The sequence below is a fragment of the Asticcacaulis aquihabitans genome, assembly GCF_032490435.1.
Taxonomy (GTDB): domain Bacteria; phylum Pseudomonadota; class Alphaproteobacteria; order Caulobacterales; family Caulobacteraceae; genus Asticcacaulis.
The window spans coordinates 634,387-692,057 of sequence record NZ_JAVGWM010000002.1 but is presented as its reverse complement, the minus strand read 5'-3'; the positions used below and the strand labels follow the sequence as shown (position 1 = coordinate 692,057).

Below are 57,671 nucleotides of genomic sequence, written 5' to 3'. Positions count from 1 at the left end.
TGAAAGACGCGACATTACGCAAGCATATTCTCGACGAACTGGAATTCGATCCAGCGGTTGATGCGCAACACATAGGCGTATCTGTGGACGATGGCATTGTCAGTCTGTCGGGTCATGTCACCAGCTACGCTGAAAAGCGCGCAGCCGAAAATGCGGTGAGCCGGGTGCGCGGTGTGCGGGCCATTGCCGAAGACATCGCCATCGTTGCCAGGCAGCCCACAAAAGTCAGTGATGAAGATATCGCCCGGCAGGCCTTGGCCATCATTTCCTGGGACACCACCATCCCCAAGGACAAGGTGAAAGTCCGGGTCGAGAACGGCTGGGTCACGCTGGATGGGGACGTCGATTCCTACTTTCAACGCCGCAACGCCGAGGACGCGGTTCATCGGCTAGCCGGCGTGGAAGGCATAACCAACCGTATCAACATGCGCATCGCTGCCCAACCGGCCGACGTTCACGAACGCATCGTGGCCGCCTTCCATCGCGACGCCAGCCTCGATCCGTCCGATATTCGGCTGACGGCGTTCGGCGGCAAGGTGACGCTGGATGGCACGGTTCACACCCTCTACGAACGCCAGTTGGCCGAACGTGCCGCCTGGAGCGCACCCGGCGTCACCTACGTCGAAAGCCATCTGCGGGTCGATGAAACCGCCCCCGTGAACTGAGACCGGCAACCATCCATGCCTGGACGCAGCGACCACTATGCGCATATTCTGGAGCAGGCCAGGCGACTGCCTCGCATTCGTGTCTGCATCGTGCATCCGACCGATGGACACGTATTGCAGGCTGCGGCTGAAGCAGAGGCCGCTGGCTTGATCACACCGATCCTCGTCGGTCCGCGAGCCCGCATCCAGACCGCAGCCACGGCGAGCGGCATCGATATAGCCGCTTGGCGTCTGGTAGATACACCCCATAGCCACGCCGCCGCCGAACAGAGCGTTATCATCGCTGCCAGCGGAGAGGCGGATGCGTTGATGAAAGGTGCCCTGCACACCGATGAACTGTTGAGTGCCGTCTTGGCGAAGACCGCCGGTCTGAGAACGGAAAGCCGGGTCTCTCACGCTTATGTTCTCGACGTTCCGATGTATCATAAGCCGCTTATTGTCACCGATGCCGCCGTCAATATCGCGCCATCGCTCGACGACAAGGCCGATATATGCCGCAACGCTATCAACCTGTGGCGCAGCTTGTTCGGCGATGCCCGAAAACCAAAGCTCGCTGTGTTGTCCGCAGTCGAAACCGTCATGAGCGCGATGCCGTCGACTCTCGACGCGGCCGCCTTGTGCAAGATGGCCGAGCGCGGCCAGATATCGGGCGCCATCATCGACGGCCCCCTCGCCTTCGACAATATCATAAGCCGTGACGCCGCCGCGGATAAGGGGCTCGTATCGGATGTCGCGGGTGATGCGGATATCATCGTGGTTCCAAATATTGAAACCGGAAACGCCCTGGCTAAGGAACTGATCTATCTGGGGCACGCCCAAGCCGCCGGCATTGGGCTGGGCGCACGAGTGCCCATCATTCTCACCAGCCGGGCCGACAGCGTCCATACACGACTGCTGTCGTGCGCCCTGGCACAGTATCTCTCCGACGCCCGCCAGAAAGGACTGATAAAATGAACGACGCCCTGCTTGTTCTGAATGCCGGTTCCTCCAGCCTGAAATTTCGGCTGTTCGCCATGGCGCCGGACCTGCCATGCGTTGTCGGCGGGAAAATAACCGATATCGGCAATCGCCCCACCTTCCGGGCGCACTGGTATACGCCACAGACCGGTGAAGAACGTTCTGCGGATGAGACCCAAGACTTGTCTGTCTATGCCGATATGAACCTGGCCGTAACCTACATCCTCAATTGGCTCAGCTATTACAGTAAGCCCTGGGAAATAAAGGCCTGCGTCCACCGGGTCGTTCACGGCGGATCGGATTTCGACAGCGCAACCGAATTGGACAGCCAGACTGTCGACGACCTGAGCGCACTCAATAGCTTGGCGCCACAGCATCAGCCGCACAATCTGGCGGCCGTTAAGGCGATGTGGACCCAAAATCCGCATCTGCGGCAATTCGCCTGCTTCGATACCGCCTTCCATGCACATCATGACAGGCTACACCACGAATTCGCCTTATCCGCGCGACTTCGCGCCCGGGGGTTAAGACGCCATGGCTTTCATGGTCTGTCCTATGGCTGGATTGCCCATCGCCTGAAATGCGACCATCCGCATCTATCAAAAGGCAAGGTTGTCGCCGCCCACCTGGGCAACGGTGCGAGCCTATGCGCCATGATGAACGGAAGAAGCATAGACACAACCATGGGCATGACCGTGCTCGACGGCCTACCCATGGGCACGCGATGTGGCGCTATCGACCCTGGGGCCATCTTGTACATGCAGCAAAATCTGAGAATGCCCATCGAAGACGTCGCCGACGCGCTCTATAATGAGTCCGGCCTCAAGGGCTTGTCGGGGATCAGCAATGACATGAAAACCTTGCTGGCCAGCGACGCCCCGCGGGCGGCGTTCGCTGTTGATTACTTTGCCTTGAAAGCCGCTCAACAGATCGCGGCCATGGCGGTGAGCCTGGGCGGCATGGATGCCTTGGTCTTCACTGGCGGGATAGGTGAAAACGCAGCCCCCGTCCGCGACAAGATATTGGACCGTTTGGCATTCCTGGCGCCGTTTGAAACCCTTGTGATTGCGGCGAACGAAGAACGCCAGATGGCGACAGAGGTATATAGAAACTATTTCCAGGCAGCCGTGCCCGCATGATTTGACGACCATCAATTACAGTCTGTTCCAGACAGTCCAAGGTGCCTATTCCGACGTCGCCAAGCTTATATGAGAAAGGACACATGATATGTCTGCCCTGACATCCCTCTCCGCCGTGGCTCCGGTCGCGGACCCCGTCAACGATCTCGATGAAATGAGCGCAACCCTCATCCAGACACGAGACACACTGTCTGGTGTCGCAGAAAACTGTCTAAGCCTGACGCAAGCCTGGCTGGAGATGGCGTTGCAGGCAGGCACGACGCTGTCTCGCGTAACGACCGAAGCGGGGCAGGCATGGATCAATAGCTGGGCGCTCGCCCTGGAGCAGGTTGCTGAGGCCGGCGGTGACGCCATGGCCTGCAGAACACTCTGCGATATCATCGCTTTGCCAGCGGACCAAATGGTACGCCTGACCAAAATAGCCGAAGGGACGACCGCGCGCTACGCACATATGTACGACGCCGCCGCACGCGGAGGTGAGGCTCTGGCCTCCCTCACGAACGCCATTTTAGAACAGGCCTTACAGACTGCTATCGAAGCCCCCCTTACTCGCCCCATTCGTTTGCGTGACGTCGCCTGAAACGGCAACACGCAATTGTAGCCGGCACGAACTGTCCCCCTTCGTGTCGGCTATTCCTTATGACCGGCGGCAATATGGTTTGACGTACCGACTGGAGACTAGGCAACACGAAAGATATTATCAGCCTCAACAGAGGCAATTTGCCTGTTGCACGCTATGTCCTGTGACCTGGCGCTCTGCTCTTCAGTCGCGCTAGAGGCAACCGGTCACCTTAAGGCCCTTGAAAATACACGCGGAGGGCGGGCTGCGCCTTTACTAGTAACTCCGCCGCCATGCGCCCGAAAAAGGCAGAGCCTTTGGGGCCAGTGTGCGTATAGTCGAAGGCCTGCTTTACCGAGCTGTCGGCCTGGGACGCGTCGGTAAAGATCGCCGGCACGGAGGTACCTGTGTCCTGGGTATCCAGAATATTCTGCGGAATGGGCTGGCCCGCCAGGGTATTGGATTCGGGCAGTCCCATCGCCTGGACGGCGGAATAGCTTTCGGCATTTAGATCCATCAGGGCCACGCCTTCGCTGCGCGCGACCAATCGGGTCGCCGTCGCCCATGGCAAAAGATCCGGATTTACATGGCCGTTCCTGAAATGGCGCTGTGTCAAAGGCGTGACCAAGACCGGAATGCCCCCAGCCTTGACGACGTCACGGGCGTAGTTGCGCATGTTGACGGGAAACTCCGTCTCAAGGTTGGTGTGGCGTTCCGGTTTGGACGACCCGTCGTTATGACCGAACTGGATCAAGACGTAGGTAGCCTGGAACTCCTGGCGGTCAGCAACCTGGCTCATCACCTTGTCCCACAGGCCTTCGACACGATAACTCTTGGAACTGCGTCCGCCCCGCGCCGCGTTGACACAGGTGACTTCCGGACGAAATTGCGCGCAGAATCCTAACCCGTATCCGCTTTTGTCGGTCATGGTTGAATCCCCGACTAGGATGATACGAACCGGCTTCAATGTTTGCGCCATCAGAGGGGACGCTAAAAGCCCTATTACAATACCAAGCGCGACGACACACAAACGACGTGAACTTTTCATGACAAAATCCTGATTTTATAAGCCTTTTACTTTTTCTCGTCTCTCAGAGGCCTTCTGTCTTCGCGACCAACCCTTTGCGGTTCCCATTTTTGAAAAGCCGCAGGCCGGTCGTACAGTGCCTTTCACTTTACGAACGCCGGGCCATAGGTTTCAGCGGTATCACCCACCAGGGCCAGGTTTCCAATCGCCGCCATAGCCCACTGCGCCGCGCCATTGGTCGATATTTGCGGGTCTTCATCGACGGGGTGCAGGACGTTCGGACCCACGACCCTCTGGGTTTCTGGACGAAGCCGCGTCGGCCGCCCCTCCCCTTGCAAAAATTCCTCCCAGGCACGTTTGGCCAGGGCTGGATCTTTCAATTCACGCGCCGCATAGGCGGTAAAACGCGAGTAGGCTTCGCGTAATGACCGCCCCTTCGGCACGCTGCCCAAAAAGGCGGCGATTTCGGCATCTGGAGCATTGTAATATTTGCAGTAATCAAGCCAGACTTTTTTATAGGCCGGGACGTCCAGAAGCTTGAACAGCTCCATGTGGATTTCAAACACACCAAACACGCCGTTCAAGTGTGAGACACTGACCTTATCTCCCGCACCAAGAAACTTGCCAGTCTTCAGGTCAAAGGGCGCGCCGCCGGCGAACCAGCCATATTTCATTTTGGCGATCGAGTTCATGCCGTTGAGAATGCGGTCACGCCATTGCGTATCTCCCGTTCGCTCCCATTCGGTCAGCCATGCCGGCAGGAACCCGCCCCAACTGGTCCCGAAGGCGCAGTCTACTGTGCCGGGAATACGCTGACGAATGCCCAAGCCGCTGCCCCCCTTGGCGCCCACCTTGCGCTCGATAAAGACGGTCTGCAGGGACTCTTCGGAATGGATCAGATCTCGCATCAAATCACCGACGCGTTCATCGGTGGTCAGATAGTAGTAGAAGCGGCGGTAGGCGGCATTGCTGACACGGGGCTGCTTTGACGAGTCGCTGAAATGCTGCACGCCATGACGGGTCCCGAACCCCTTGTATGGCCCCAGATGATAGACATCGACCTCACCGGTATGCCGGGTCATGGCTTCGGCCATGCGGAAGACATCCGGGCGGCCGGTTCTCAAATAGCCGTACCACATCATCATATCGGTGGAGAGCTCGGAGTTGTCCCAGGCGAACCCGCCGATATCGTAGCGCCAGACATGGCGATCGGCATCATAGGTATGCATGACGTCGCCATAGTTCCAGAATCCGTACCAGCGATGCTGTTCGATCTGGCTGAGATAGTAATCCAACTGGTAGGTAAAGCGGTTTTCGATGGCGGCCTTAACCGGGGTCGATGACTCTGGCACAGTCCATTCACCGAACACATCGGCCGAGTGCAGACGTTCGGGTGAGATCGTCAGGCGCGGCGCCTCAGCCACATTGCCAGCCATAACCGCCAAGCGCGACCGATCCGGCGTGGACGCCATGGCCCAAAGTGTCAGTTCGCTCGTGCGGGCAATGCCATAAGGGGTATCATAGCCCGGCTCATAATCTTCATAAGTGATGTTGAGACCGGCGTTTTGCTTATCGTAAGTATCCATGCCCCAGACGGGGCGGTAAGACCGCAGATCCATGGCCGGCGCATCGGGCGACCATAGCCAGGCCGTGACACTGGCCACGTCGGTCGCCGCGTCGCGGACATCAAGCCGGGTTGGCGACCTTTGCCAGAAGTCCTTGAGACCCAGGGCCACGCCGCCGCCCGCCCCACCGGCATAGACCAGACCCGATGCCCGGCGATCCCCCGCCGCGTCTATCCAGGCCTGACCGGTTTGGGTCCGTTTGCGAAGGCTGAAACCGTCGGCATTGGACTGAGACAGGGTAAAGTCGCTCCAGGTCGGGATGGTATCGAGCCCCTGTCCGACGCCTTGCTGCATGCCGGATACATCGGGTACGGCGTGGCCAGCGATCTGCGCCTCCCGGAAGGCCTTGCCGGGATCGCGGCGCAAACCGGTCAGGGGGCGCACTGCCTCCCCCCAAATCCCATTATCCTGGCCAGAAAACCGCACATGGCGGTTATGCGGTGCATCAGACATCGGCACGACTGCCGTCAGCCCCAGTCCGCGGATGAAATCCTTGCGGTTATCGCCGTCGAAGATGAAGCTGTGGACAATGCGCAGACTTTCCGCCCCGGCATAGGCATAGAGGCGCACGGTAAAGGGCAGCCATTCGCGACCATTCCCGACATGTTTGCCTTCCAGCTTGATAACCGCGCGCACCGGACCGCTCTGTTCGACGGTGAGCTGCGTAACTGTGCCTTGATAACGGGACTGCGTCATCGTTTCGGCCTCATCCAGCGACGCACCGTCCTGACACAAACAGGTCAGGCCGACGGCGCCCATGACGGGTTTGCCCGCCCGCGTGGCGGACGCGATCAATTGGGAACCGGAAGTTGGAATCGTCCAGGTCAGATGCCCTGACGTGATGATAACAGCCTGCGCGCTCTGCGTGATACCGACCGGCGCCTGCGGCGCAACGCCCGCACCAAGCGTCAATTTATAAGCCTTCGCCGGTGCTGCCGAGGCCGCAACCGCGTGGCCGGACCATTTCAACGAACCGTCAGGCCAATAGGCCGCCGGCCAGGACTGGATGGCAAGTTCCCCGCTTGACGCTGTCAGACTGAAGGCTGCGTTCGCCTTGACCGCGCCGCGCGGCCACGGCACACCAAAGGCGCCACCTTCGAAATAGACCGGCGCCTCGCCATCCAGCCATTGCGCCAAGGTATCGGGCACGGACACCTTCGCTGGCTTGGCCGTAACGGGCGAGGCGCTGGCCAGAACGCCAATGGCGGCCGTGTGAACCAGCAGTTGGCGCCGGGACAAGTCGGACATAGATTTCCTCGCGATGGTAAGTAAGCGCTTCCCCGGCCGGCGCGCACGATAACGAAATGAACACGATTGCGCAAAATAAGTCAATCTCGATCACCAAACAGAAAAAACGCCAGCTCCGTAAAAGAGCTGGCGCATTAAGTTTCAGGGAGGAACGCGTTTACTAGTAGCGCAGCGTAAAGCCCGTGGTCACGCGATAGCCGGCATAACCGACTTCCAGAATGGACTCAGTGCCGTCGCTAAATGTATTGTAACTACCCTGCGTTGTCAGCTTGGCCTTTTCCTTGCGAATATTGGTGGCCTGCAGAAACACCTCGGCAGTTTCATTCAACTTGTGACTAACCTTGAAGTCGAGGTATTGCGATTCCGCTGCGTAGACCGGGAAGCCCGGATTATATGGGAGTCGAACCTGAGTATACCCGTCGCCCGGGTAGTTGGCGGCAATATTCACACCGCAGCCCGAGATACAAGTGAAGCTATCCGAACGGCCCTGCCAAGCCAGACGCGCGTTGGTACGACCGTCATCATACCAGAACGACAGGTTAGCGTAGTAGCTGGGCTCACCGATAGGCGGTAGGACATCACCGGAATTCGGATCACGGATGCCGCCGACAGTCGTCGATGAATTGATCGTCGCATAGTTACCGTCAGCACCCAGATACTTGAAGTACCAAGGCAGGAAGGTGAAGGCCGTCTTGAAGGCATATTCCTTACCGCGACGTATAAAGCCGTTGCCGTTAATATACTGAGTGTAGTCATAGTTTAGGCCAGTCACGTCGGCACCCGTAACCGGATCAACAGCACCAGTGCCTTCAAGAAGCTTCTGATCATTAACCGGTCCCGTCGTGATATTGCCGGACTTCACGTCATTCTTGAAGACAGCGAACGAGAACTGGGTATCACGGTTCGGATACCACTCTAGGCTCCAATTATGATTATTGGAGACAAAGGGCTTCAGCGCCGGGTTGCCAAAGGTTGTACAGCTCGGATCTGCGCCACCGGCGCTGTCGAAGCGCTGATCGAAAGTGCAGGTACCCCCGGGCAGAATATTATTTATAGGTGCACGCGCAATCACACGACCGGCGTAATAACGAGCAACCAGTTTGTCACGAAGGACCCACAGATTATAGTTGTAGCTTGGCATCCAATCTGTTGTGTGATTGCTTACAGTGATGGTCTTCTGCGCATTGAACAACGTCGTCGCACTCACATTGGTCGTGCCTGTACAATCTGCCAGGCTGTTACAACGACGAGCGGAAAGCGTTATATAGCCAGAGCCCTCGACATCTGTTTTCACCATACGCGTACCGATGTTACCATTGAACAGCATATTCCAGGGCAATTCTTGCTCGAAATCCACCATCCAATAGGCAGCCGTAACTTTTTCGACCGACTTACGGAATAGCATATCGTATTCCTTGCCGTCGCTGCCGGTACATACCTTGATACAATCGAAGTTGTGGTGGGCAATTGGGCTTCCACCGGCACTGTAGGCAGGCGTCTTCGAGATTTCGTCGATCAGTTGATAAAACTTTTCCACATTGATTTGCGACCAGCCATCGATCAGGTTGCCACGATCTGGATAACCGGCAAAGAACTGGTTCTTGGCAGGCAGGAAGGACTGGGCCAGGATATTCTGCAAATCGGCTGGGCGAAGAGTGAAGGTACCCTCGAAGGCTTGGTTCTTGTCGGTGATAGCTTGGTAACCGTAGTTGCACGGCAAGGCGCCGGTAGGAGCCGCTGTTCCAGTGGCGCCATATTTGGTGTCATCGCAAGCGCGGACAACCGGACGCAGAGATTGGCGCGCGACAATTACCGGCGGCTCATACCCAGGGTTAGGTGTACCAGTCTGCGAACTACATCCCGCCAAAGCAAGCGCTGCGCCAGTTAACCCTGCACAACTAAATGGTGTCGTTCCGTTATGCGTATTTTCCGCCTTAACAGTGCGTCCAGATCCATCCCAACCCGCATTCGTAACTTCACGGATATTGAAACCGGTGGCCAAGTTCTTGATAAATGGAACCTTGCCATCAAAGTTGTAGGTCAGATCAAAACGCGCGGTGTTTTCTTCGGTTTCACTCAGACGCGGGCCATATTGATAACCAATATTGAAGCTTGTCCAAGGCTGTTGTGCAATCGTATAGGCGGCGGTCTGTCCCGGAACGCAAGGGTTGGTACCACTAGGCGTACAGGCGCCGCGCGCGGCCGCGGCAGGACGGGTGATGACGTATAGAGAGGGGTCATCATTGCGCAGGGTGGAGGGGTAAGCCACGCTCCACAGACCGCCGCTACTGACCGAGATATCGGCCTGTCCGTAAGCGTATGTCAAACCCGGATTGATGCGATAGTCATAGCGCGAATATTCGGACGTCGCCCGACCAAGAATGAACTTGGCCGAAATTGGTCCGTGATGATAGTCGAAGCCTGTAGACAAATAGGTCGAGCGAATATCGTTAACGTTCTGAATTTGGTCCGTGCTGATCGACCCGTCAGTAATGGTCGCTGAAAGTAGGTGATGGTTTTCATCAAACGTCATGGAGCCAGGAAGAATATTCGCAACGGCGCCGCGGACACCATTCGCTGTTCCGGTATTACCATTTAGGTTCGAACCCGCAGGCGTGTTCGGCTGTCCATTGCCGTAGCTTAAACCGTCATAGACATAGTAGCCTGAGTTCGGAATAGCGGTACGCACACCGCCGACATCAGCATAGGCCGGACCGCTATAGGCTGGATTGCTACCGTTTGCTGGAATTGTCGATGTCGTCGGATTGAAGTTGAAGCCGCCAACATTGTAGGTCAATTGCATGTCATGGTTTTTGCGACGATTCCAGGTGCCGCGCACAAAAACATCAAGGTCGTCATTGACACGATAATCGGCACGCAGATCGATGGTCTGGCGAATTTCACGGTTTTCACGTACGAAATAGCGGATCAAGGACGGTGTATAGTCCCCCCACTGGTTGAGGCAGGTAATCAACTCGTTCGTCCGCTGGGCGGTAGCGGCACTTTGTCCTGTCAACAACGGAAATGCAGCATAGCAGTCAGCCTTAGTCTTTGCCGCTGCGGATTTCGTCAGCAACGACATTGGCGTTTCTGAACTATTGGCGAACGCCGTATTGATTCCAGCTCCAGATAGAGTGCTAGGATTAAACGTAAATGTCTTATTCGGCGAGCCATCGAGGTCAATTGCGCCGGTACCAATGACGCTGCCGCTACCGCCCACGGAATAGGCATTTCGCATCATGCCCAAATTACCGTTTGACTGCTGAATGGCGTTATTATCGTTTTCGACGGTCGATTGCGAGATATTCGCTAAGATACCCAATCGGTCATTCAGGAATTTGCGCGTCGCAATGACGTTATAGCCAGGAGTCCATTTTTTACCCAACGAGTTCATCGTTTCGTCAAAGCGAACGGAAAAGAACGGCTTTTTGAAATCAAGGGCGGTGCGAGACGTAACCAGGATGGCACCCCCGATACCGCCTTCAGTCTGAGCCGCCGTCGATCCCTTGACCACGTCAACGCTCTTAATCAGATCGGCCGGAAACTCACGGAAATCCTTGGAGCGGCCGTTGCCACCGAATTGAAGGCCACCCGTGGTAGAGGTATTTTGAACGCCCAAGCCGTCGATTTCGACATTGACCTGGTCGGATGTCGAACCACGCAAGGCAACCGTTTCGCCTTCGCCGTAATCCGAGCGTGACAGGGCGACCCCCGCGATACGTGAAATGGCTTCACCAATATTGCGATCCGGGAACTTACCAACATCTTCCGCAACAATGGAATCTGTCGCTGTCTTGGCCTTCTTCTTGCGATCAATCGAGGAACGCTGCGACACGCGCGTGCCGACAACAACCACTTCCGTGGCGCCGGACGTATCAGCCGCCGGAGCGGCGTCCTGCGCGAAGGCCGCGTGGGTCAGCGTCATGCCGGCAAACACCGTGACGATCGTCATGGCGGTGCCGCGACACAAATGACGGCTGAATAGGCTGGTATGATTGGTCTTCATAGTTTCCTCCTGATGCGGCCGAACACACCCGCTTTTTTTATTGTCGCGGCGCTCGTCCGGTGACTTATCCCTGTGCCCGCTAGACGCGGAACGATTGAAACGCAGAGGTCATCCTATGCACCTCTCCAAAAGTCGCTTCGTTTAATGGACGCATCCTCATTGATTGAATTTGACAAGTCAAGACAAGTATCGCCAAATTTAAGCCTGAATGGCGCCATTTCAATCATATTGCGACGAAAAAGTAACACAAATGACACAATTCAGCGCCTGTTGCGGGTGCGCGCTGGATCAGCGCGACGCGTTAAGATCATATTCAATCACATACAATCACGATGTGACGCTACCGATTTCGACGGCGTAGACATGAATGGGCCCATGCATGTTGGAGCGGAATACCAACCATTTCCCGTCCGGTGTGAATTGCAGATTGGGTTCCGTGCGATAATCATGTCGCGCCATGTTGACCAGTTTTTGCGCCCGCAACACACCCGGGCGCACCAGATCAGCGGCATTGGGTGCCGAAACACCAAGGTCCTCTATAATTTCAGGCCGAAAGAGATAAAGCCACTTCCCATCCTTGGCGAAGGCGACCATTTCCGAATCGCCGCCATCGCCGGCAAACAGCTTGCCATCGCGTGATACCTGGAAATGTACCGACCATTCGTTGCGGTCCATATGATACCAGATGCGCTTCTCGGTCTTCAGGTCGAAGCTGGCCAGCCAGAAATCCTCGCTGCGCGGCGTTTGCAGGTCATAGAGAATGCGCTGACCATCGAAACTGAAGAACTCGTGCCCCGCGATTTCCATGTTCATGGTACGCTTGTGGATATTCTGCTTTTGTGTTCCGTCCGTGCGGATGGTCCATATCCGGTCAACGCTATGCCAAGGGCCTTCGTGGCAATACATGATCTGTTGCGGATCGGTCGGGGAAAACTGGACGTGATTCAACCAATCAGTGGAGGCGGTCACAACCTTGCGCTCACCCGTTGCAATGTTTAGCGTGAAGATTTCCATGGGGATGTTTTGCGCCAAGCGGTCGGCCATGCGCACTTCTTTTGCCGCGGCAAACGACAAGGGCTTGCCATCCGGGCCCACGGCATTGTAACCGCCATCCGTACCGGCAACCTTTGGACCGGGTTGCAGGTCATAAGACCGCTCCGCCCACGTGCCAACCATGAGGGTGTCGTCGGCGTTCACAGACGTAATACCGCCCTTGACGTCGGCGGCTATGGGCGTAATCGCACCGCTAACCATGTCTATGGCTACGATCTCGCCACCTGTCGCCTTGCCGTCAGCCCCTCGCCCCGACTTGCGCGCGTAAAGCCGCGGCCGGGTGCGCGACATCATCATCGTGCGGTAGCCCTCGCCAGTCAGCGGCGCAACGGCCCAGGTGTCCAGATCGACCTTCATGATACCGGATGGCGAGTCATAGACCATCCATCGGCCATCAGCCGTAAAGGCGTTGTCGTGAAAATAGAGCGATTTGGAATCCGGTTCCATCGAGATACGAATAATCCGATGACCGGTATCCGCGTCGATCCAGTCCTTCGGCAAGGCCGGTTCAGCGGCCTCGGCGGCCTCGGCGGCCACAACAGGCATGGCAGTTAGCGCAGTCAGCGCCACTGCGCTTTTCAGAAAGTCGCGTTTTTTCATCAGGCGTTTCCCATATGTCTGCTTTGACATAAAGATTTAAACGTCTTTCTGGCAAAATCAATCACATAAGATCATTTTTGCGCAACGCACCGATCGCCGTCAGGTGACGAGGCGACGAACCTCCAGATCGCCGTACATGGCCGATAAGGGCGCCATCTGGCGAAACCCGATATAGCCATTGGTCGGGGTAGCGGCCGGATCACCACGCCAGCTCAAAATTGGTAGATCATTTATAAAAAATGCGACGTCAGCCCCGGACTTGCGCAGGCGAATGCGATAGGGCGGCGTCGCGTCGGCAACATCCGGCAAGGGGTCGGCACCCTGGGCCAGCAGTTCGAATCCCGGCGCTCGGCGCAGGTTGCACAGATGGAAGGCGCGCTCGCTTTCCCACCGGCGCCGGAAATAGGCGATCTGCAATGCCGAAACGTCGCTTTGGGTATATTGATCATAGATGCCGGCGCGCGGCTTGAGGCGACGATCGAACAGGTCGACGCGCTCAGCCCCGACCAGGCCTTGTGCGGCAAAGAACAGAATGCACAGGCCCGGCTCTTCCAGGGCGGTGAAGTTCCAGCTTATTTCGATATGGTCCGGTAAGACCTCCGGGCACCAAAATACAAAATTGGATGCCTGGCCATGGTCAGACGACAGCCTATTGCGTAATCGCAAGTGCCCAAGATCGAAATCGGTGATGGCCTCTCCCTCTAACCGAAACCCCGCAATATCCGACGGGCGTTTCAGCGGGTTGGCGTACACCACATCCCCTGCGGCAACGGCAGGCCCGGCCAGAAGGCCGGCCGCCCCCAGCAACAGACGCCGCCTGTCAAACAATGCCGCCGCCCAGATCGCTGCGCAATCGGCGCGTCTTCATCTTCTGATTACGATAGCCCGAGGCGCGGTAGGTGGCGATCGGGTCGATAGCGCCCCCCGCCCGCACGCGCGCCATGGCCAGGGCCGGACGGACATCGGTTTCAAATGACAGGCGCAGGCAGTTGTGCGCCATGATGACGTCGTTGTCCTCCTGATAGCCCTTCAGGGCGTCACGATCGACGATCAGCGCCTTGACATAGGCGCCGGCAATCGCCCGCGCCGAATTTAGCAGGCTTTCGATGGGGTCGGTAACATTGTGCGATTGGTCCATCATATAGGCCGGATCGAATTGCCCCTTGGCACGCCGTTCCGCCGAAATCAGTTCGTTAAACACCAAAAACAGCTGAAACGGATTGATCGACCCGGAATCGAGATCATCGTCGCCATATTTCGAGTCGTTGAAGTGGAAGCCGCCGAGTTTGCCGAACATGGCGAGGCGCGCGACAATCATCTCGATATTGACGTTCGGCGCGTGGTGCCCCAGATCGACCAGACACTGCGCCTTCTCACCCAGCCGCTGTGCACACAAGATCGACGTGCCCCAGTCCTGCACAACGGTTGAATAGAATGCTGGCTCATAGATTTTGTGCTCGATCAGCAACCGCCAGTCATTCGGCAGGTGCGCATATACGCCCTTCAGGCTTTCCAGATAGCGTTCCAGCGTGTCAGTAAATTCGTTCTGGCCGGGGAAATTGGAACCGTCCCCGATCCACACTGTCAGGGCCTTGGAGCCCAGCACCTTGCCGGCCTCGATACAGTCGATATTGTGTTGGATGGCCTGTTCACGCGTGGCCGCGTTGGAATGGCTGAGACTACCGTACTTGTAAGAGCGCGCCTGCCCCGTTTGGTCCTGAAACGTATTGGAATTGATTGCGTCAAACCCGATGCCGAGGTTTTCGGCATATTGCCGCAACTCGGAATAGTCATCCGTCTTGTCCCAGGGCAGGTGAATTGACACCCGGGGCGTCAGGCCGGTTAGTTGATGCACAACGCTGCAATCCTCGATTTTTTCGAAGATGTTGTTGGGCTCGCCGGGCAGGGGGAAACGGGCGTACCGGGTTCCGCCCGACACCATGCCCCAACTCGGCAAACCGACCTGAAGCGTCATTAGACGATCGACCATGTGTTCGATATCGATATTTTCTCGCGCCAGACGCACCGCCAACGCATCGTAATCGGCCAGATGCGCGGACATCAGCTTGGCGTTCGACGCGGCGATCACCTCTGGCGGTATGAGCGACATCTTGCGGTCTATGGTCAGATATCCCATGGGGTTCCCTCGCACCACTTTGTTTTCCTTCAACCTATGCTTTTTGTCATACCAAAGTCAAATATCGGCGCGGATCCCAGGACAAGGCATTTGCCAATCAGTCAGACACTGGGTATTATATATTAATACATTAGAGGATTTTTTAATGGGCACCACGGTCAATCTTGGCAACCACTTTGAGACCTTCGCTGCGCAGATGGTCCAAAGCGGAAGATACAACAACACAAGCGAATTGGTGCGTGAAGGTCTGCGGATCATAGAGGAACGCGAGCGTAGGTTGGCGGCGCTCGACACCACACTCGAACTTAGTCGCGCCGATGTCAAAGCCGGTCGCGCCAAGCCGGCAGAAGACGTCTTTGACCGCCTTGAAGCAAAGTACACAAAGATGGCCCAAGAGCGCGGCGAACCGTGAGGGTTAGTCTTTCGGCACAGGCCGAGACTTCGCTTGAACAGATTGGCGATTACATCGCACAGGATAGTCCGCGCCAGGCGATGGTCTTCATACGCAAGTTGCGCAAAGCTGCCCTCTCGTTGGGTAACCATCCCAAGGCCCACCCTCTGATCCCGCGCTACGAAAAATACGGTCACCGCCGCAAGCCCTACGGGTCTTACGTTATCATCTATACAGTTGAAGGTGACCATGTCGTCATTGATTCTATCCTGCATAGTGCACAAGACTACGAGACCTTACTGTTTCCCAACGCCTAGCCATTCCTCACCCAATCACCCAAGGTCAACGCGCATACCTAACGCGTAAACGATGCGGCGTGCCCTGCGTCAACATTGATTATATTGCCTGTCGATTTTCCGGCGGCGTCACTGGACAAAAATATCACCGCCTGTGCGACGTCTTCCGGATACACAGAACGCTTCAACAGGCTGCGCTGGCGATAAAAATCCTCAAGTTCTGCCTCATCGAGATTGTAGGCGGCAGCGCGCTCTTGCCGCCATGCCCCCGTCCATATGTGCGACCCCCGAATGACGGCGTCAGGATTGACCACATTGACGCGGATACCATGCGGTGCGCCTTCCAGGGCCAGACACCGCGCCAATTGAATTTCCGCCGCCTTGGCGGACGAGTATGCGGACGTATTGGTCGATGCTGCCAAGGCATTCTTCGATGCCACGAAGACAATCGATCCCCCCTTGGCCTTCATGACCTTGAAAGCTTCGCGCACGCTCAGGAAATACCCTTCGGATAACACTGCGAAATTGTGCCGCCAGATATCGAGCGTCGTGTCTTCGATCGGCGCTGCCGACGCGATCCCGGCATTGGCGACGAAGATGTCGATCCCGCCATATTCGCGCAGCGCCTGATCGAAAGACTGCTGTACACTGCCTTCGTCGGTCACGTCTGTGGCTATGGCGCGTACACGATCGGCGCCAAACCGTTGCGCCAGACCCGACGACACGGCCTCCAGTCGCTCCGCATCGATATCCGCCAGAACAACGCTTCCCGCCCTGTCCAGCACCTGCTCTGCGACCGCACAGCCGATCCCTCCCGCCGCACCGGTGATATACGCGACCCTTCCGGCGAATGGCCCGGGCTTAGGCAAGCGCCTGAGCTTCGCCTCTTCCAATGCCCAGTATTCTATATCGAAGGCTTCCTGTTCATCGAGCGCAACGTAGGCGCTCAAGGCTTCCGCGCCGCGCATGACCTGAATCGCGTTGGTATAATACTCGCCCGCGATGCGCGCCGTCGCCGCATCATCGGCCACCGTCACCATGCCGTAGCCGGGAATGAGGATAACCACCGGCGCGGAATCGCGCATGGCCGGGCTATCTGGGCGCCGGCATCGCGAATAATATGCCGCGTAGGCCTCACGATAGTATCGGACAGTCTGAGCGATATGATCGGCGGCCGCCTCTGTTTCCAACACATCTGCATCAAGCACCATCGGGCGGATCTTGGTGCGCAGGAAATGGTCAGGACAGGAGGTGCCAAGCGCGGCCAGACGCGCGAAATCGCGGGAGCAGACGAAATCCAGAACCGGCGCCGAGGTATCGACGCGGGCGATTTTCCAGCCTTGCGCACTGAGTTCCGCCCGCAGGATAGGGGCAATACGGGTAAAGAAGGCATCCCGTCGGGCCTCGGTAGGCGGTAAGACAGTCTGTCCGCCAAAGCTCGGTCGGTCACCTGATCTCGCCGATATAAACGCCGCCGCCATTCCGACCAGGTCCAAGCTGTTGCGATAGCAGGCCTCACTTGTGTCCGCCCAACAGATCAGGCCATGTCCCTGCAGAATAACGCCGCGCCAATGCGGATTGCTCTTCAGGGCATCGCGCAGACGTAATCCCAGATCGAAGCCAGGCCTCTGCCAACCCAGCCAGCCGACGCTATCGCCGAAACAGTCGTGGCACAGGTCTTGCGATTGTTTCGCGGCCGCGATGGCGATGACCGCGTCTGGATGCAGATGATCGACGTGCGGGCGGTCGATAAACGCATGCAGGGACGTATCAATGCTGGCCGGACGGGGATTGAGCGCAAATGTGCAATGACTTTGCAATGCAACCATTTCATCTTCGAAGGCGCGGCCGCGATAGCGTGTCTCCAGGCGGCGCAGCCTGTCCATGTACAGGGTGGCGAAGCCATCGAGCGCCATTGATCCAAGGTCGCCGCCAGACCCCTTGACCCATAAAACCTCAACCGGCTCCCCCATCAAAGGGTCAGGCATGACAAGCTTGGCCGACGTATTGCCGCCGCCATAGTTGGTCAGGGTTGGGTCACGGCCCAGCAGATTAGACCGGTACAATAGGCATTCCGCATCACTCAAGGTAGCGGCCACGGCCGGCTCCCACAGGTCCACAGGCCAGCCAAAGGCCGACGGGACGGCGAGACGAGAGGTGAGTTTCTGCGATGCGGACATGATGCGCCCCAAATACGGTAGTGATTGAAAATGATAGTACAGACTGAATCAACGACCATCAATCTTTTTCGATCATTAATGATGATCAATTACACGACCTTTGCCGATCAAAGGGTTGCGGCCAATTTGCCGCACACACAAACGTGAATGTCACCGGTGTCAAAACCATACTTGCCAAACCCGCATCGTGGGATATAGTCGTACAAATTGAAACTGGCTGTAACACGGACAACGTGGCCGGCACGGGAACAACGGGGACTGGAAATGCCAAGAAAAGCGCAGGGAAAGTGCGTCGTCTTCGACATTGGAAAGACGCACACGAAGGCCAGTGTGGTAGGGGCCGACGGCTTTGTCTGGGCTCAGCGCCGCATGCGTACCCCGCATTTTAATACACCCCTTTACCGCGCGATCAATGTTGATGCCATTCACGCCTGGTTCGTGACCCAGCTTCGGGATTTCGGCCGCGCCTTCTTCATCGACCGCATCATCCCGGTGACGCACGGCGCGACCTGCGCTTTTCTCGACGAGGAAGAACGGCTGGTCCAACCTGTCCAAGACTACGAGTCCATCGTGCCCGCACCTTTTGCGGAGGCCTATGGTCGAATTCGTCCGTATTTCAGTGAAACCCAGTCACCGCACCTGCCTCAGGGGCTGAACCTGGGCTGCCAGATATTCTGGCACGCTCAGCGCGACCCCGCCGCTTTCGCCCGCGTGCGTTGGATACTCAACTATCCGCAATACTGGGCGTGGCGCCTGTCTGGCGAGCTGAGCAACGAAGTGACATCCATGGGCTGCCACACCGATCTCTGGTCACCAACGAAAGGACGGTTCTCCACGCTCGCCGGCGATCAGCACTGGGCCGACCGCTTTCCCGCCATGCGACCGGCCTGGGAACGGCTGTCCACGCTGCGGTCGGATATTGCGCGCGCCGCCGAATTACCGCCGTCGACCCAGGTCTGCGTCGGCCTGCATGATTCGAATGCGGCATTGGCCTGGTCTCTGTTAAGCCCTCAGGACAGGCCCCAGGCCCTTCTGTCTACGGGTACGTGGTTTGTGGCCATGGCGCCAGGCGCACCGATCGCGCCCTTGATGCCGCAACGCGATTGCCTGGCCAATGTCGATATATTTGGCACTCCTGTCGCCTGTTCGCGATTCATGGGCGGACGCGTCTACAGCCATTTCAACCAAGGCGACCGCGCCATAGACGAAGCCGCTCTGCGCGCCGTCATGGATGCCGAGGCCCTCGCTATGCCGAGCTTTAGCGATTGCGGCGGCCCCTTTCCGACCCTGCGGGGGGAAATTCGGGGTTTGGGCGACGCCACGCCGGAGCATCGGGCTGCGCTGGGCGCCCTTTATCTCGCCTCTATGAGTTCCACCTGTCTGGATCTGATCCAGTCGGATGCCGATCTGTTGATCGAAGGGCCTCTCGCGCAAAATTCGTATCTGTGCGGGCTGCTCGCTGCCCTGCGTCCCGGAGCCGTGCTTGTGAACGATACGGTCAGCGGCGTCACACTGGGCGCCGCGGCACTCGCCTTTTACGGCGAAAATCCGCCCCCGTCCGTCTCACGACGCCCCGTTAAACCCTTGCTCCGAAAGGCGTTGCGCGCCTATCACCACCTGTGGTGCTCCGTCGTGGATGCCGAGCTAACCGCCTGAAATCAAAGCCTTATCGACAGATTAAGAATCTATCGGTATAGAATGATCATTATCGATCAGCCCAGGCGGGAATTTCATGCATTTTCAGGATCGTTGGAAGCGGATTATCGACGAACTCAGCCCCGACCGCGTCACGTCGGTCGACGAGCTGACCGAGCGGCTCGACGTTTCGCCGGCGACCATAAGACGCGATCTGACCGAACTGGACGAGCTGGGATACCTTATGCGCGTCCGCGGCGGCGCAATGCGGATTGACAGCAAGAATTACAACGTCAAGGCCAATGAAGAAAAGCGCCAGGACGGCCTGACGGGCCAGTCCGCCTTTCTGGACAGCGTCATAACGAACGCGGCCGCCAAACGGGCCATTGCCCGTGTGGCGCTTGAATTTGTTAGCCCCAATCTGTCGATGATCATCGATGGTGGCACTACGACCTATTCGATGGCATCGTTGATGGCCAACGAACCCTATCATGTCATGACGACATCGATCGCCATCTTGCAATGTTTGATGGACCGGCCGCAGGTCAAGGTGACCATTCCCGGCGGCGAGTTCTTTCGCAAGCAAAGCATTGTGCTCAACCCTTACGAAGACGGCATTCTTCAGCACTTTACCGCCGCCCGCATGTTCATCGGTTGCCAATCACTCACCAAGAACGGGCTCCTGCAGACGGACACCCTACTGATTCAGTCCGAACGCCGCCTTATGGAACGCGCCAACGAAATCATCGTCCTGGCCGACTCCAGCAAGATCAATGCCCCGGCTTCACTGTCGGTCTGCCCACTTAGCGATATCGATGTCCTGATCACGGACGAGCACATCGCTCCCGACGCTCTGCAATGGCTCAAGGCTGCAGGCATCGACGTGCGTATTGCCCACCTTACGGCGGAAGATCGAAACGCCCCCTTGCCCCTGCCCGGCCGTTAATTCAGTCAGGCCATGTAAAAGACGGGCGTCAGCTGCGTCTGAACGGGCGAATTGTCCGGGTTCGTATCCATGATATCGGCCATATAGGCCCACCACTTCTTCATGACCGGATGGGCCGGCAGATCGTCCATCCCGTGCCCCGGCCTACGCTTTAACACGCCGAACAGTTTCAACGACTGCGGATCGAGGAAGATAGAATAGTCAGAAACGCCCGCCTCATGCAGCAGGGCCGATAATTCCGGCCAGATGTCATCGTGGCGTTTTTGATATTCCGCCTCAAATCCGGACTTTAACTGCATCGTAAAAGCGATTGTTTCCATTTTACTTTCCTATTTTACGGGTGTCGGCTCGGGGCCTTGCTTGGGCGCTTCGGGCGTTCGCATGACTGGCCAATCCGCCGGCTGCAATTCATAGCTCAGCGGATCGGCGGGACGACCCGGATCGCAAGCGTCCGTGCCCACAGGGGTCAGCCCCAGTCCGGCTGCCCCGAGGTCGCGCGCCACATAGCAGGCGATCTGCCAGGCGCCGTAGGCATTGTGGTGCGTGCCGTCCTTGCCGTAGTTGCCGAATGCCAGAGACGATTTTTCTGGCCCGAGCGCCTCGTAAAGCGTGGTGGTTTGGGCCGTAAGGTCGATCAAGGGCACCTTTAATTCTGTCGCCACCCGGCGCACGGCAGCGTCATAGCCTTCGTGGCTATTTTTTATACGGCCATTGTCAAAGGTACGCCGAGCGACCGGCGTGACCAGAACCGGAGAGGCGCCGGATTGGCGCACATCCGCGACAAGCGCCGCCAAAAAGGCGGGATAGGCCCCGTCAGCAGCCGCATAGGTGCGCGGCCATTGCTTCTTTTCATCATTATGCGCGAACTGGATCAGGACAACATCGCCCGGCCGCGTCTGGCTCATCAGCTTGTCCCAGCGCGCGCTGGTCAGGAAAGATTTCATCGTCTCCCCCGAACGCGCGTGATTGGCAACGGAGACACCGTCAAGAAAGCGCGGCAGCATCTGCCCCCAGCTGGCATAATCCGAACCCGCCTGATCGGTCACAGTCGAATCACCGGCCAGCAGAACACGCCGTACCTGCACCGGCTCAATCGTCAGGCCATTCAACGCCGGCGCACGTCCCGACACGCTAATCGTCAATTGATCATCCCACGTCCGCCCAAGCGCATCATCGCCGCGCAAACCGACCTTCGGTGACTTGACGGCGTCCTGCTCGGCCAGGGCAAGGAAAGGATTGCGAACATTGACAATGAAGGACAGCGTACGAACCTCGCCCTTTTTCAGGACGACGGGCGCGGCCACCAAGCGTCGATCCTCCGCCCACAAACTGGTCCGTGTTGGCGCGTTGGCATCCCCCACCGTGACCGTAACCTTGTAATCCCCCTCCGGCACGCGCACGGAGAAGGCCCGCTCATTGCCATTGGGCGTCGAAACAAACCCATAACCGCGCCCAGCGTCGTAGGGCGCGTCGTCTACGCTGACTGCCCCCACAGACGGCGCATTCGTTGCACGAAACATATAAGCCAACGGCGGGTTGGGCAGGGCTTTATCGAACGCAAACGCAGGCGACACGAAAGCCAGGCAAAAAAGGCTGACCAGAATCCCAAATGAATGATTAGAAATGATCATACCGCCCATTTTTTGCTCATTTATGCTTTATTTTGATATTTTTCCATTGATATTGGAACGTGTCAATGCCAAGTTACCCGGCATACACTATCCGCTTCAGGTGAAGGTTATGGCGTCAAAGCGCATGCCGAAATTTCGTTCTCTGCGTAACGCCTTGCTCGCCTCGGTCGCGACTCTTGCCTGTTTGACCGCCGCACATACGTCCGCGTTTCAGGTACCGCCTACTCAAACGCAGTCCCCTACCGGTCAAGCGACCGGCGACGCCATGATGGATAATTTCGGCCTGACCTCGCAAAACAAGGCGCAGACCGAAGGCGTGACCGAGCGCGCCGCCGCAGCGCCAGTCGTGTCCTTGCGCGGCGATACGACCTATCTGATGTCAGCCTTTCCCGCCACCTCGCAGGATCGTCTGAGCCTGTTCACTTCCTACGACGGCGTCACCTTTGCCTCACTGGCGAACGAAACCTACCAACCGCCCACCGGCCTCTTGCGCGATCCATCCATTATCCGTCAGCCGGACGGCACCTACTATATTGCTTACACCACCAACTGGAACGGCCAGACCTTCGGCATCGCCCGCTCTACCGACCTGAAGACCTGGCGACATGTCACGGACGTCACCGTGCCGCTGACGGGGCTTACCAATGTCTGGGCGCCAGAATGGTTCCGAGACGCAGACGGCAGTGTGCATATCGTCGTGTCTCTATCGACGGGCGGCACCAAGGGCCCGTTTGCAGCCTATGCCCTGACGGCGACAGACGCCAGCCTGACCCAGTTTGGCGCCCCGGTGCGTATGAACGGCCTTCAGGACAACCATATCGACACCTTTGTGGTCCAGGCCGGCGGTAAATACACAGCCTTCACCAAGAATGAGACGACAAAGAACATCGAGCTGGCGACGGCGGACCATTTGACCGGTCCCTGGACAATCACCCGCAAAGGCGATTGGGCAGGCTGGGGCTCGTGGATCGAGGGCCCAGCGGTCGTGAAGTTGAAGTCAGGCGCTTGGCGCATCTATTTCGACGACTATCTGGCTAAGCACTACTGGTATTCCGACAGCACGGACGGCTTCAAGACCTGGACCCCGCGCCAGGAGGTGGGGGGCGTCTCCGGCGCGGTCCGCCATTTCACCGTCCTCGCCGAACCAACGACCGAGGTCGAGGCGGCAGCTGCACCGAAAGCCAAGGGCCAGGCGATCACCTGGGACAAGCATTCCCTGATGATCGACGGTGAACGCGTGATGATATGGGCCGGTGAGTTCCACCCCTTCCGGCTGCCCTCACCGTCCCTGTGGCCCGACATCCTGCAAAAGATGAAAGCGACCGGCTACAACACCGTCAACCTGTACGTCGATTGGGGCTACCACACTTCGCGTCCAGGCCAGTTCGACTTTTCCGGCATCCGCGATATGGAACGCGCCCTCGAAATGGCGGAAGCCGAAGGCCTATATGTCATCATCCGGCCTGGGCCCTATGTGAATGCCGAACTGACACGCGGCGGCTTTCCCGGCTATCTGGCCCGTCAAAAGGCAATCGCCCGCACCGACGATCCGGAATATCTCAAGGACGTCGACGACTGGATGACCCAGTTCAATGCCATCGTCGCCCGTCATCAGATTACCAATGGCGGCGGAACCATCATTGCCTATCAGATCGAAAACGAACTGTCACAGACCTCTGACACGCACAAACGCTACATGCAGCACTTGGCGGACAAGGCGAAGGCTGACGGCATTACCGTGCCTTTGTTCCACAATTCGGCCAGCCGCCTGCCCAACTGGACGCCGCCGTCGTCAACGGCACCCTTCGCCCTGCCCGGCCCGGTCGATCTCTACGCCTTTGACGGCTACCCCGGCGGCGGCTGCACCAATACCCACGATGTCGGCAAGCCGAACAAGGTGCCGAACTGGGGACTATATGGCGAAGTGCCGCCCAACGCGGTACGCGATGAAAATAATCTCATCAAGGTAGGGGCGCTCGCCTCGCCCAACACGCCGGGTTTCGTGGCTGAAATCGGCGGCGGGTGGTTCGATTTCTGGGGCAGTGTCGGCACCTATGGCTGCACGGCCAAACGCACAGGGCCGAATTATGAACGCGCCTTCTACGGGTCTTCGATTGTGAACGGCCTGTCCCTGCATAGCGTCTATATGGCGTTCGGCGGGACATCCTGGGGCTGGCTGCCGGCCAGCGTCGTCTACACCTCCTACGACTATGGCGCGCCGATTTCCGAGGCTCGGGTCTTGCGCGACAAGTCCTATACGATGAAACAACTGGGCCAGTTCGTTCAGGCGGTCACCCCCATGCTGGCCAGCATGGACAAGGGCGCCCCACTGGTGGCGTCGTCACGGGCCATCAAGCTTTACCACAACACGAGTCCCACACATGGCGATCTGATTTTCGCCATCCATGAGCCTTCCGATGCCACGAGCGACGACATATTCACCTTCGACTATAAGGGCTATCGCATTCCGCAAGCCGGAACCCTGCGCCTGAAGGGTCAGGACGCCAAGCTTTTGGTCGCCGATTATCCGCTGGAACGCCAGAGGGTCGTTTATACGACCTCGGACCTGCAAACCCATGCCCAGCAAGGCCCCCGTGACATCGCCCTGTTCTATGGCCGCCAGGGTGAGGACGGCGAGACCGTGTTGCGATACGCCAAGCGCCCCGTGGTCGAGGTGCTGTCCGGAACGGCCACCAGCGTCTACGACAAGAAAACCGGCGACCTGCGCCTTAATTACACTCATGACGGCCTGGTTCAGGTTCGCATTTCCGCCACTGGCCAAGCCCCGCTTCTGCTCCTGCTGGCGGACGACGTGGCGGCGCAGGAATTCTGGCGCCAGGACACGGCCGAGGGCGCGATCATCGAACGCTCACGCGCCCTGATCCGCAACGCGACCTATACCGACACGGGACTGCACCTGACCGGCGACACGACCGAGGCCAGTGTGATAGAAATCTGGCCGGCCGTCTCCGAGCCCGCTATTACCTTTAACGGGACCGCGCTTTCGCTGACGCCAAACAACAGCGGCGGCTGGATCAGCGCGCCCGTCCCGGGTCCCGACGCCGTTACCCTGCCCGACCTGATGGCGCTGACCTGGCAACGTCGCCAGGACTCGCCGGAAGCTGCGCCCGCCTTCGACGATACGAAGTGGCGCAAGGCCGATCTCACCACCTCTGCCGCCACGACGGCGACCCAGCCACCCGCCGGGCAACCCGTGCTCAGCATGAGCGATTACGGCTTCCATCATGGCGACGTCTGGTATCGCGGCCGCTTCACCACAACGCGGACAACTCAACCGGATAAGCTGGATATGCGCTTCAATGGCGGGCCCGCCGGTGTCATGCAGGTTTGGATCGATGGCCAGTTCGTCGGCGAAAGCGAAGGCGCATCGGGCGAAGCGCGGCCTAAAACGACCCAGGACGTCCATTTCACCCTGTCTAAAGCGCTTCTGAAACCGGGCGAACATGTGATTTCCGTCATGGTGCGTAATATGTCCCATAATTGGGATCTGGGCGCCGACGATGAACACAAGGAAGCGCGCGGCCTGATCAGCGCTTCGCTGTCAACCGATAGCGCGAAGCCCTTCGCCACGCCGATCGCCTGGAAGATCCAGGGCAATGCGGGCGGGGAAAACATCGCCGATCTGGTGCGCGGTCCGATGAATAACGGCGGCCTCTATGGTGAACGGGAAGGCTGGTACCTTCCGGTCGCGCCAAACGCCAAGACGGACGGCTGGGAAACGGCCGCGCCAGATGCCGCACCGGTAAAACCCGGCACCTACTGGCTTCGCGCCCAGGTCCCACTTGTCCTGCCACGCAATCACGACGTCCAACTGGGCCTGCAATTCGGCGACATTGACCTGGGCAAGTCCGACCACAGGACACGCGTCCTCATTTTCGTCAACGGCTGGCACGTCGGCAATTTCATCGGCCATATCGGGCCGCAGCGCGTCTTTATTCTACCGCCGGGGATTCTCAATCCCAATGGCGACAACACCCTCACCCTAGCCGTTACGACCGATGGGGCGCCGCAAAACGCCCTGGAAGCCGTCAAACTGGTCAATCTGCATACCGCCCGTGGTGGTGTGCCCCTGCAAATGGTATCACAGCCCGCCCATGTCCAGCGTTAGCCTCAAGTCCGCCCCCGCCGCTTCGGAATCAAAGAAGATGCCGACCCTGCTTAGCCACCACATCCATGCGCTCGGCGCGTCGCGTGACGACTATGCCGATGCCATCGAACGGTTGATCAATAATCTCGTCAATATCAAGGACGAGACCGGCGAATTTCTGCTTAAACTTGAAGATGGCCGCGTCATCGACACCAAGGGGTGGGCCGGCTGGGAATGGACACACGGCGTCGGCCTCTACGGCATCTACAAGCATTGGGAAACGACTGGCAGCGAAGCCGCCTGGCAGATCATGACCGACTGGTTCGAAGCTCGCTTTGCCGAGGGCACGCCGTCGAAAAATATTAATACCATGGCCCCGTTCCTCACCCTCGCCTACCTCTATGAGCGCACCGGCGAAACCTCCTGGCTGCCCTATCTCGACGTATGGGCGGAATGGGAGATGGACGGCCTGCCCCGTACCGAGGAAAACGGCTTTCAGCATATCGTCTTCAACTCCGTCAATAATCAGCAGCTTTGGGACGACACCTTGATGATGTCGGTCATGCCGCTAGCCAAGATAGGGCTTGTTCTCGACCGCCCCCACTATGTCGAGGAAGCCAAGCGACAGTTCATGCTGCACATTAAGTATCTGGCCGACCGCAAGAGCGGCCTGTGGTTCCACGGCTGGACCTTCGATGGGCGGCACAACTTCGCCGACGCCCTGTGGGCACGCGGCAATTCCTGGGTCACGATCGCCATTCCGGAATTTATTGAGCTGCTCGATCTGCCACCGGAAGACGGCCTGCGCCTGTTCCTGATCGAAACCCTGGAAGCCCAGATAAAGGCATTGGCGCGCCATCAGGCACCGTCAGGCCTATGGCGAACCATTCTGGACGATGAAACCTCATATGAAGAAGCTTCAGCGACGGCCGGTTTCGCCTACGGCATCCTGAAAGCGGTCCGCAAGGGGTACATCAGCAAGGATTACGAAGCTATCGGCATCACCGCCGTAAAGGCCGTGCGCGCCCACATCGATGACAAGGGCGAATTGCAGCAGACCTCCTTCGGCACCCCGGTCTTTAACTCGATCCAGGAGTATAAGGACATTCCCCTAACCTCCATGCCGTATGGCCAGGCCATGGCACTGCTGGCGCTAGGTGAATTTATGTATCGCTTCATCTAATTACGTAAATCATCTGACAATATAGAGTATTTTCATCATATGGCGACGTAAAACATGCCCGCTTCGGCATGTCGCCTATGACCAGGAAATGGCTTTTCTCAATGATACAATCGACGGTCCAACAGGGACGGACGTAAACAGGAGTGAGGCGTTTGACGCAGCGTAAGACCGGTTGGGTCAATTATTGGGGCTGGGGCTCCGGCGACATGTTGGGCGCCGGGGCGCAGGCCGTCATCACGGGTTGGTTGTTCTACTTCTTTACCACCTTCTGCAGCCTGAGCGCCGCCGAAGCCGGCCTTATTCTGGGCCTGCCGCGCCTACTCGAAGCCATCACCTGCCCGCTTATCGGCTATGTATCGGACAACTTGCGTCACACCTGGATCGGCCGCAAGATCGGCCGGCGCAAGATTTTCCTGATCATAACCATCCCCCTTCTGCCCTCCTTCGCCCTGATCTTCGTCACCGGCCAGACCTTTGTCTATTATCTGGTCACCTTCATCTTTTTCGAATTCCTCTACACCATGTTCCTGATACCGTGGGAAACGCTCGCCGCGGAAATGACGAAGGATTACAAGGAGAAGGCCAAGTTCGCGGGTGTGCGCATGCTGGTGGCCCAGACATCGGCCATCCTCGCTTCCTATCTGCCAACCTTGATTATCAACAGTGTGGGCGGCAAGGATTCTCCCAATACCTTCCTGATCATGGCCGCCATTTTCGGTGTCATTTTCAGCCTGGTGGTTCTGCTCGTCGTTCTGCTCACGTGGGAGCGGCCTTATACCGAGGCCGAAAAGCAGATTCAGCCCGCCCCGCTCAATCTTGCCGCAGCCTTGCTTATTCCGGTCAACATGTTCCGCGACCTGTTTTCGACCCTGCGTATCCGCGCTTTTCGTCAGCACCTTAGCATCTATCTCGGCGGCTATATCTCGCAGGACATATTCAACACGGCGTTCCCCATCTTCGTGGCCACGGTCATGTTTGGCGCCACCCTGGTCATCTCCCAATTGATGACAACCATGTATGTCGCCCAGTTGATTTCCGTCATGATCGCCATTCAGGTGGTCATACGCACCGGCCCGACCGTCGCCTACCGTATTGCCATCGCGTTCTTCAGTCTGGCCCTTTTGCTGTATCTGGCGTTTTACGTCATTCATCCGTCCGGTTTCGAGACCGCACTGGCAGGAACGGACGGCAACATCTTCAGTGCCCTGTCGTCCGGCCAATTTAATCCGTCGCTTGTCTTCTGGCTCTTCGTCCCCATCATCCTGGCGGGTCTCGGTCGTGGCACGCTCAACTTCGTACCCTGGTCGGTCTATAATTACCTGCCCGATGTCGACGAGGCCGCCACCGGCCAGCGTCGCGAAGGCATATTCGCCGGCGTGATGACGCTTGTCCGCAAGCTTGCGCAATCGGGCGCGATCATCGTCACCGGCTGGATCATTGATCTGGGCGGCTACGTTTCGCCAAAAGCTCATCCCGGTAAGGTCATCGCGCAAAGCCCGGACGCCATCCACACCATCGTTCTGCTTCTGGTGGCCGGACCTATCGTCGTCATGCTGTTGGGCCTGCTGCTCTCGTGGAAATTCCGTCTCAACGCCACGACCCACGGCGTCCTTATGACCGAGGTCGAACGCCTTCGATCGGGGGAAACACAGCCGCAGTCCGAGGAAAGCCGCCGCATCGTGGAAGACCTCACCGGCTTACGCTTTGATCGCCTGTGGGGGCGCAAAACCTGAAAGACGCCTAGCCCGCATTCCGGCCGCCCGCTGACGACATGGCTGGCGCGGCGGTTTTCCTGGCATCGCACGCGTCCGACTACGTCAACGGCGCCATTATTCCGGTTGATGGCGGCTGACTGGCACGCTGAGCTTGCGGCTTAGCCAGTCGGCGGCCAGATCTGGCCATGAGGCGTGACTGCCGTTTGTGTCTCGCAGGGAAAAGCCGTGCGGCGCCTGGCCAAAAATATGAGCGTCAAGGTCCAGGTTCAGTTCCCGCGCCGTTCTGACGATATTAAGCGCATGCTCCACCGGAACGGCCGCATCATGCAGGGCGTAGGCCAGAAACACCGGGCAGGATGGAACACCGTGCGGTTCAGCGGCTATGCCGATCGGCCAATCGTTATAAAAGGCCTGCTTTTCCACCGGCGGAAAATCGGGCTTCCCCGCTGGCGCCTTGTAATCCTGGTGGTTGGCATTGAGGGGCGCATAAGCAATGACGACAGCTTGTGCATCTGTTCCTGCCTGACAAGCCACCACGCCCGCCAGATGCCCGCCGGATGACAGCCCCACGAGAATTAACGGTAAATCATTGGCCTTGAGCGCCTCTATCGCTCGCAGGGCGTCATTTAGGGCGATATCCTTCGGGTTGGGCGGACTGCCCGTGCCCGGTAGACGATGCACGAGTACATGGGCGTCATAGCCCAGGCCGTTCAGCCAGGCCGCAATATCGCTGCCTTCGGTATCCAGCATCAGCTTCACATAGCCGCCGCCGGCGAAAATAAGCGCCTGGGCTTTGGGGCGCTCAATCGTGAAAGCATGAAGCTCCGGGCGATTGACGGCAACGACCACCTGGTCAGGCCAATCCCCTTCGATGAGATTATCGTCCCCTTGGTCAAGGGGCAGCACGGCAACCGGCGAATGCATTATATTAAACATCCCATTTAACATACTATTTATATACAAAAAATGCTATTTTATTAATTAAAACTATCGGCGCTTCACACGCCATCACCGCGTCAGGGCGCGGAGGTTAGACCGAAGTGATATATGGTGGTTGATGTAAATACCTGGCCGGGTCGCAAGACGGTCGTCGGAAATGCCGGTTGATTGGGACTGTCGGGAAAATGCTGGGTTTCCAGAGCGATACCGTCCCGGGCGGCCAGCATGCGACCGCTCGCGCTTTTCAGCGTGCCATTGAAGCCGTTGGCCGTGTAGACCTGCAATCCCGGTTCTGTTGTCAGGACGGTCAAGGTGCGACCGCTGACAGGATCCGATAGCCAGGCCACTGGTGCCAACCTTCCCACGGGTTTGGACAAGACCCAGTTGTGATCGAAGCCCTTCATCAGGGCGATCTGCGGATCCTCGGCGGTAACACGGCTGCCGATGGCGACCGGGCGGCGCAGATCGAAAGGCGTATCGTCCACCTTGCGAACCTCGCCAGTCGGCACCTTTTTGTCCGTCAGCGGCAGATAGGCGTCGGCCGCGACGCGTAAGCTCTGCCCGTCAACACTGCCGGCATCCCGCCCTGCCAGATTGAAATAGCTATGATTGGTGAGGTTGACGACGGTCGGCTGCGTTGTGGTGGCACGATAATCGATCCGCACGCTGTCGTCAGTCCCCAGGGTATAGGTAACGGACACCTTCATCTCACCGGGGAAGCCGTTTTCGCCATCCGGGCTGGTGTAACGCAGAGTGACCGACCGGCAACCGGGCCGTTTGCACAGATCGGCCTTCCAGACCCGCGCGCCGAAGCCAGGCTTGCCGCCATGACTGACCACGCCGCCATCCGGAGACAGTGAATAGTGCTGGCCATCGAGGGTAAAGCCGCCGGAAATTCGGTTGGCGAACCGGCCAACTATGCTGCCGAAATTGGCGCGCGCTTCGTAGGCCGCCAGATCCGGCAGGGCGAGCACGACGCTATCGAACTTGCCCCTCCGGTCCCGGACGCGGATTTCATCGATGATACCGCCATAGGTCAGTATGCCGAGCGTGGTCCCGTGGGTATTGCGCAAAGTGATGCGCTCGACGGTCTGACCGTCAGCCGTCACGCCATATGGCATCCGTTGACTCTGGACCGGCTGCGCCCCCGCGACGGCTAAGGCCAGGATCAGTAACGCCTTCATTGCAAGTGTGTCCCACGGCTAAAAAACGTGATCGCCTTCAGGATGGGCAACGCTGATTAGCCGCAACATCACGCATTTGCCCACTACAGACATGACTATTCATGCGCAATGGAGAAAGATCAACCGGCAAACATCCCGGACCTAGACAAAGCCGAGATTCGGCGTGGCGAAATTGCGTAGATTGGGGAATATTGTATTCAAATCGGAGGTCCCGACGCCAAACCAATTGCCGAGTGTGGCCGCATACTGATCGACCGACGTCGTCGGAATAAAGGCGCCCCCCACCATATCCGGGTTGCTGAAGCCGTTGATATCCATACCGACCGTCGGAAACTGACCATAAAGCGTACCGCCGCGCACGGCGCCCCCCATGATCAGATGATGACCGCCCCAGGCATGGTCCGTGCCGTCACCATTGGTATTGAAGGTGCGCGAGAAGTCCGAAGCCGTAAAGGTCGTCACGTTCTGACGCATGTCCATGCCTCCGATACTGGACAGGGCATCGTCGAAATAGCTGAGCGCCTGAGCCAGCTTGGCCAGGTTGTTGGCCTGGTCACCATTCTGGGTGTCGTGGCTATCCCAGCCCCCGCCATTGACGAGGAAGACCTGACGTTTCAGCCCGAAGGTTGGGCCCGCCGCGATCATGCGGGCGACCGTGCGCAGTTGCAGAGCGATATTGTTGCTTTCGGTCGTGCCTTTGGCCGGATTGGTGTAGGTCGGCGGTGCAGGCACTGCCGTCACCACGCTCTGGGTAAAGGCGCTATTGATGACACTGGCGGCACCGACCGAGCGGTTCGTGACCATCCCGTGATCGTTGGCGAAATCGGTGGCGGTCGAGGAGTCGGTAATAATCGACTTCAGCACATCCGGTGCGGTTTTGGAGCCATAAAGGCTGGTGCTTGTCGCGCCCGTCACCTTAATGGCTGGCTCTGTCCCGGTGCTGAGCGGATATTGCACGATCGAATTACCCGCCAGGAAAACGGCGGAGCCAGAGGTCGTGATTGCCGTAAAGATGGTGTTCTGGCCGTTCATGCTGGACAGGAGATCGCCCATTTGGCCGCCCCATCCTAGCCTTGCCCCTTCAGCAGCGCCCGCCTGCCAGGTCGACTGCTGATCGTTATGGGAATACAGGCTGGCGGGTAGCTTGACGCTTCCGGCCTTATACTGTGCCTTGGTGGTGGGCTGTATCAGCGTTCCGACATTGGCCAGCACCGCCAGGCGTCCCGCGTCGAACAAGGCCTTGGCCGGCGCCATAGCCGGGTGCAGGGCGAAGGTACGGTTGCTCGCGTTCGTGCCTGCGGGAATGGCCTGCGCGGTGCGCGGAGTAATGGGCAGGACGCCTCCCAAGGCCTCTGGCTTGCCAAGCGATGCGGTACGCCCCGTTACCGCAGACACCTGCCCCACCGCGACCGGATCGGTTCCGACTGGCATAAGCGCGATCGGGTCAGCGCCTTGGTTACGGGCCGAAAAATAGCGGCCCCAACTATCGCTGTCCGTCGCGAGAACCATGTTGTTGGCGTCATTGCCACCATAGAGGAAGATGCACACCAGCGCCTTGTAATCGCTGGCCGTGGCACCGGCGGCCGAACCGGCAGCGGCCAGTTGCAGACCAAAGGCGCCGGCCGTGCCGAGACCCGCCAGGCCCGCGCCGAAGCGCAAAAATTGTCGTCTATCGAGTTGCGAGGTCATGAGATTATCTTTGTGCGAGATATTCAGGAGAGGCCATGCTGAGCAGAATGGCGAGACGAACACGGTTCAAATTGGCGGTATCGATATCTGTTTGTTTGGACCCTGCGGCGGGAATGGCGACAGCTGAAACGGCGCCTACGATTTTGGCCTTTAGGCCCGCTGACATTCTGATGCCCATTAACAGATCGATGCGATCGACCAGCCCGGCGGGATCTGCTGCCAGGGCCAATTCCTTTGTATAGGCGGACTTGATATCGGCATTCGTACCCACGCCATTTTGAATGGCGGATTGCATTGTATTGACGTAGGCGGCGACAGAGACCTCATCGGTGATCTGAAATTCAGGCGCCACCTTCTTCTTGCCACCGAGAATTGAGTTCGGTGGGACGTAGCCCGGCCGATAGAAGTTGAAAACCGATGGCGAAGTGAGCGGGGATTGGTTCAGAGAGGTTTGAGCGCTGGTCGACCCCATCAACCAGTTGCCACTGGTTGAGTTTACCTCAAAACTGCGCATCCAGTTACCTAACCGCAAAATGGGCTCGCGCAGTTTGCCGTAGCTGGCATCGCCGGATATGGAGCGGGCTTCGGTATCAAGGAAAATAGATTTTGTGACCGCGGCCATGTCGCCGCGAACGCCGGAGCCGTTATTATTAAACGCCTGAGCACAGCGCTTTACGTAGTCGCCCGACGGATTGGACGTCACCAGACGCTGAATCAGCTGCTTGCAGATAAAAGGGCCGACATTGGGATGATTGAAGAGGGTATCCAGCGCCGTCTTGACGTCACCAGGGCCATCGGCGGTCGTGGTAGCGGCAATATTGGTTCCCAGAAAGCTCTTGGCCGATATTGAATGCGCGCTGTTATACATAATCATAGGCTTGGTATACATCTCGGCATCGCGCGTGTAGCCGTAGAAGGTGGCACTTGACGGGGTCGGATTATAGTAGCTTAAACCCGTAAAGACCTTCGCCAGGCCCTTGACGTCATCCGCGGTATAGGTCGGGGTTGGATTTCCAAACAGATCGGTCTTTTGCGAGCCGTCCATATTGAGCTGCCACAAACCAATGGTCATCAACTGCATGACTTCGCGGGCGTAGTTCTCATCTGGGTTACGGCCCGTTTTGGCGTCTTCCTTCTGATTGGCGACATAGGTCAGGTACAAGCCCATCGCGGGATGGTAGGTTACGTCTTCCAGCAAGGTTCTAAAATTGCCAAAGGCGTCACGGCCGAGCATATCGTAATATGAGGCCATGCCTCTGGGGTTTTCACTGGTGCTGTTGAACGAGACGACAAAGATTTCCGACAAGGCCAGCTTGACCCTCTGCCTCAGTTGGTCATTGCCCCCGGCGGCCTGCATCCAGAAGCTTTCGTAAAATTGGTTCGCCGACAGGTTTGCCGAGGCATTCGCCGCGCGCAGAACCGGCAGTCTGGCGTCCATCCAGGTCAGGTGTGACGCGCTGACGGGTAAAGCGATTTGAGCGTCCAGCCACGACGAATAGGACGAGCCCGTAATGCTGGCGATATCGGCGTCGGTTGCGCCAAACGACGCCTGCATGAGGAAGCGACTGGCCTCCATTTGGGTAGGCGCCACCACGACCGGTTGGGACGTTGGATTCGAAACGCTGCCTGAGGGCGTGCTGGATGTGCTACCCCCGCCCCCTCCGCCGCCACCGCAGGCCGTCAAGCCCGCAAGCGCGATAGTAGACATCAGCTTTATGATAGGGCGCCAGGTGTGGCGTTTACGAATGCCTGTTACGTCGCTACGGACGAACGGCTCAATATCGTGAGATATATTACACATACGCTACTCTCTTCGCCCGGTCGAATTACGCTACTGATACTATCCGGGGACACTAAGGCTTTGATGAACGAAGACGGTGAATCTTGCGTTAATTAAGCGGAAACCGTGAAATTTTTCGAAAATTATTCCGAAAAAACAAAAAATAGGGGTATAAAAATCCTAAATTCGTTAGATCTATCCGTTTTGCGTTCTACCCTTACGGCGTCACAACGCGACATTTACGAGAATTGCCGGTACGGCATCCAGTTGAATACGACAATCCGTCGTGTGAGGGGCATGATATCTTTGGTCGCGAACTGGATCGTATCCCGATCTACCGAACCAGATTGTGCCTTACTTTTAAGCACCGTTGGCAACATGCATCACACTTTTCGGAAGGCGCTCTGATGCTTAGTTGATCATGTCTTGCATAAGACATCTTTCCACAGCGGCACTGGCTCACTTTGTCGCTCTCGGAGAGCTAGGCGCAGCCAACAACTTGCCAAGCTTCATTGTGGGTTGCTCAACAATAAAGTTGTACATTTGAGCCATAGCAAACACCACAGGTAAGCTAATCAAACTAGCGGCAAGCACTGGAACCATCGGATTAAGCAGATAGACTGCGTACATCATGATTGGGAGATGTATGAGGTATAGACTGAAAGATATCTTACCCAACCAAGCCAGGATCGGCGTAGATAGAGCCTTATTGACCGTGGGCATGGCGACACAGCATAGTATCGCATGAGACGCTATCGTGGCGTACAAAATATCCTGCATGATGAATTTGTTCAACATGATCAGAGCCACAGGGTAAACCCCACAAAATACAACGACATGCGTCCACTTTGCTACAAGACCAAATGTGGCAATTAAAGCGGTACGCTTAAGCGCCAAGAAAATGCCGACGAGGAAGAACGAGAAGTAGTACGACGTGAGAACCACAGCGCTCATGAACGAGTTGGCTTCAAAGAAGTTTTCTCCACCTATATTCACAAATATCTTGCCTGCTAGGACGCACAGCACTGGCGCAATAACTATTGTGAGCCATCGAAAGCGCATGGCCACGGTTAGTAGAATCGGAAAGAGTATCGAGGCCCGCATTTCGATGATTAACGACCAGATCGGCACATTGAGAAAGCCTGTCCCACGCATTCCGCTCATGAAGAGATGACCAATAAAGGCTGGGACGGTCAGGTCGTATGTCCAGAAATTGACGCCGAGCCGAAGATTGGGGCGGCTACTGATTACGGCGTTATAAGGGATGGCGAACAGGATGGTCGCAGCAGCGAAGGGCAGATAAATCCGGCAAAAACGCTTAACTAGAAATGAAAAGTAGTTGGGACGTTCGAAATTGTAAGAAAGAGTCAATACGAAGCCACTTAACACGAAGAATATGATGACTGACAATCTGGCCAGCTTGTCTACATCGAACGGGACGTATAACGAGAGGGCCGTCCCGTTGATCATGAACACGTGAGAAATGACGACTACAGTCGCGGCAAGGCCTCGGATTGCGTCCAGACCGGTAAATCGATTTGTCATGATAGTCCGGACCACAATCTAACAATTGTGGTTTCCTGTGCGATGTTGCTAACGCTCAAACTACGAGCTTAGCTCGGCCGATGCCACAAAAACTTTTCGCAGGTGCAAAATAAAGTCTAGAAGACACTGACCTATGCGTCCTAGCTACCTCACCTGTTTCGCCCATGAGGGAGACAACGCAGGGCAAGAAAGCCAGATTTATTACGACGGCAGCGCTTAAGCCGCTTTCGAAGCTGAAGGCTTTCCGGTCAATGGCGTTGAATGAAGCGCAGCTTCAGACATTATCCACCTGATTGCTTCGACAGGTGCGTCTATCAGCGGGCTATCGCAGAGATGCAACAGCATTTTCCGGCGTTGAAGGTTCTGCCCCTCGCCCGCAAAGATCAGCTGCCGCGCTCGCGTCACATCGATAGGCAGCTTGTAGGCGCCGCGCCCCAGCGGATTGGGCACGCCAAAAACCTCGGCAGCCAGTTCGGCCGCAAACGTCAAGGTACCGGCCAAACCCTGGACGCGCGCGCGCCTTCGTATCTTCAATGCCATCGGCCGTCATCTTGTTGAGGGCGACCAGAACATCGAGCGCATGCCCACCCGTCGGCTCTCTGTGATATACAGCCTTGACGAGGTTCATCGCCGCCACCATGGCAATCCCACGCAATCCAATGGCTGGCACCACCTGCGAGCCCAAGGCCACCGGCGTCACATCATCCAGGAATTCGGTAATATGTCGAGGCGCTGGAGAACCTGGCTGCTGAAGCCTGTGATGTAGATCAAGAGTATAGAGTTGTCCCGGCGCGAGAAGGGGTTGCTCGCCTAGGAAAAAAGTCCACCACAATCCGCTGTAACCCTCTGGCACTCGGAAGCCTGCATTCAGCAGTGCCGCACGCGCCAGCTTAAAATCTTTTGGGCTCACCAATATGTCCGCATCCAGGCACGGCTTTGCGTAGTAATCACCATACAGGATTTTTTGTTGCAGCGGACCTTTATAAAATGCGTGCCGAATGCCCGCATCTCCAAGGGCGCGGTTTGCCGCCTGGATGATTTGTAAGATTTTCGAGTTTAAGAAAGCTATCTTTTGAAGGTCTTCAGCGAATAGCTTTTGCACGTCAGGTGGGGCGTCAGTGCCAATCGAACGCTTGAAGAGAATAGCAAGCTTATTCTTGCGCGCAACCGATAGAGCATCGGTAATATCAAGGACGTCAACGGAGGTTTCGTCAGTTAGCGCTGGCGAAAGGATCAATTTCCGCAAACTTGCGCATAAAACGTCCACGAAATCCCCCGGGAGAATACAGTTAGTACCATATAATAATTGATAGATTGGCAGATGCAAAGGCCAACAGTGATTATCTATTCTCGGACTTACGCTTGGGTTTTTTATTCCTGCGTTTGACATCCTTCATCTCGGCAACGGTGCCATCCTGAACCGTTATCACCCGGTGCGCACACCGCAGCACAGCTGGATTGTGCGTTATTAAAAGGATCGTGACCTTCTTACTCAACTTGGTGAGCATATCGACAATCCAGTCCGTGTTATTGGCATCCAGCGCGCTTGTCGCCTCATCCAGGATCAGCAGGTCAGGTTTTTTAAGCAGCGCACGCGCAACGGCTATTCGTTGCCGCTCTCCGCCGGATAGTTTTTGAGCCCCGTCTCCGACGATCGTATCTATGCCCTTGGGGAATCTATATACAAACTCGGCCTGTGCCAGCAAGAGGGCCTTGCGGATATCCTGGGCGGTTGCCGTCGGGCGCGCAATGCGCAGATTGTCGGCTATCGACGCGGGCAACAGGTACGTGTCCTGAGGCACATAAGCCGTATAGTCACGCCACGCGCGAGATGTCGTGCCGTCAAGTCGCGAACCGTCAACGGCTATATGGCCGGTCTGGGGCGTTATAAAGCCCATGGCCAGGTCCGCTATTGTACTCTTGCCACCGCCAGAGGGACCAATCACGGCGGTCACCTTGTTTGCAGGCACGTCGAATGAGACGTCCTTCAATACATCGCCATTCCCGTAGCTGAACCTTACGTGCGAGAAACTCAGCTTATCTTTAAGCTTAAAATGGATAAAGCCCTCGTCACCGGCGACGCGCGCCTCTTCCTTATTGGCCTCGCATTCCGTAACGACCTTCTGCATGGCTGACAGGGCTTGAATACTTACGAAAAGGCTGTGCAGTTGTGTTTGAATATCAGAAAACCTTGGTGCCAAACGCATGAATATAATCAGCAGCAAAACGATGCGTGCCACGTCCAATTTATAAACAGCGTAGGATGCATATATGAAAACACATGCGACGACAGCCGTTGCTGATTGAAATATAATATTACTGAGCGATGTGAAGCCCGAGTACTTCAAAGCATCCGCTTTCATTCGCTCAAGTATAGCGCCTAATTCATGTACGTATCGCTGTTCGGCATTATAACTTTTGGTGACTTTTAGCCCGAGCAAGAAATCATTGATTGTTCGGTACTGCGTTTGGCGTTCGCGGGTAAGCTTATCGCCAAACTCGGCACTCATCTTGCGAATTGGGGCCTGGATCAGGAAGACGATAAAGCCCATTACTACCGCAAATGCCGTCATTTTCAGTGACAAGATGCAGGATAATACCGTGTAGATAATCAGAAACACGCCGTTCTGAAAAAGCATAAAAATGCTAACCGCTGACTGCTGGACGCGATCAATATCCCCGGTCAAAACGTGGTCTAGGTCAGCGACCCGCATTTTTGAAAAAGTCGTCCATCGCGTGGATGCGATGCTACGGAAGAGATCCATACGCAACTTATTGAGCGTATCGAGCAAAAGCCGCGACATGGTCAGCATTCTGGCTCGCGTTATCAGAGCGCTGGATATGATGACTGTCGCCACAACAGCCAGTGCAACCCAAAGCTCAGTTTCGACCGTAGGGCCAAAAATAGATGACAGAAATCCAGTCGGGATGGAAAGGTGCGTACTGTGGTTTCCACCGCCCATAAAATGCAGGAACGGCAAGAGCATGACGAGGCTCAGGCTCTCAGTCAGCCCGCCGATTAGTAACAAACCCGCAGTCAAAAAGAAGCGGCGCGGCGCCGTCATGAAAATAAAACGCGCAAGCGTTACGCACAACTTCGCTGTGTCGGTCGCTTTGTTGGCAGAAGGCAACGCATTAGCCATTGCAGCACCGGCGGCATTGCGACGCAAATCTGACACTCGCAGAAGCGTCGAACTCGGCAGGGTGTAAGGTCATGATTCTATGTCGCTCTCGCCCGGTAAAGGTCACCACGGTGTAAGGTCCGCCATGCGGTCCACCCTTCGAGCTATACCAGAAGAACCTTACAAAATCCTTCTTTATATCAAACTTTTATCCCTGAAACACAAACAAGTTTCTTCGGAAAAAAAGTGATAGCAGTTGGAAAATCTAACCGTTGAGATGCTTTTCAACCAGCGGCACAACTTCAAACACCCTTGAAATGTCGTCTGGCACCCGCAAAACAGATACCTTGTGCAAATCAGCCAACGCGGCGCATTGGCGGGTAAATTCGGCCCCTTTTAGGGTACGCAGACTGTCTTTGCCGAAACGATGCATAAACGAGAACCGCACGAGAATCTGAAACTGCAAGGTGGCGTTTATCTCTTCAATGGCCGGTTCCTTAGCGCGCTGCAAAATGTAAAGCTGACCCAGCTTGGTCAATTCTTGACTGAAGTGGTCCTGAACACTGTGTTGGCGTTTTTGAAACTGAGGATGAATTAGCTCCTCCAAGACTTCCGCACCAGAAATTTTCATCTGAGCCGCGGACTCGGCCGTAAACTTCATTTGCGCAAAACCTGGAACGACAAGAGGAACGCCTGTAGTGATGATGGGCAGGACATCATCTGTAAGAAGCTTATGTCCTGACGACACGAATGCACCGGCGGTTGTCGACTTACCCGCCATCTTATCTCCCAGGAAACCCACGCTCCCTTCCCCCATTCGGACAGCGCTGCCATGCAACACCAACTGACCGCGCAGTTGCAAGAGCAGCGCCATAACTGAGCCCAAGAGTGGGACGCGCATGAGCGCTTCGGATACGCCTTCTTTGATATCAACCACGATTTCAGAGGTACCGACGATGTTGAATTTGCCGATCGTCGTCCAGTCGATAATCTGCAAATCAGGACCCAGCTCGATGCGGGTGCCCGTTTCGTTCGTTGGCAAAGGACGATCGATGTCGCCTCTGCGTATCGTCACATCGACATTATTATCATTAGAAACCCGCAGTTCCGGCATCTCGAATTCGGAAGCGACGGTCAATCCATAAACTGAGTAGTAGTGCATTTGGGAGGTCATGAAAATTTCAAAATCTGATTATTCGAACGTAGCCAAAGAGATAATGCGACCGTGCGCCACAAGATTTGTATCTCTTTACCTTTCAATTTTTTGACGTCTTTTTCGCCCTTGCGCAGAATACCCTGAACAAGCTGAAGATTTATATAATCACCCACTCCATCCACATTGTCGTCTACGACGCTCCTCATAAGCGCCAAATGGCTGCTAAAAAGGCCGTTAACAACGTGTGGCGAGAAATCGAACTTCGAGGTGCGCCATTGTATCTCGGGGGGAAGAATACCATCCATGGCGCGCCTCATTATCAGGCGCGTCCAGCCGTCGGCCATCTTTGTTTCCGACGGTAAAGCCAAGGATAGGCCAACGATGCGGATATCAAAAAATGGAAAGCGCGCTTGAATTCCAGCGGTCGCCGCAAGAAGTTCCAGGGTTTCAAGCACCGTTGTTAGGAACGGACTGCGCAGAAACGAGAGATGATAGTCAGCTTCGCTGAAGTACTTTGGTTCGCGATGTGGGGCACCGACAGTTTCCTGAAACGACGGCGCCAAGATCTGAGGGGGCTTGCGAGCAAATACATTTATCAGCTTGGCCACAGTTCGCCGGAGTAGATGTGCACCCTTGAACTTGGCATGAGAGATAAAATAGACAAGGAACTCACTAAAGACAGGATGACCATTGATCCTGTCCATGCATTTTAAGGCTTCCCAGACCTCAGGCCACTTCTGTGCCGCAGCTAGTTCATCGACACGATAGTAACCGTGAGAAATGACTTCATCACCGCCGTGGCCATGTAAAAGGACGCGAAAGCCAGCTTTTGAAATTTCGCTATTGGCTTTATAGGACATCACCGTACCCGGATTGGCGACAACACGCCCCAGGTCACGTAATCGATCGGTCATGTTTTCAAGCGGTGCCAGTCCGTCGAAAGACAGAAAGTGCGCGCGGAACCCATCCTTTTTGAGAGCAATCTCGATGAAGGGGCGCTCGTTAATCTCGGGAGACTTATCAAACACGATCGAAAACGTGTCGAGAACCTTACCTTGAGCCTGCAGCAGGGTAGCCGCAGTACAGGCCACGGAGGTTGAATCCAGGCCTCCGCTCAACATGGCTGCAACCGGACGGCTGCTTCTTAGCCTGTCTTGGACAGCTTGGAAGAACAAGGTCCGTAGCTCTTCATGAGCCTGTGCTAGGTTAACAGGCTCAGTCTGGGCGGCTGGCTGCCAATACTGCTCTACGTGCAATCCCTGTTCGGGTTCAAACCGCAAGATGTGTCCGGCCGGAAGCCGCTTCACCCCTTCATAGAGCACAGTGTGCTCTTGGTGGTTCGATCCGCCAACAAAATCGGCAATTTGACTAGGGATCGGTCCCTGCTCGCTCAAGTCAGCAAACGGATATCCCGGCTTTACGAGCACACGCATTTCCGACGCGATAATTAAGCCCGCCTGATCAAAGCGATAAAAAAGAGGCCTGATACCGAGATGATCCCGGCAGGCAAAAATGTGACCGTTTTGGCAGTTGTAAATTATAAACGCAAAATCGCCGATGAAGTGATCGACACAGGCCGCCCCCCAACACAGATAGGCAGCGATAATGATGTCCCCCTCACTGACAGTATTCGGCAAGTCTAGCGAAGCAAGTAGATCGCTCCGGTTATCAAGCCTGGCATCGCAAATGAGCTGCAAATCACCACTACGGTGGATCGTCGGACGACTGGGATCCTCCGGCAGAACACGCATATATCCCAGACCGATAGCAACCTGCGAGTCTTGCCACATGACATACCCATCAGGAGCCCGGTATGGCGTGGCATCTAGAATAGTCTTAAGAATGCTTTTGTGAGCGCCGCCGTTTGTCGACATTACTAATGCCAGTGCGCTCAACTCAGCCCCCGCTCATGTCGGTCAATAGTTTAAACTTTTGTAGTTCGCCATTTTCGTTACCGACGACAACTGTATCACCGGACAGCAACCAGGCATGCGCGAGCATCGAACCAGGCTTGTCGCCATTGGCAACGCCCACCTTAAGAACAGAGCCGTACCCCTTCCTTTTCAACAAGTATCGAGCGGCCATAGCCCTTGAAAGGCAGGTTGTGAAAGGAACCAATTTAGCCCCCCGCCTAACGGTCCGGCCCACCCACAATGCGGTATAAGGTGGCGCTTGCTCTGCAAGGACCGGGGTAATTCGTTTGCGGACGTGCTTGAATGGGACCGCCGCTATGAAGATTCTAAAGTACGCGTTCACTGCTGCACTCTTTAAAATCGACAATATGGCTTTCATAGGCGTCCTAGCGTGGATTGATGACGACTAGCCCCTTGTCTAACATGACCGACAGGACCGCTTTGAGATCTGCGTCTAAAGTCGCTTGATCTACATCAAAACGGTTTATGAAACCATTAAGCAGATCGGAGAAGGTAGCCGGCGTAGTAATATCGCTCCAGATTAGGCTACCCGTCTGATTGAGCCGGAAATAATCTCCCGACTTGAGATCCAGCAAAGCTGAGCCGCCGTCTAGCTCACATGCGACAACGTCGCCGGACTGGGATATTAAAGTAGACAATTCAATCAATAGCGTATTCCAAATATGAAAAGGTTCACGACTGAAATTAATCAGTACGTGAACCTGTTACTCATCAGACTTTGACTTAGGAGAAAGTCAGGTCGCCGAACTTGGTGCCGGTCGGGAAGTCTGCGTCCAGGCCGGAGCCAGTTGCGGCGTGCAGCGTGGTGGATTCGAAATCGCCGATCTTTTCGACGGTCGGGGCAACGTACTCAACTTTAGTTTGTGCGGTCATGATAGCCTCCTTCAAAATAGCCACCGTATGGCGGCCCGAAGACATATAGGCCACAACACCCCAGTGCAGTCAATTATTGAATTGTTAACCACGATGCCAAAAACAGCCTATTGACAAAATACAAGGTCCCCATCACCGAAAGCTAAAAAAGCATAAATCATTGATTCAAATACGTTTTTTTGCACCGCAAAAATAAACCTCACGTTTTTTCTTCCATATAATCAGTCACTTTCAGAGAAAACTAATTTGTCGAAAGCATGCGGCTGTCACATTTTTGCAGCGACTTCCCCTGTCGGTTGCGCGTAAACACAGTTAAAATTCGCGCATTAGACCGACAAAACGCTCGCCAAGCCTCTGCGGCTGACTTAAACTCGACGCCTATCCCGTCGTTAAACCGGTGAACAAGAATCATGTCGAGCATTCCGGTCCATAAAAAGACGAGTCCTGGGGCTTGGCTATTGGCCATTACGGCCGCCACGGTTCTCATTGCCGCCCCTTTTGGGAAAAGCGAAGCTGAGCCGGTCATTCCGCCGGACGCCCGGTTGGTCTGGTCTGACGAATTTAACTATACCGGTGCCCCGGACCCGAAGAAGTGGGATTATGATACGTTCGCCAACCGGGATTTATGGTGGCACAACGAACGGCAATTCTATACCCGGGCACGTCCTGAAAATGCGCGTGTCGAAAATGGCGTTCTCATAATTGAGGCACGCAAGGAAGACCTTTCAGGCCAGAAAGACTGGGCCGGGCAGGAATATAGTTCCGCGCGCCTGATTACGCGGGGGCGAGAATCGTGGGCCTACGGCTTTGTTGACGTGCGCGCCAAACTGCCATGCGGGCGCGGTACTTGGCCGGCGATATGGATGTTAAGCGACAAGGGACGTTGGCCCAAGGATGGCGAAATCGATATTATGGAAATGGTCGGCGCCAAACCCGGCGACATCCATTCCACATTACACTCATCTCAAGGCGTGCCGGAGAGACTTCAGGGCAATGTACAAATCAACGACGCCTGCAAAGCCTTCCATAACTATCGAATGGACTGGCGTGAGGACGGCTTCACCTTCTATGTCGACAGCACGGTCGTTTTCACGGCCAAGAAGGGAAGCGCAACATACGACGAATGGCCCTGGGACCACAATTTTCACCTCTTGATGAACGTTGCCGTGGGCGGCGCGTGGGGCGGAATCGACGGCATTGATCCAACTGTATTCCCTGTGAGGATGGAAGTCGATTATGTACGGGTCTATCAATACCCTAAACAGGCCGCTAAAAAATAATCATTCGCCAATATCTGACGATCGCGCCTAAGTGGTAAACACGTGCGCTGGCGCCGCATTTTATCAACTTGCCGCCACGAATAGGCCGTCGTAATCCGTCAATCAGTGCGACCGCTTGCCAATCTGAACGGTACTTCCCATACGATTGGATTACATCAGCGCTCTAATATTGCGCCATTCGCGATTTGATAAACGCTCCAAGGCTGGGATCTGTACGCCCGAACACACGAATCATAATGCCGCGGGCCAAAAGATTCACAAAGCGACGCATGGACAAGGTCGAACCAGACAGCAACAGAGACTTCACCAATTCTACTGAGCGAACATCCGCCGGCGTTCCAAATCTATCATCCCCCAACACTTGCTTTCGCTCGTCCTTGGACATGACCGACCAAATCTTTGCGCGCAAAACCTGCACTGTTCGCTTCAAATTCAACTCACGCGCCAGGTAAGAGGTGTCAAGGCCGTCGTTTCGGGTCGTCTGTTCTGCGTTCTCGGCCCAAACGGCTAAGGGTGTCATGGCCACGTAGATTGGCTCAACGATCGAGAAGGTTCTCATATATTCCTGTACAGTCGCCGTGCAGGGAAATCCGATCTCGAGAGTGCTCCGAGCGTTCGCACTCCAGAACAGGCCGCCGTTAGACACGCCAATAGCGAAAAGCAAAGATTGCCGGAACTTGTGTGCGTCATACAAGCCTTCCTTGTACAATCCATCAAGAACACCCGTAGAACTTATCGATGCGTTTTCCGTTGCGCTACTATATTCGATTTTCTGATTGCGCAGAACAACCTGCACATTTTCAGTGTTACATACCTCTATGTTGGCGGCAAAAAACGAGTCCAATATAAAATTATCGTCCTCTACAACGCAAAAATAATCGGCGTCGCGCGGATTTTCAGCGGAAAAACACTGGTCAATATTGCGCGAGGCAAATTTCTGCGGCTGATTTTTATGATAGAAGACCCGGCTGTCGCCCAACGCCACACAAACGGCTTCGCCTGCTCCCAGTGGGTCATCGTCATACACGTCGCAAACCCAGTTTCGATGAGTCTGCGATTGCAATGATTTCAAGCAACGCAGAAGCTGCTCAGGCCTTTTATAGGTAGGGGTCCGCACTTGTACTAGCGGGCCGTCAAGAGTCTGCACGTGCAATTTCCCCTTTTTTCTGAGTTCGCCCAAGGACTGGACGCACCCTTTCAACTTTGGCCGTCCTGCTAAATATCTTCAAATTACAATATACAAATATCGAATATATCAAGATTGACGGCAACCCAAAATGATAGAAAAACACTGCCTCAATGAAGCTTCTCGAAAGGATATATAGTAAAAGACCGAGCATATAGGCATATTCAATTTTACATTCTTTAAATGCCAAATAAAGTGCCTGCAATATCGCCCCATAGAAAATGAAGATTTGTATAATTAAACCAATATAGCCGAGCTCAACGGCATTGGTAATATAGACATTGTGAAAATTGAACCCCGATTTACCGAGGATGCCAAAATGGTCCCATATGGCCTCGGCGTCAGGATTACCGACAACCCAAAAAGCCCGGTAACCCGTCCCAAGCAAGGGGCGTTGAGCAATGAGCGATCTACCGTATTCCCACAGATAGGTTCTACCGGTAAGGGTCGTATCTTTTCCGCCGAGCTTTAGGAGGGCGCTATTTATTTCATTTGCATACCCATAATAGATCAGCCCGGCGAGTAACGCGAAGAATAGAGCCGCGAATACAATGAAGAATTTGAAGGTATTTGGGATACGTCGCAAATTTATAACGAACAGGATCACCACTATTGAGGGGAAAATTGTCACCAGAACGCCAAACGACTGCCCCAACGATATCATCGGAACGCTAATCAGGGCCCCAATGGTAGCCAATATCCGAAGGAATTTCTTGTTGTCAGGATTCAAAGCTACGGCCAGAGCAAGCAGAGAGAAATTAGCCATAAAATCTGCAAACGCATTTTTACTCTGAAAAATACCGAGCCAGGCGCCATCAAGACGTGAGCGGCCGAACAATATGCTACACACCACACCGATCCCAAACGCGTAGAAAAGTATTTTTAAAAAATCGTTGGCGCTAATACGGGTAGCGATCACAATAGCAAATGCGAGTGTGATTATAAGCTCCAAAGAATACTTAAATGTATCGCCAGGGTGCAATGACCAGAATATAGATATCAAACAGTAAAAAGGAAGGATCAGTAAGTACCAAAACTTCCCTAAAGCCAACACCGTCTTTCCGATGTGGCGAAACAGGACGATTAGAACAAATAAAATAAACAGCAGAGCGGAAGCAGATTTAAATATCGGCTCGAGCGTTATCGCTATAATGGCCCCGCAAATAAAGACAAAGTCCCAGGTGAGCAAGACTTTGAGCTTCTTTGGATTTATGCTCGCTCTCATTGCTTCAGACATGACATTTCGAACTTTCAAAATCATCCGCAACTAGTCGCTTCGCCCGGATATAGCCTGCGGCATATACCGCGTTAGGTCCGCGTGCGATTACAGTCAAGCCTCCATCAGTCCCTATATTCGCCAGTTCGCGCCAGTCGGTACGACTAAGGTAGTTAAAACCAACCTCGAAAGGACGGATTGGAGCCAAGCGCCTTGGCCGGCCAATCGAAACATCACCGACGTTGTCGGCAGTCTCGTCGAGCAATTCAATTTCTGTAATCGACGGCCCCGCGCCGACTGACGAGGCCACCTTTGCTTTGGTCAATCTTTCGACAAAACTGTTGCCGAGACGAAAAAGTAACTGCGGATTAGCACCAATCAAACGCATACCTTGAACGATTTTGCGTTGTTTAACGGCATCCACGAGATTGGCAAACCGCAAGCCCGCTTCCAGAGACCTACGCCGTGCCACAAGTGATCGCTCCAAGTCTGGCAACTGCTTGACGATGTTCTGTTGTTGATAGTCATGATTGGCGATCATGGCAGCGATTGCCGCCGCACTCAGTCGATGGGAAATGGATTGGCTATGGCGTCGATAAAAATAACTCGGAATCGGAAAAACGACAAAGGCTGCTCCGGACAAGATGGCGCGAAGCAGAAAATCATAATCTTCGCCGATTTTCAGCGTTTCATCGTATCTGAGACTTGAGACGACGGACGACCGGATAATAGGCTTTAAATAGCCGAGATTCGGAAGATCTGCCTCTCCAGAATTGCAGCGAACAAATAGCTCCGCCGTGACGCTAAACGGCGCATCGGCATACTTGCCGGAAAACATCAGGGTCGTTGGCGACTGCGGGCCGTCATGAAAGTACATGAGCTCATCAGCCACAATATCCGCTTGCTCCCGGGCGGCGCCATTCAGCAGGTGTAGAAAGCGATCAGGATGCAGAATGTCATCAGAGTCAACAATGGCGATCCAATCGCCCTTAGCGACAGCAATCGCCCTGTTACGGGCACGTGCCGGCCCTGAATTGCTCTCGGCTATCAGCACCTTTACACGGGAATCAACAGCAGCAAAGTCCGTAGCGATCTGAACGCTATCATCGCTGGACGCATCATCCGAAAAGATCAGTTCCAAATGGCTGTGGGACTGACACAGGACGGACCGAATGGCCTCCGCAAGATGGCGCGCACCATTATAATTGGCCATAATGACAGAAACAAAGGGAGCAGACGCATCAGTTGTGGGCATCATCGGTCCGCAGTCCTAAACCAAGCAAACTAATATGGATGACCATTACGCGTGACACATCGACAGCCAAATTCAGATTAATCAATACATACGGACAGCTCATATCACTGAGTATAGTATTTTTTATACTCTTTATAATAGTAGCCGCTATCTCCGTAACCGTACTTGGACTGTTCTTTTACGTTGATTTGCGTCAGGACAACACCACTGACCTGAGCCCCGACATCGGTCAATAAGCCGAGAGAATTTTGGACGGCCTTACGCGGCGTCTTGCGCCACCGTACCAGCATAGCGACGACGTCCGCCTTACGACACAGGATACGCGTGTCAACCACCGGTAGGACGGGCGCAGTATCCAGGATAATAACGTCAAAACGGCTCCGCAGCGTTGCCAGCAAATCGTCCATCAAAGGCGAGCCGAAAACATCGCGCGGCGTGTAGGTGCTTTCCGCCAAAGGCAGGAACTTCACGTTCGTGACGTCGTCCGCAAGCAAAACCTCGTCAAGCGTGGCGGTGCCCGCAAGAACTTCGAGAAGACCCGCCGTAACTTCCTTGCCGATCATTCGGTTGATCGAGCGACGACGCAGGTCGCAATCCAATAGCACGACAGACTGACCAGACATGGCCATTGTACGCGCCAGGCACATCGACGTTGTCGTCTTGCCTTCCCCAGGCAGCGAAGAGGTAACGGCGATAACTTTTACCTCTTCTCCAAGTCGAGAATAGATCAGAGACGCACGCAAATTCCGGAAACCCTCCGAAAACACCGACAAGGGCTTGTCCACGACATAAGCGACGGGCGTCGTCTTCGTCGATTTGTCGAGTGTTGATGCCAAATCACTGACACCTGCCAAGTAAGGTTGCCCCAACAGCGTTTCGACGTCGCGCCCGGTGGTCAGGCCACTATCAAAAGCGCGACGCAGGAAAACCAGCACGGTGGCAAGTCCAGTGGCACACAAGAAGGCAAAAGCGACACCCAAAGGAATATTTGGCGAGCTCGGCCCACCCGGCAGGGTCGCGTTTGACACAATCCGCGCGTCGGTACGATCAATGCCTTGCTGAGCCGAGGTCTGCTTGAAACGATCAAGGTAGGATTGATACAGCGTAGATACGGCGTCGGCATTACGCTGAAGCTCGTTCAGCTTCACCATGGCCTGGTTATTGCCGATCAATTGCCCTCGTGCTTGGCCCACACTCGATTGGAGCGAGGCGGTTCTTTGCCTCTGAATTTGGGCTTGGGCCTCAAGATTGGAGATGATCCGCTTAATTTCTGCGTCAATCTGTTGGTCAATATCCGCCATCTGGCGCTTTGCCTTAACCACGTCAGGGTGCAGTGGTCCGTATCTGGACTGCAGGTCAGCAAGCGATTGGCTGACGGCAGCCCGCTTGGAGCGCAAGTCTCCAACGACGGGCGAATTCAGCGCTTCGCCTACGTCATCACCAGCCGAACCGCTGGCCAATTGACGTTTGGCGACAGCCAGACGCGCGTCGGCCTCGGCCTGATCCACTTTAACCGTGGCAAGTTGCTGATCAAGGGTGGTGATCTGCTGCTGACCTATGGTGTTGTCACCCGTCGCATTGATCAAATTGTTGGCAATTTTGTATTGCTGGAGCGCCGTTTCGGCCGCCTCGACCTGTACCTTCAGTTCTCCAAGGCGCGAATTAAGCCAGTTGTTGGCTTCCTTAGTGGCTTCAAACTTCGCTTCAAGCTGTTGAGACAGATATAGACGCGCCCATTCATTGGCAATGCGCGTCGCCTTCTGTGGCGATTTCGCCGTGTAAGATATATTGATAATCCGCGTTAGCGCTAAGCGACTTACAAACACCCGACTTTTGACGTTATTCACAATCGCTTCGTGAAGCCGCTGCTTGGCGATGGGCGACAAGCCTTCCTGAGAAATCGGCTTGGTCTTGACAAGCCCAAAATACTTGGTGCCCCCAAGATACGGGTTAAACTCAGGATCGAGCTCAAGATGAAGGGAGTCCACCACGCGCTCAGCCAGCGCCGTCGACTGGAGCACCTGAACCTCGGTATCAATCGTCGTCGTATCAGACGGCAATCCAGACAGCACATCCTGCGAAGGCATCGTATTCATGGTTCGCGGGTCGAGCATGACCTGAGAGGTCGCCGTATACTGCGGCGTCTTGGTGGCAATCGGGACCAAGATAAGCGCAAACGTGACTATAAATACGCCAACAAAGAAGCGGGTAAACCGACGTAAGTCGGAAATCAGACTTCTGATGTCGAATGTCGGAAGCACAATTTCAAAAGAGTCGTCGTCAATTCGCTTTGAAATCTGAGTGGGAGTCTTGGTCATATTTGCTTCTTTTGACGCCGATTAACTGAGCGACGGGTAAGGCCTAACACTAGTATTGAAGGACTAAAGATATCCTAAAGAGGTTATCCACATACCCCGGAATACCTGCGCTACCGGTGGAATCATTCTTTGAGTATTGGTATTGGCCTTGGAAACTCACGCGCCGTGACATCATGTACCGGCCGCCGAGCTCAAAGCTGGTCCGACGATCCGTCCGGTCTTCACCCTTATAGTCATCAGAGATCAAGCCGTAGGACGCGTGCAGCAATAAGGGCCTAAGCAATTCATAATCAATACGTAAGTTTGTATTATTTGAAAGAAAGCTGGAAACACCGATATCTGGGGTTTCCTGAACCGAGCTGCGGCTCGAAAGCGTCACCGTCATAAGCTGGGTTGGGAAATACTCCACCTTACCGTTTATGAACGATCCACTTGCCGGCTTAAAAGCGGAATTCTTGTATTTTTGCTCGATATGACCGACCTCCACCTCACCACGCATCAAGCTGGTGATCTCAAAACTGGTGCCGAGGGCCGACGAGTAGCCATGCGAGTTGCGGTTTACGCTACTTGATTGATAATCGCGGTTGTTGCCTGAATAGGTGCCGTAGACGGAAACACTCGGACTGATGGCATAGTCCAACCGCCCGGAAAACCCTGTCGTCGCAAAATCGCGCCCGTCCTGGGACAGGATATTACCATTCGCATCTCTGACGTCGAAGAAGTTCAGCTTCGAATAATTCAGTATACCGGTCATGCGGATGCGATTTTGCTCCCAAACAACGCCAGCGCTCAGGTCGGACGTATCGTATTTGACCGGTTCCGCGGCACTTCGGGGCGAAGACGGATCGTACAAGGCCTCATACCGCTGGCCAAATGACGCATTCGCAAAGATATTGCTACCACGCTGGATGTCGAGCCGGCCGGCGGCCGCAACTGTCCATTGCGTCGTATTTTGATCGGAGTACTTCGAGTAACTCTCGGAGTCGACCGATGCCGTGGCTGAGAGCGCGTGTCGGCTCCAGTTTGATGTCAGCGTGGCCGACGGCATCACACTGATTTGCGTGTCCGACACGGTGTCCGTCGGCCTATAGAGGACGTTGTCGTTCGATGCGACGCCCAGCTCAAGCTTCGGCGCTAACATGAATGCACCAAGACGGAAACCGAGTGGCCGATATTCATCCGGCATACGATCGGCGACGGACACATTGCGGTCGCGGCCGAAATTTGACGTATCTGCGAGCGCGAAGCCTGGGCAGAACAAAATAGCGGGGATGACGGCGGTCAACAATTTCGATTTGGTCATAGGAGCCTCGCGCACCGTTACAGTGCCTGATAAATTTAATGGATCCGCGGATTATGCGGCATGATGTCAGAATACTCTGGTGCAGGAAATCCCGTCGGGTACTATGTCAGCCGTTAAGCCTGGGTTGAATACGCGAGTAAAAAGGACGGCATTCAAACACTAAAAATACCGTTCGGAGATCCGGACAGTATCACCAGGCGCCACCTGTAGAGATGAGGTGAGCGGCACCTGCTGCTCGTGTACCTCATTGGCATGCCGGATATAGACCTTTTTTTGGTTCGCTCTATAGGTAAACCCTTGCGCCAAAGCCACGGCATTCACGACAGTGATGCCATTGCTATAGGGATATTCACCCGGCCGATTAACTTCGCCCAGGATATAAAACGGCCGGAATGACAAAACCTCGATATTGACCTTAGGATCGTTCAAATAGCCCTGCTTGTAGGCGGCGACGATATTGGCCTGGAATTCTGCGGCCGTCAGTCCCGCCGCATGCATATCACCGATCAGCGGCAAGGAGACCTTTCCGTCGCCCGCGATCATGAATTCGCCGCCTAGCTTTTCTTCTCCGAACACCATCATCCGGATTTTGTCACCGGACCCCAAGCGATACTCATACACACCTGTTGCTGTGGCCGGAGCTGGCGCCACCGTCGTGGCGGCAGAAGTAGCCGGTTGTGCATTCTGGGCAAAACTCATTTGCCCCCAAAGCGAGGCCATGAGCAGAGCCAGAAACAAGAAAACTGATTTCTTAGAAATCATCATAGACTCCATAAGCGCATTCCACGCTCTTGTGCGGCGCAACCTATATCAAAAATTGAGTTAAAACAACGCAGCAAAAGACCGTTAGGTTACGTCACCTGAAATATAGTCCGCGTGTTATCTTTAAGTCGCACCGCCGTCAAGACGCTGGTCGCGTAAGCGCCGGTGTCCAAACCTATACGCCATCTGGTGTTTGTTGGCGCCTCTTCAGGCGTATGACCATGAACAACCACATACTTACAAGCCTTATCGACGGCTAGGAAAGGCGATCTGATCCACAAAAAGGTTTCAGCCCCCTGATCCTCCAGAGGCGTGTTGGGCCGGACGCCTGCGTGAACAAACAGATAGTCGTCCGCAATCACCAGCATTTTCATTTGCGCCATCAATTGGCGATGACTCTCCGGCAGGGCCTGAGCAAATTCATCTCGCGTTTCGTTCCAGGCCAGAGGGTCAGATCTGAGATGGGGCAGTGATACGCCGTATGACGCCAAAGTGGCCGCACCACCATGATCAGACCATGAAAGCCCTGCCGAAGGATCGTTTAGGAACTTGAGCAAAGTCTCTTCATGATTGCCCATCAAAAATTCCACGTCACACCATTCTTCGTCCTCTAAGGTCAGAATGCCGTCCAACACCCCTTTCGAATGGGGACCTCTGTCAACATAATCCCCAAGGAATATAATCAAAGGCCGTTCGTGGCTTAAGGCAGCATCCGCTTTAATTTTTTGTAGCATTTTCTCCATGAGGTCCAAGCGACCGTGGATGTCGCCCACCGCATACGTTAAGCGCTTGATCCGCGCCTCCAAAGGCTTTCGCCCCCTCAGTAACGAGCCTAGAAATGACAAATGACTACCAAACGTGTTAATGTTGATGTTTATACTATGCCCATATACATAGCATCTCAAGCGCAAAGGGGTTATTAACGGGATTACAGCTTACACGGCGCAGTAAAAGGGGCGTCGAAACGGCACACGCACTGCCTGACAATCCTGCGGCAGGCAATCGAACGGATCTGCGCCTCTTGGCTCACGGTTGCGAACATGTTACGGGCACGCATGGACTTCGCTCTCGCCAAGATGCGCATGTGCACCACTGTCATGCGCGTAGCCACATTCATTGCCGCCACAGTGTGCGCCGTCGCCTTCTGGCAAGCGGCGCTTCCCCTCTCCGGCCCCATCGTGTTTCCATTCTCGGAGACCTATTATGCCCGCGCAACCGCTTCACCTTCGCCTGCGGATAAAATAATCTGGGCCCAAAAAGCCGTCGACGCGGCACCTAGACGCGCAGAAAATTGGTTACTACTCGCTTACGCTTATCAATCAGTTGATCACACGGTATCGCCCCGCGCCATCGGCGCCCTGCGCCAGTCATATTCCGTTGCTCCCTTCTCTCCAGATGCTCACGATGGGCGCCTGCAGGTCGTGTTCTCCAACTGGGGAGCAATACCCGCCGACATTCGCCGAACGGCCATTCGGGAAGCCAACCTTTACGTGACGCGCGAAGCGGGCCTGACCTTTATGAAAAAGCTCGCCCCCACCTTGCACGACGCCAATGCCAAATTCGCAGCTAATCTGATCGTTCGGGCGCGTGAAAGCCGCAAAGAAGCGGACTGGGCGTTAAACCAAACCAATATAAACAACTAAGTCGCGCAGGCCGCACCACAGCGGTTGGGATGATTACGGCCAATGCAGTCTACCGCCCTTCCGTGTCGCGCAGTGAAACCCAGGTCAACCCCTCCGTTGCAAGCTGCCGAGAAATCCACGTGTAGCCCGTCTGGTTCCATCGCTTGACACTATAGGACAGGTTGTCCAGCACATAGTCGCCATCTGTCGTCGCGACGACAAGGACGGCATGACTTTCGCCGGCGCGCGTTCTGACGATGGCTACTCCCATCGCGGCCGCCGGCATCCCCAGTCGCACAAGTTCTCGGCGCTTCTGCAACGCATAGTCTTCACAGTCGGCGCGATTGCCCTTCGCCAGCCCAGGCGCGTTCCAATAATCATTAACATTGTAGATATCTTGGTCGGTATCGGACACAAGCATCGCATTGACGTCACCATTCACCCGTTGAAGAATTTTCAAGGCGTCTCGGTCTCGTCCAATGGCAATCATGTTGTCGGCTATCTCCAGAGGGCGGCCTGCCCCTTGGTCTGGGGCTCCCGTTTCCGCAAAATCAACTGTTGACGAATTGGTTTGCTGGCTTGCAACGTCGTCGCCACCAGACGGAAAAATCTGCCACGCCCCCGTGGATTCATTTGCCCAAGCGAATGCCTTCAATTCCACCCGCGGCTGCTTTGGCTCTCTCAACTGGACTGTACGGCCCGTCAGCGGCTGAACAGTCTCCCCTGCGTCAACATAGTCGTTGAGCGCGACAAGCGTCACTTGGGGCGATTTGTGAACAAGCCGACGCAACCGAGGCGTATCCGATGTCGCCCGCCTTGTCGACGCTGGGGAAACGTCTTCAGACGCGCCATGAACGGCGACATAGGCCAGTTCAGTCTTCCGTGCCAGCATCGCCTCCGCCTCAACCCGAATAACGGAGGTGTCTTGATCGGCAGCGGCCGCGCAATCCTGCGGAGACCGTTCACACATCTCTAAAAAGCCTGTCGGCGCCAATATGCGGCTACCCAACGGCATCCACTTGTCGCCGCCTCTCGTACCAGTCTGCATGGCTACGCCGGCAGTTGCTGAGTTGACGGCCGGCGCCTTCGCATCCGGCAGCGTTGAGCATGCTACGAGGCCAAGACTTGAAAGCAATATCAAGCCGCCACACTTGATAATAAAATATTTACGCGCCAGCTTCATGAGACACACCTGATCTATGTCCGGATAGTCTCAGAAAGGCGTCAAATTCACACTAATATTTATCATTAATGCTTAGTAATTATACATAGTTAATGCATATATACTAACTTGATGTGATATTTACTGTATTTTAAATCATCATTTATAGTTTACTTATAATAATTACCTTGCCATTAAATCCGTTCATTTAAAAACTTTGCGAAGGTTTACAAAGTCAACTTTAACCATATCTGGTCTTGAATTGGGGAATTCGATAGCTATTGAACGGCCTGCCCGCGCAAAGCCCCCTTGTCTATGCTCAAAAATTAATGTATTGGTAACCTATTGTGCCGAACGACTGCCCGCTGGGCAGATGTACTTGTCGGACACCAAACAATATGCGACGAGCGCGACCGTGCTCCGCTTTAGGGGATGTGGTATGCAAAATTGGGAATTTAGACCAGGTCTGATTGCTCTTGTGATCAGCATATTGCTGGCTGGCCCTGTGGTTGATCCCGGATTCCTCAATCCGCAAAATTTGGCCTTATCTGTGCAGCTTTCCGAAGTTGCCAAGGCCAATGAAGCTTCCGCACGTGGACACCAGGGCGCCGCGCGAGCCGCGATAAAGGCCGGCATTGATGCTGGTGCGGTTGCGGGTATTGAAAATGGTGCGACCCCCGAACAGGTCACCGGCGCTATCGCGGAAGCCACAAATGCGCCAGGCACTTCCCCTGCGGTAAAGAGCGCACTTACTGACGCCCAAAAGGATATTGCGACGCCGCCGGATGAAGCACCGGGTGCAATTTCGACGAACCCGCCGGCCGCACTGACGGTACCTCCCACGATCGCCCCTGGCGTTGGATATCGCGCGAGCTAAACTCTACGCCAGTCAACAAACCTGCCGTTCGGATATCGACCGCGGCGCGACTAAGGCCGGCTGGATCAACACGACTCTCATCAATAGACTCTTCAATTCGTTGACCTAATGCGCGGGTCACCGCAGTTGGCAATCAATTCAAAAGGCGCGCGCGATAATGACGACGAATCCAACATCTTCGACACCCGATTCACCGACGACCAACGCTTCCCCAGTCGAAGCCGCGCCCGCCGCAGCCTTGCCTTCCGACGCGGAACTGAAAAAGAAGCGGTTCAGAAGGACTGTCGGCATTGTGGTTGCGGCGCTCATCATAGCGATTCTGGTGCGCACCCTTCTGATACAACCCTTTACCGTTCCGACGTCGTCCATGGAGCCAAACCTCTATGTCGGCGATTACATGCTCATTTCGAAATCGGATTATGGCTACTCGAAATATTCGCCCCCCATCACTGTCGATGCGATAAAGGGCAGAATATTCGAAAAAGTCGCCACGCGCGGCGATGTCGTTGTGTTTCGCCTTAGCGACCCGAAAAACCTCCACTCCGCCAAGCGAATTGTCGGCATACCTGGTGATACGGTACAGATGCACGCGGGCCGGCTTTATGTAAACGGCTCGGCCGTTGTCCTGAACAATATGCCAACCGCAGGCGCAGACAAGACCGCCCCGCAGCTGACCGTTCAGCAGGAGACGCTGACGAGCGGTCGCTCGTATCTCATTCAAACGGAGTCGGGCCAGGGTCGCGGACACGAGACCCCCGTCTTTACGGTGCCCGCCGGCCATTACTTCGTCATGGGTGACAATCGCGACAATTCACTGGATAGCCGCTTTGCGCCGGACAGCCCCTACGGCCCGGGCATAGGCTTCCTCCCCGCCGAAAATCTGGAAGGGCGAGTGGTCATGGTCCTCATATCATGGAAGCCGGGCTCATCCATTTGGAAGCCCTGGACCTGGTTAAATCTGCGCTGGAACCGTTTTTTCCATTCCGTGCATTAGGTCGTAATCTCATGAACATCCAACTTCGGCGTCTTCGAAGTCCCAGCTTGGCTGGCGCATATATAACGGAATGGTAACTTTGCGGGAATGAACATAGGCCGTACCATGCTGCCTCAAGGTCCATTTTGGCAGGTCGCCCATGCTGATCGATTACCGCCTCGTTTCAGGGTTTGTGCTTTCAGGCCTGCTTTACGCCGGCCTGGCTTGCGCTGCGGTGCCCACTGCGCAGAAGCCTGCCGCACGCGTCTGGTTCGGTGACTTTACCAATACGCTGCAGGACGGACGGATCAGCCATGACAAGACGGCACTTGTCCTGCAGCAGGACGGCGGGAAGCTGACCGGCGGGGTTGGCTCAACGATAGACCGCCTTGCG

At 55.5% G+C, this 57,671-nt stretch carries 45 protein-coding genes and 1 pseudogene (2 of these 46 only partly in view); 17 read left to right on the top strand and 29 right to left on the bottom strand.

Features of this window, described 5'->3' with window-relative positions; all coding sequences use genetic code 11:
* The 4 genes from RCJ00_RS09690 to RCJ00_RS09675 form a co-directional block, all read left to right on the top strand.
* Window positions 1-665: the 3' portion of a BON domain-containing protein gene (locus tag RCJ00_RS09690; RefSeq protein ID WP_316221644.1), read on the top strand. The gene continues 1 nt to the left of window position 1, outside the view; the window shows 665 of its 666 coding nt (coding positions 2-666); the start codon is cut by the window's left edge — 2 of its three bases fall inside, at window positions 1-2; its stop codon occupies window positions 663-665.
* A gap of 15 nt (window positions 666-680) precedes the next feature.
* Window positions 681-1,619, top strand: a complete 939-nt coding sequence (locus RCJ00_RS09685) for a bifunctional enoyl-CoA hydratase/phosphate acetyltransferase (protein WP_316221643.1) — start codon at window positions 681-683, stop codon at window positions 1,617-1,619.
* A complete protein-coding gene (locus RCJ00_RS09680; protein WP_316221642.1) occupies window positions 1,616-2,761 on the top strand; it encodes an acetate/propionate family kinase in 1,146 nt (381 codons plus the stop codon). The genes RCJ00_RS09685 and RCJ00_RS09680 overlap by 4 nt, the downstream gene beginning before the upstream one ends.
* Before the next feature lie 88 nt (window positions 2,762-2,849).
* Window positions 2,850-3,341: a hypothetical protein gene (locus tag RCJ00_RS09675; protein WP_316221641.1), complete on the top strand. Its 492-nt coding sequence runs from the start codon at window positions 2,850-2,852 to the stop codon at window positions 3,339-3,341.
* A gap of 211 nt (window positions 3,342-3,552) precedes the next feature.
* Here RCJ00_RS09675 and RCJ00_RS09670 read toward each other — a convergent pair whose 3' ends face one another.
* The 6 genes from RCJ00_RS09670 to rhaI all read right to left on the bottom strand — a co-directional run bounded on the left by RCJ00_RS09670 (window position 3,553) and on the right by rhaI (window position 15,016).
* Window positions 3,553-4,248, bottom strand: a complete 696-nt coding sequence (locus RCJ00_RS09670; protein ID WP_316221640.1) for an SGNH/GDSL hydrolase family protein — start codon at window positions 4,246-4,248, stop codon at window positions 3,553-3,555.
* Between the two features lie 242 nt (window positions 4,249-4,490).
* On the bottom strand, window positions 4,491-7,220 hold the full coding sequence (locus tag RCJ00_RS09665; protein WP_316221639.1) for an exo-rhamnogalacturonan lyase family protein: 2,730 nt from the start codon (window positions 7,218-7,220) through the stop codon (window positions 4,491-4,493).
* 160 nt (window positions 7,221-7,380) lie between these two features.
* Window positions 7,381-11,172 (bottom strand): TonB-dependent receptor plug domain-containing protein, encoded by a 3,792-nt coding sequence (locus tag RCJ00_RS09660; protein ID WP_316221638.1) that lies wholly within the window; start codon window positions 11,170-11,172, stop codon window positions 7,381-7,383.
* Window positions 11,173-11,553: 381 nt separating this feature from the next.
* Complete coding sequence (locus RCJ00_RS09655) at window positions 11,554-12,879, bottom strand: oligogalacturonate lyase family protein (protein WP_316221637.1); 1,326 nt, start codon at window positions 12,877-12,879, stop codon at window positions 11,554-11,556.
* A 99-nt stretch (window positions 12,880-12,978) separates the two neighbouring features.
* Window positions 12,979-13,707 (bottom strand): DUF1961 family protein, encoded by a 729-nt coding sequence (locus RCJ00_RS09650; RefSeq protein ID WP_316221636.1) that lies wholly within the window; start codon window positions 13,705-13,707, stop codon window positions 12,979-12,981.
* Window positions 13,700-15,016, bottom strand: a complete 1,317-nt coding sequence (rhaI, locus tag RCJ00_RS09645; protein ID WP_316221635.1) for an L-rhamnose catabolism isomerase — start codon at window positions 15,014-15,016, stop codon at window positions 13,700-13,702. Before rhaI ends, RCJ00_RS09650 begins: the two co-directional genes overlap by 8 nt.
* A gap of 145 nt (window positions 15,017-15,161) precedes the next feature.
* On the opposite strand from rhaI, the gene RCJ00_RS09640 reads away from it, so the two are divergent.
* Together RCJ00_RS09640 and RCJ00_RS09635 are read left to right on the top strand one after the other, a co-directional pair.
* Window positions 15,162-15,428, top strand: a complete 267-nt coding sequence (locus RCJ00_RS09640; RefSeq protein WP_316221634.1) for a type II toxin-antitoxin system ParD family antitoxin — start codon at window positions 15,162-15,164, stop codon at window positions 15,426-15,428.
* Window positions 15,425-15,724 carry a type II toxin-antitoxin system RelE/ParE family toxin gene (locus RCJ00_RS09635; protein WP_316221633.1) on the top strand — a complete coding sequence of 100 codons (300 nt, stop codon included), beginning with the start codon at window positions 15,425-15,427 and terminating at the stop codon, window positions 15,722-15,724. Before RCJ00_RS09640 ends, RCJ00_RS09635 begins: the two co-directional genes overlap by 4 nt.
* A gap of 38 nt (window positions 15,725-15,762) precedes the next feature.
* Here the strand turns inward: RCJ00_RS09635 and RCJ00_RS09630 are convergent, their stop codons facing one another.
* On the bottom strand, window positions 15,763-17,883 hold the full coding sequence (locus tag RCJ00_RS09630) for a bifunctional rhamnulose-1-phosphate aldolase/short-chain dehydrogenase (RefSeq protein WP_316221632.1): 2,121 nt from the start codon (window positions 17,881-17,883) through the stop codon (window positions 15,763-15,765).
* A 264-nt stretch (window positions 17,884-18,147) separates the two neighbouring features.
* On the opposite strand from RCJ00_RS09630, the gene RCJ00_RS09625 reads away from it, so the two are divergent.
* Together RCJ00_RS09625 and RCJ00_RS09620 are read left to right on the top strand one after the other, a co-directional pair.
* Entirely contained in the window at window positions 18,148-19,539 is a 1,392-nt protein-coding gene (locus RCJ00_RS09625) for an FGGY-family carbohydrate kinase (RefSeq protein ID WP_316221631.1), read from the top strand.
* Between the two features lie 76 nt (window positions 19,540-19,615).
* Window positions 19,616-20,464 carry a DeoR/GlpR family DNA-binding transcription regulator gene (locus RCJ00_RS09620; protein WP_316221630.1) on the top strand — a complete coding sequence of 283 codons (849 nt, stop codon included), beginning with the start codon at window positions 19,616-19,618 and terminating at the stop codon, window positions 20,462-20,464.
* 5 nt (window positions 20,465-20,469) lie between these two features.
* Here the strand turns inward: RCJ00_RS09620 and rhaM are convergent, their stop codons facing one another.
* Together rhaM and RCJ00_RS09610 are read right to left on the bottom strand one after the other, a co-directional pair.
* Window positions 20,470-20,784, bottom strand: coding sequence for an L-rhamnose mutarotase (gene rhaM, locus RCJ00_RS09615; protein WP_316221629.1), 315 nt, complete (start codon window positions 20,782-20,784; stop codon window positions 20,470-20,472).
* 9 nt (window positions 20,785-20,793) lie between these two features.
* On the bottom strand, window positions 20,794-22,095 hold the full coding sequence (locus RCJ00_RS09610; RefSeq protein WP_316221628.1) for a rhamnogalacturonan acetylesterase: 1,302 nt from the start codon (window positions 22,093-22,095) through the stop codon (window positions 20,794-20,796).
* Between the two features lie 124 nt (window positions 22,096-22,219).
* Here RCJ00_RS09610 and RCJ00_RS09605 point away from each other — a divergent pair, with 124 nt between their 5' ends.
* From RCJ00_RS09605 to RCJ00_RS09590, 4 genes and pseudogenes are all read left to right on the top strand, one after another.
* Window positions 22,220-26,224: a beta-galactosidase gene (locus RCJ00_RS09605; protein WP_316221627.1), complete on the top strand. Its 4,005-nt coding sequence runs from the start codon at window positions 22,220-22,222 to the stop codon at window positions 26,222-26,224.
* Entirely contained in the window at window positions 26,211-27,386 is a 1,176-nt protein-coding gene (bglB, locus tag RCJ00_RS09600; RefSeq protein ID WP_316221626.1) for a beta-galactosidase BglB, read from the top strand. The genes RCJ00_RS09605 and bglB overlap by 14 nt, the downstream gene beginning before the upstream one ends.
* A gap of 152 nt (window positions 27,387-27,538) precedes the next feature.
* Entirely contained in the window at window positions 27,539-29,119 is a 1,581-nt protein-coding gene (locus RCJ00_RS09595; RefSeq protein WP_316221625.1) for an MFS transporter, read from the top strand.
* A gap of 35 nt (window positions 29,120-29,154) precedes the next feature.
* Window positions 29,155-29,238, top strand: a pseudogene (locus RCJ00_RS09590) (2-deoxy-D-gluconate 3-dehydrogenase); the annotation flags it as partial.
* Here RCJ00_RS09590 and RCJ00_RS09585 read toward each other — a convergent pair.
* The 12 genes from RCJ00_RS09585 to RCJ00_RS09540 all read right to left on the bottom strand — a co-directional run bounded on the left by RCJ00_RS09585 (window position 29,216) and on the right by RCJ00_RS09540 (window position 43,323).
* The gene (locus RCJ00_RS09585) at window positions 29,216-30,025 is read right to left on the bottom strand and encodes an alpha/beta hydrolase (protein WP_316221624.1); all 810 of its coding nucleotides are present in this window, start codon (window positions 30,023-30,025) and stop codon (window positions 29,216-29,218) included. The pseudogene RCJ00_RS09590 and the gene RCJ00_RS09585 overlap by 23 nt on opposite strands.
* Window positions 30,026-30,117: 92 nt before the next feature.
* On the bottom strand, window positions 30,118-31,224 hold the full coding sequence (locus tag RCJ00_RS09580) for an aldose epimerase family protein (protein ID WP_316221623.1): 1,107 nt from the start codon (window positions 31,222-31,224) through the stop codon (window positions 30,118-30,120).
* Between the two features lie 141 nt (window positions 31,225-31,365).
* The gene (locus tag RCJ00_RS09575) at window positions 31,366-32,913 is read right to left on the bottom strand and encodes a DUF1501 domain-containing protein (protein WP_316221622.1); all 1,548 of its coding nucleotides are present in this window, start codon (window positions 32,911-32,913) and stop codon (window positions 31,366-31,368) included.
* A 4-nt stretch (window positions 32,914-32,917) separates the two neighbouring features.
* Window positions 32,918-34,714, bottom strand: coding sequence for a DUF1800 domain-containing protein (locus RCJ00_RS09570; protein ID WP_316221621.1), 1,797 nt, complete (start codon window positions 34,712-34,714; stop codon window positions 32,918-32,920).
* Between the two features lie 438 nt (window positions 34,715-35,152).
* A complete protein-coding gene (locus RCJ00_RS09565; RefSeq protein WP_316221620.1) occupies window positions 35,153-36,238 on the bottom strand; it encodes an acyltransferase family protein in 1,086 nt (361 codons plus the stop codon).
* A 322-nt stretch (window positions 36,239-36,560) separates the two neighbouring features.
* Window positions 36,561-37,505 carry a nucleotidyltransferase family protein gene (locus RCJ00_RS09560; protein WP_316221618.1) on the bottom strand — a complete coding sequence of 315 codons (945 nt, stop codon included), beginning with the start codon at window positions 37,503-37,505 and terminating at the stop codon, window positions 36,561-36,563.
* Between the two features lie 73 nt (window positions 37,506-37,578).
* Entirely contained in the window at window positions 37,579-39,408 is a 1,830-nt protein-coding gene (locus RCJ00_RS09555; RefSeq protein ID WP_316221617.1) for an ABC transporter ATP-binding protein, read from the bottom strand.
* A 217-nt stretch (window positions 39,409-39,625) separates the two neighbouring features.
* A complete protein-coding gene (locus tag RCJ00_RS09550; RefSeq protein ID WP_316221616.1) occupies window positions 39,626-40,534 on the bottom strand; it encodes a phosphoenolpyruvate carboxykinase (ATP) in 909 nt (302 codons plus the stop codon).
* Window positions 40,531-42,411 carry an asparagine synthase-related protein gene (locus tag RCJ00_RS09545; protein WP_316221614.1) on the bottom strand — a complete coding sequence of 627 codons (1,881 nt, stop codon included), beginning with the start codon at window positions 42,409-42,411 and terminating at the stop codon, window positions 40,531-40,533. The genes RCJ00_RS09550 and RCJ00_RS09545 overlap by 4 nt, the downstream gene beginning before the upstream one ends.
* 1 nt (window position 42,412) lies before the next feature.
* A complete protein-coding gene (locus RCJ00_RS20660; RefSeq protein ID WP_411267531.1) occupies window positions 42,413-42,808 on the bottom strand; it encodes a lasso peptide biosynthesis B2 protein in 396 nt (131 codons plus the stop codon).
* Between the two features lie 7 nt (window positions 42,809-42,815).
* A complete protein-coding gene (locus tag RCJ00_RS20655; RefSeq protein WP_411267534.1) occupies window positions 42,816-43,025 on the bottom strand; it encodes a PqqD family protein in 210 nt (69 codons plus the stop codon).
* 148 nt (window positions 43,026-43,173) lie between these two features.
* On the bottom strand, window positions 43,174-43,323 hold the full coding sequence (locus RCJ00_RS09540) for a lasso RiPP family leader peptide-containing protein (protein ID WP_316221612.1): 150 nt from the start codon (window positions 43,321-43,323) through the stop codon (window positions 43,174-43,176).
* A gap of 410 nt (window positions 43,324-43,733) precedes the next feature.
* On the opposite strand from RCJ00_RS09540, the gene RCJ00_RS09535 reads away from it, so the two are divergent.
* Window positions 43,734-44,603: a glycoside hydrolase family 16 protein gene (locus RCJ00_RS09535; protein ID WP_316221610.1), complete on the top strand. Its 870-nt coding sequence runs from the start codon at window positions 43,734-43,736 to the stop codon at window positions 44,601-44,603.
* 163 nt (window positions 44,604-44,766) lie between these two features.
* Here RCJ00_RS09535 and RCJ00_RS09530 read toward each other — a convergent pair whose 3' ends face one another.
* The 7 genes from RCJ00_RS09530 to RCJ00_RS09500 form a co-directional block, all read right to left on the bottom strand.
* Entirely contained in the window at window positions 44,767-45,630 is an 864-nt protein-coding gene (locus RCJ00_RS09530) for a hypothetical protein (protein ID WP_316221608.1), read from the bottom strand.
* Window positions 45,631-45,736: 106 nt separating this feature from the next.
* On the bottom strand, window positions 45,737-47,026 hold the full coding sequence (locus RCJ00_RS09525) for an O-antigen ligase family protein (protein ID WP_316221607.1): 1,290 nt from the start codon (window positions 47,024-47,026) through the stop codon (window positions 45,737-45,739).
* Complete coding sequence (locus RCJ00_RS09520; protein WP_316221605.1) at window positions 47,019-48,263, bottom strand: glycosyltransferase family 2 protein; 1,245 nt, start codon at window positions 48,261-48,263, stop codon at window positions 47,019-47,021. Before RCJ00_RS09520 ends, RCJ00_RS09525 begins: the two co-directional genes overlap by 8 nt.
* Window positions 48,264-48,364: 101 nt before the next feature.
* A complete protein-coding gene (locus RCJ00_RS09515; protein ID WP_316221604.1) occupies window positions 48,365-50,578 on the bottom strand; it encodes a GumC family protein in 2,214 nt (737 codons plus the stop codon).
* Between the two features lie 49 nt (window positions 50,579-50,627).
* Complete coding sequence (locus RCJ00_RS09510; RefSeq protein WP_316221601.1) at window positions 50,628-51,881, bottom strand: outer membrane beta-barrel protein; 1,254 nt, start codon at window positions 51,879-51,881, stop codon at window positions 50,628-50,630.
* Between the two features lie 159 nt (window positions 51,882-52,040).
* The gene (locus tag RCJ00_RS09505; protein WP_316221599.1) at window positions 52,041-52,655 is read right to left on the bottom strand and encodes a polysaccharide biosynthesis/export family protein; all 615 of its coding nucleotides are present in this window, start codon (window positions 52,653-52,655) and stop codon (window positions 52,041-52,043) included.
* Window positions 52,656-52,732: 77 nt separating this feature from the next.
* The gene (locus RCJ00_RS09500) at window positions 52,733-53,449 is read right to left on the bottom strand and encodes a metallophosphoesterase family protein (RefSeq protein WP_316221598.1); all 717 of its coding nucleotides are present in this window, start codon (window positions 53,447-53,449) and stop codon (window positions 52,733-52,735) included.
* A gap of 249 nt (window positions 53,450-53,698) precedes the next feature.
* Between RCJ00_RS09500 and RCJ00_RS09495 the strand changes: the two genes are divergently transcribed.
* Window positions 53,699-54,286: a hypothetical protein gene (locus RCJ00_RS09495; protein ID WP_316221597.1), complete on the top strand. Its 588-nt coding sequence runs from the start codon at window positions 53,699-53,701 to the stop codon at window positions 54,284-54,286.
* A 49-nt stretch (window positions 54,287-54,335) separates the two neighbouring features.
* On the opposite strand, the gene RCJ00_RS09490 is transcribed toward RCJ00_RS09495, so the two are convergent.
* On the bottom strand, window positions 54,336-55,448 hold the full coding sequence (locus RCJ00_RS09490) for a transglutaminase-like cysteine peptidase (RefSeq protein ID WP_316221596.1): 1,113 nt from the start codon (window positions 55,446-55,448) through the stop codon (window positions 54,336-54,338).
* A 418-nt stretch (window positions 55,449-55,866) separates the two neighbouring features.
* Between RCJ00_RS09490 and RCJ00_RS09485 the strand changes: the two genes are divergently transcribed.
* The 3 genes from RCJ00_RS09485 to RCJ00_RS09475 form a co-directional block, all read left to right on the top strand.
* Window positions 55,867-56,304: a hypothetical protein gene (locus tag RCJ00_RS09485; protein WP_316221594.1), complete on the top strand. Its 438-nt coding sequence runs from the start codon at window positions 55,867-55,869 to the stop codon at window positions 56,302-56,304.
* Between the two features lie 157 nt (window positions 56,305-56,461).
* Window positions 56,462-57,298 carry a signal peptidase I gene (gene lepB, locus RCJ00_RS09480; protein WP_316221593.1) on the top strand — a complete coding sequence of 279 codons (837 nt, stop codon included), beginning with the start codon at window positions 56,462-56,464 and terminating at the stop codon, window positions 57,296-57,298.
* A gap of 139 nt (window positions 57,299-57,437) precedes the next feature.
* On the top strand, window positions 57,438-57,671 hold the start of the coding sequence (locus RCJ00_RS09475) for a nuclear transport factor 2 family protein (RefSeq protein ID WP_316221591.1). It continues 561 nt past the right edge of the window; only the first 234 of its 795 coding nucleotides appear in the window; the start codon lies at window positions 57,438-57,440; its stop codon lies beyond the right edge, outside the window.

Coding starts and splice junctions, on each gene's coding strand:
- RCJ00_RS09575 (WP_316221622.1), bottom strand. CDS start 32,913: ATGACCTCGCAACTCGATAGACGACAATTTTTGCGCTTCGGCGCGGGC.
- RCJ00_RS09625 (WP_316221631.1), top strand. CDS start 18,148: ATGCCAAGAAAAGCGCAGGGAAAGTGCGTCGTCTTCGACATTGGAAAG.
- RCJ00_RS09525 (WP_316221607.1), bottom strand. CDS start 47,026: ATGTCTGAAGCAATGAGAGCGAGCATAAATCCAAAGAAGCTCAAAGTC.
- RCJ00_RS09585 (WP_316221624.1), bottom strand. CDS start 30,025: ATGCATTCGCCGGTTGCCGTGCTGCCCCTTGACCAAGGGGACGATAAT.
- RCJ00_RS09665 (WP_316221639.1), bottom strand. CDS start 7,220: ATGTCCGACTTGTCCCGGCGCCAACTGCTGGTTCACACGGCCGCCATT.
- RCJ00_RS09660 (WP_316221638.1), bottom strand. CDS start 11,172: ATGACGATCGTCACGGTGTTTGCCGGCATGACGCTGACCCACGCGGCC.
- RCJ00_RS09520 (WP_316221605.1), bottom strand. CDS start 48,263: ATGATGCCCACAACTGATGCGTCTGCTCCCTTTGTTTCTGTCATTATG.
- RCJ00_RS20660 (WP_411267531.1), bottom strand. CDS start 42,808: ATGAAAGCCATATTGTCGATTTTAAAGAGTGCAGCAGTGAACGCGTAC.
- RCJ00_RS09640 (WP_316221634.1), top strand. CDS start 15,162: ATGGGCACCACGGTCAATCTTGGCAACCACTTTGAGACCTTCGCTGCG.
- RCJ00_RS09515 (WP_316221604.1), bottom strand. CDS start 50,578: ATGACCAAGACTCCCACTCAGATTTCAAAGCGAATTGACGACGACTCT.
- RCJ00_RS09505 (WP_316221599.1), bottom strand. CDS start 52,655: ATGGAGTCTATGATGATTTCTAAGAAATCAGTTTTCTTGTTTCTGGCT.
- RCJ00_RS09485 (WP_316221594.1), top strand. CDS start 55,867: ATGCAAAATTGGGAATTTAGACCAGGTCTGATTGCTCTTGTGATCAGC.
- RCJ00_RS09655 (WP_316221637.1), bottom strand. CDS start 12,879: ATGAAAAAACGCGACTTTCTGAAAAGCGCAGTGGCGCTGACTGCGCTA.
- RCJ00_RS09580 (WP_316221623.1), bottom strand. CDS start 31,224: ATGAAGGCGTTACTGATCCTGGCCTTAGCCGTCGCGGGGGCGCAGCCG.
- RCJ00_RS09540 (WP_316221612.1), bottom strand. CDS start 43,323: ATGACCGCACAAACTAAAGTTGAGTACGTTGCCCCGACCGTCGAAAAG.
- RCJ00_RS09680 (WP_316221642.1), top strand. CDS start 1,616: ATGAACGACGCCCTGCTTGTTCTGAATGCCGGTTCCTCCAGCCTGAAA.
- RCJ00_RS09620 (WP_316221630.1), top strand. CDS start 19,616: ATGCATTTTCAGGATCGTTGGAAGCGGATTATCGACGAACTCAGCCCC.
- lepB (WP_316221593.1), top strand. CDS start 56,462: ATGACGACGAATCCAACATCTTCGACACCCGATTCACCGACGACCAAC.
- RCJ00_RS09510 (WP_316221601.1), bottom strand. CDS start 51,881: ATGACCAAATCGAAATTGTTGACCGCCGTCATCCCCGCTATTTTGTTC.
- RCJ00_RS09685 (WP_316221643.1), top strand. CDS start 681: ATGCCTGGACGCAGCGACCACTATGCGCATATTCTGGAGCAGGCCAGG.
- RCJ00_RS09630 (WP_316221632.1), bottom strand. CDS start 17,883: ATGTCCGCATCGCAGAAACTCACCTCTCGTCTCGCCGTCCCGTCGGCC.
- RCJ00_RS09605 (WP_316221627.1), top strand. CDS start 22,220: ATGCCGAAATTTCGTTCTCTGCGTAACGCCTTGCTCGCCTCGGTCGCG.
- bglB (WP_316221626.1), top strand. CDS start 26,211: ATGTCCAGCGTTAGCCTCAAGTCCGCCCCCGCCGCTTCGGAATCAAAG.
- RCJ00_RS09565 (WP_316221620.1), bottom strand. CDS start 36,238: ATGACAAATCGATTTACCGGTCTGGACGCAATCCGAGGCCTTGCCGCG.
- RCJ00_RS09535 (WP_316221610.1), top strand. CDS start 43,734: ATGTCGAGCATTCCGGTCCATAAAAAGACGAGTCCTGGGGCTTGGCTA.
- RCJ00_RS09675 (WP_316221641.1), top strand. CDS start 2,850: ATGTCTGCCCTGACATCCCTCTCCGCCGTGGCTCCGGTCGCGGACCCC.
- RCJ00_RS09670 (WP_316221640.1), bottom strand. CDS start 4,248: ATGACCGACAAAAGCGGATACGGGTTAGGATTCTGCGCGCAATTTCGT.
- RCJ00_RS09550 (WP_316221616.1), bottom strand. CDS start 40,534: ATGACCTCCCAAATGCACTACTACTCAGTTTATGGATTGACCGTCGCT.
- RCJ00_RS09610 (WP_316221628.1), bottom strand. CDS start 22,095: ATGATCATTTCTAATCATTCATTTGGGATTCTGGTCAGCCTTTTTTGC.
- RCJ00_RS09495 (WP_316221597.1), top strand. CDS start 53,699: ATGGACTTCGCTCTCGCCAAGATGCGCATGTGCACCACTGTCATGCGC.
- rhaI (WP_316221635.1), bottom strand. CDS start 15,016: ATGGGATATCTGACCATAGACCGCAAGATGTCGCTCATACCGCCAGAG.
- RCJ00_RS09570 (WP_316221621.1), bottom strand. CDS start 34,714: ATGTGTAATATATCTCACGATATTGAGCCGTTCGTCCGTAGCGACGTA.
- rhaM (WP_316221629.1), bottom strand. CDS start 20,784: ATGGAAACAATCGCTTTTACGATGCAGTTAAAGTCCGGATTTGAGGCG.
- RCJ00_RS09490 (WP_316221596.1), bottom strand. CDS start 55,448: ATGAAGCTGGCGCGTAAATATTTTATTATCAAGTGTGGCGGCTTGATA.